58 protein-coding genes, 2 rRNA genes and 1 pseudogene (1 of these 61 cut by a window edge) are annotated in these 56,935 nt (G+C 47.9%); 47 read left to right on the plus strand and 14 right to left on the minus strand.

Going from position 1 to position 56,935, the window contains the following annotated elements:
* The 7 genes and pseudogenes from IY568_RS22170 to IY568_RS22200 form a co-directional block, all read left to right on the plus strand.
* Positions 1–89 (plus strand): 23S ribosomal RNA (locus tag IY568_RS22170); the annotation flags it as partial.
* A gap of 115 nt (positions 90–204) precedes the next feature.
* Positions 205–319, plus strand: a 5S ribosomal RNA gene (gene rrf / locus IY568_RS22175).
* A 436-nt stretch (positions 320–755) separates the two neighbouring features.
* Positions 756–1,364, plus strand: coding sequence for a transcriptional repressor LexA (lexA, locus tag IY568_RS22180; RefSeq protein ID WP_125564615.1), 609 nt, complete (start codon positions 756–758; stop codon positions 1,362–1,364).
* A 331-nt stretch (positions 1,365–1,695) separates the two neighbouring features.
* Positions 1,696–2,808: a cytochrome c oxidase subunit II gene (gene coxB, locus IY568_RS22185; RefSeq protein ID WP_228553517.1), complete on the plus strand. Its 1,113-nt coding sequence runs from the start codon at positions 1,696–1,698 to the stop codon at positions 2,806–2,808.
* Complete coding sequence (ctaD, locus tag IY568_RS22190; protein WP_194868736.1) at positions 2,805–4,403, plus strand: cytochrome c oxidase subunit I; 1,599 nt, start codon at positions 2,805–2,807, stop codon at positions 4,401–4,403. Before coxB ends, ctaD begins: the two co-directional genes overlap by 4 nt.
* Positions 4,400–4,927, plus strand: a pseudogene (locus IY568_RS22195) (cytochrome c oxidase assembly protein); the annotation flags it as partial. The gene ctaD and the pseudogene IY568_RS22195, both read left to right, overlap by 4 nt.
* A 115-nt stretch (positions 4,928–5,042) precedes the next feature.
* Entirely contained in the window at positions 5,043–5,906 is an 864-nt protein-coding gene (locus IY568_RS22200; protein ID WP_194868738.1) for a cytochrome c oxidase subunit 3, read from the plus strand.
* On the opposite strand, the gene IY568_RS22205 is transcribed toward IY568_RS22200, so the two are convergent.
* Positions 5,901–6,113, minus strand: a complete 213-nt coding sequence (locus IY568_RS22205; RefSeq protein ID WP_138539565.1) for a DUF2909 domain-containing protein — start codon at positions 6,111–6,113, stop codon at positions 5,901–5,903. The two genes, IY568_RS22200 and IY568_RS22205, sit on opposite strands and share 6 nt — an antisense overlap.
* A gap of 62 nt (positions 6,114–6,175) precedes the next feature.
* Here IY568_RS22205 and IY568_RS22210 point away from each other — a divergent pair, with 62 nt between their 5' ends.
* The 5 genes from IY568_RS22210 to IY568_RS22230 are packed head-to-tail and all read left to right on the plus strand — an operon-like array spanning position 6,176 to position 9,840.
* Entirely contained in the window at positions 6,176–6,850 is a 675-nt protein-coding gene (locus IY568_RS22210; RefSeq protein WP_194868739.1) for an SURF1 family protein, read from the plus strand.
* Positions 6,843–7,340, plus strand: a complete 498-nt coding sequence (locus IY568_RS22215; protein ID WP_194868740.1) for a transmembrane cytochrome oxidase associated protein — start codon at positions 6,843–6,845, stop codon at positions 7,338–7,340. The genes IY568_RS22210 and IY568_RS22215 overlap by 8 nt, the downstream gene beginning before the upstream one ends.
* On the plus strand, positions 7,337–8,329 hold the full coding sequence (locus IY568_RS22220) for a COX15/CtaA family protein (RefSeq protein WP_194868741.1): 993 nt from the start codon (positions 7,337–7,339) through the stop codon (positions 8,327–8,329). Before IY568_RS22215 ends, IY568_RS22220 begins: the two co-directional genes overlap by 4 nt.
* Positions 8,330–8,332: 3 nt before the next feature.
* The gene (gene cyoE, locus IY568_RS22225) at positions 8,333–9,238 is read left to right on the plus strand and encodes a heme o synthase (RefSeq protein WP_125564596.1); all 906 of its coding nucleotides are present in this window, start codon (positions 8,333–8,335) and stop codon (positions 9,236–9,238) included.
* On the plus strand, positions 9,235–9,840 hold the full coding sequence (locus IY568_RS22230; protein WP_125564594.1) for an SCO family protein: 606 nt from the start codon (positions 9,235–9,237) through the stop codon (positions 9,838–9,840). The genes cyoE and IY568_RS22230 overlap by 4 nt, the downstream gene beginning before the upstream one ends.
* 134 nt (positions 9,841–9,974) lie before the next feature.
* Here IY568_RS22230 and IY568_RS22235 read toward each other — a convergent pair whose 3' ends face one another.
* Entirely contained in the window at positions 9,975–10,292 is a 318-nt protein-coding gene (locus IY568_RS22235) for a hypothetical protein (protein ID WP_125564592.1), read from the minus strand.
* Positions 10,293–10,620: 328 nt separating this feature from the next.
* Here IY568_RS22235 and IY568_RS22240 point away from each other — a divergent pair, with 328 nt between their 5' ends.
* From IY568_RS22240 to IY568_RS22275, 8 genes are all read left to right on the plus strand, one after another.
* Complete coding sequence (locus IY568_RS22240; RefSeq protein WP_194868742.1) at positions 10,621–10,893, plus strand: STAS domain-containing protein; 273 nt, start codon at positions 10,621–10,623, stop codon at positions 10,891–10,893.
* A gap of 9 nt (positions 10,894–10,902) precedes the next feature.
* Positions 10,903–11,265 (plus strand): response regulator, encoded by a 363-nt coding sequence (locus IY568_RS22245; RefSeq protein ID WP_010387164.1) that lies wholly within the window; start codon positions 10,903–10,905, stop codon positions 11,263–11,265.
* Between the two features lie 18 nt (positions 11,266–11,283).
* Positions 11,284–13,395 carry a chemotaxis protein CheA gene (locus IY568_RS22250; RefSeq protein WP_194868743.1) on the plus strand — a complete coding sequence of 704 codons (2,112 nt, stop codon included), beginning with the start codon at positions 11,284–11,286 and terminating at the stop codon, positions 13,393–13,395.
* Positions 13,392–13,907: a chemotaxis protein CheW gene (locus IY568_RS22255; RefSeq protein WP_010387162.1), complete on the plus strand. Its 516-nt coding sequence runs from the start codon at positions 13,392–13,394 to the stop codon at positions 13,905–13,907. Before IY568_RS22250 ends, IY568_RS22255 begins: the two co-directional genes overlap by 4 nt.
* Before the next feature lies 1 nt (position 13,908).
* Positions 13,909–16,596: a methyl-accepting chemotaxis protein gene (locus tag IY568_RS22260; RefSeq protein WP_194868744.1), complete on the plus strand. Its 2,688-nt coding sequence runs from the start codon at positions 13,909–13,911 to the stop codon at positions 16,594–16,596.
* Between the two features lie 160 nt (positions 16,597–16,756).
* Positions 16,757–17,578, plus strand: coding sequence for a CheR family methyltransferase (locus IY568_RS22265; RefSeq protein ID WP_138539555.1), 822 nt, complete (start codon positions 16,757–16,759; stop codon positions 17,576–17,578).
* On the plus strand, positions 17,575–18,189 hold the full coding sequence (gene cheD / locus IY568_RS22270; RefSeq protein WP_125564582.1) for a chemoreceptor glutamine deamidase CheD: 615 nt from the start codon (positions 17,575–17,577) through the stop codon (positions 18,187–18,189). Before IY568_RS22265 ends, cheD begins: the two co-directional genes overlap by 4 nt.
* A gap of 9 nt (positions 18,190–18,198) precedes the next feature.
* On the plus strand, positions 18,199–19,230 hold the full coding sequence (locus IY568_RS22275) for a protein-glutamate methylesterase/protein-glutamine glutaminase (RefSeq protein WP_125564580.1): 1,032 nt from the start codon (positions 18,199–18,201) through the stop codon (positions 19,228–19,230).
* On the opposite strand, the gene IY568_RS22280 is transcribed toward IY568_RS22275, so the two are convergent.
* Positions 19,217–20,254 (minus strand): polysaccharide deacetylase family protein, encoded by a 1,038-nt coding sequence (locus tag IY568_RS22280; RefSeq protein ID WP_194868745.1) that lies wholly within the window; start codon positions 20,252–20,254, stop codon positions 19,217–19,219. The genes IY568_RS22275 and IY568_RS22280 overlap by 14 nt on opposite strands.
* A gap of 39 nt (positions 20,255–20,293) precedes the next feature.
* Here IY568_RS22280 and IY568_RS22285 point away from each other — a divergent pair, with 39 nt between their 5' ends.
* Positions 20,294–21,562: an MATE family efflux transporter gene (locus IY568_RS22285; protein ID WP_230090643.1), complete on the plus strand. Its 1,269-nt coding sequence runs from the start codon at positions 20,294–20,296 to the stop codon at positions 21,560–21,562.
* 208 nt (positions 21,563–21,770) lie between these two features.
* On the opposite strand, the gene IY568_RS22290 is transcribed toward IY568_RS22285, so the two are convergent.
* Together IY568_RS22290 and nfuA are read right to left on the minus strand one after the other, a co-directional pair.
* Positions 21,771–22,049, minus strand: a complete 279-nt coding sequence (locus IY568_RS22290) for a hypothetical protein (protein WP_194868746.1) — start codon at positions 22,047–22,049, stop codon at positions 21,771–21,773.
* Between the two features lie 6 nt (positions 22,050–22,055).
* Positions 22,056–22,631: a Fe-S biogenesis protein NfuA gene (gene nfuA, locus IY568_RS22295; RefSeq protein ID WP_058796985.1), complete on the minus strand. Its 576-nt coding sequence runs from the start codon at positions 22,629–22,631 to the stop codon at positions 22,056–22,058.
* 155 nt (positions 22,632–22,786) lie between these two features.
* On the opposite strand from nfuA, the gene IY568_RS22300 reads away from it, so the two are divergent.
* Entirely contained in the window at positions 22,787–25,318 is a 2,532-nt protein-coding gene (locus IY568_RS22300) for a M14 metallopeptidase family protein (RefSeq protein ID WP_194868747.1), read from the plus strand.
* Here the strand turns inward: IY568_RS22300 and IY568_RS22305 are convergent.
* Positions 25,315–25,989, minus strand: coding sequence for a ComF family protein (locus IY568_RS22305; protein ID WP_194868748.1), 675 nt, complete (start codon positions 25,987–25,989; stop codon positions 25,315–25,317). The genes IY568_RS22300 and IY568_RS22305 overlap by 4 nt on opposite strands.
* Positions 25,990–26,046: 57 nt before the next feature.
* Between IY568_RS22305 and bioH the strand changes: the two genes are divergently transcribed.
* The 3 genes from bioH to IY568_RS22320 all read left to right on the plus strand — a co-directional run bounded on the left by bioH (position 26,047) and on the right by IY568_RS22320 (position 28,101).
* Entirely contained in the window at positions 26,047–26,784 is a 738-nt protein-coding gene (bioH, locus tag IY568_RS22310) for a pimeloyl-ACP methyl ester esterase BioH (RefSeq protein WP_194868749.1), read from the plus strand.
* A gap of 103 nt (positions 26,785–26,887) precedes the next feature.
* On the plus strand, positions 26,888–27,196 hold the full coding sequence (locus IY568_RS22315) for a hypothetical protein (protein ID WP_010387144.1): 309 nt from the start codon (positions 26,888–26,890) through the stop codon (positions 27,194–27,196).
* Complete coding sequence (locus tag IY568_RS22320) at positions 27,196–28,101, plus strand: putative metalloprotease CJM1_0395 family protein (protein ID WP_125564567.1); 906 nt, start codon at positions 27,196–27,198, stop codon at positions 28,099–28,101. The genes IY568_RS22315 and IY568_RS22320 overlap by 1 nt, the downstream gene beginning before the upstream one ends.
* A gap of 80 nt (positions 28,102–28,181) precedes the next feature.
* On the opposite strand, the gene IY568_RS22325 is transcribed toward IY568_RS22320, so the two are convergent.
* Together IY568_RS22325 and greB are read right to left on the minus strand one after the other, a co-directional pair.
* Entirely contained in the window at positions 28,182–30,518 is a 2,337-nt protein-coding gene (locus IY568_RS22325) for a Tex family protein (RefSeq protein ID WP_194868750.1), read from the minus strand.
* A gap of 85 nt (positions 30,519–30,603) precedes the next feature.
* Positions 30,604–31,077, minus strand: a complete 474-nt coding sequence (gene greB, locus IY568_RS22330; RefSeq protein ID WP_125564563.1) for a transcription elongation factor GreB — start codon at positions 31,075–31,077, stop codon at positions 30,604–30,606.
* A 220-nt stretch (positions 31,078–31,297) separates the two neighbouring features.
* Here greB and ompR point away from each other — a divergent pair, with 220 nt between their 5' ends.
* Genes ompR through IY568_RS22345 form a run of 3 tightly spaced genes read left to right on the plus strand, consistent with a single transcriptional unit; the run spans position 31,298 to position 34,064 of the window.
* Positions 31,298–32,017, plus strand: coding sequence for a two-component system response regulator OmpR (gene ompR / locus IY568_RS22335; RefSeq protein WP_010387140.1), 720 nt, complete (start codon positions 31,298–31,300; stop codon positions 32,015–32,017).
* On the plus strand, positions 32,018–33,367 hold the full coding sequence (gene envZ / locus IY568_RS22340) for a two-component system sensor histidine kinase EnvZ (RefSeq protein ID WP_125564561.1): 1,350 nt from the start codon (positions 32,018–32,020) through the stop codon (positions 33,365–33,367).
* Entirely contained in the window at positions 33,360–34,064 is a 705-nt protein-coding gene (locus tag IY568_RS22345; protein ID WP_323744774.1) for a hypothetical protein, read from the plus strand. Before envZ ends, IY568_RS22345 begins: the two co-directional genes overlap by 8 nt.
* Positions 34,065–34,388: 324 nt before the next feature.
* On the opposite strand, the gene IY568_RS22350 is transcribed toward IY568_RS22345, so the two are convergent.
* The 3 genes from IY568_RS22350 to hslR all read right to left on the minus strand — a co-directional run bounded on the left by IY568_RS22350 (position 34,389) and on the right by hslR (position 37,454).
* Positions 34,389–35,927, minus strand: coding sequence for a phosphoenolpyruvate carboxykinase (locus IY568_RS22350; RefSeq protein ID WP_125721725.1), 1,539 nt, complete (start codon positions 35,925–35,927; stop codon positions 34,389–34,391).
* A gap of 259 nt (positions 35,928–36,186) precedes the next feature.
* The gene (gene hslO / locus IY568_RS22355; protein WP_125564557.1) at positions 36,187–37,032 is read right to left on the minus strand and encodes an Hsp33 family molecular chaperone HslO; all 846 of its coding nucleotides are present in this window, start codon (positions 37,030–37,032) and stop codon (positions 36,187–36,189) included.
* Between the two features lie 11 nt (positions 37,033–37,043).
* Entirely contained in the window at positions 37,044–37,454 is a 411-nt protein-coding gene (gene hslR, locus IY568_RS22360) for a ribosome-associated heat shock protein Hsp15 (protein ID WP_125564555.1), read from the minus strand.
* Positions 37,455–37,695: 241 nt separating this feature from the next.
* Between hslR and gspC the strand changes: the two genes are divergently transcribed.
* From gspC to IY568_RS22425, 13 genes are all read left to right on the plus strand, one after another.
* The gene (gspC, locus tag IY568_RS22365; RefSeq protein ID WP_138539546.1) at positions 37,696–38,586 is read left to right on the plus strand and encodes a type II secretion system protein GspC; all 891 of its coding nucleotides are present in this window, start codon (positions 37,696–37,698) and stop codon (positions 38,584–38,586) included.
* A gap of 28 nt (positions 38,587–38,614) precedes the next feature.
* Positions 38,615–40,675: a type II secretion system secretin GspD gene (gspD, locus tag IY568_RS22370; protein WP_138539545.1), complete on the plus strand. Its 2,061-nt coding sequence runs from the start codon at positions 38,615–38,617 to the stop codon at positions 40,673–40,675.
* A gap of 58 nt (positions 40,676–40,733) precedes the next feature.
* Positions 40,734–42,221 carry a type II secretion system ATPase GspE gene (gspE, locus tag IY568_RS22375; protein WP_164517645.1) on the plus strand — a complete coding sequence of 496 codons (1,488 nt, stop codon included), beginning with the start codon at positions 40,734–40,736 and terminating at the stop codon, positions 42,219–42,221.
* Entirely contained in the window at positions 42,221–43,447 is a 1,227-nt protein-coding gene (gspF, locus tag IY568_RS22380; RefSeq protein ID WP_125564547.1) for a type II secretion system inner membrane protein GspF, read from the plus strand. The genes gspE and gspF overlap by 1 nt, the downstream gene beginning before the upstream one ends.
* A gap of 72 nt (positions 43,448–43,519) precedes the next feature.
* Positions 43,520–43,945: a type II secretion system major pseudopilin GspG gene (gspG, locus tag IY568_RS22385; protein ID WP_125564545.1), complete on the plus strand. Its 426-nt coding sequence runs from the start codon at positions 43,520–43,522 to the stop codon at positions 43,943–43,945.
* Between the two features lie 5 nt (positions 43,946–43,950).
* Complete coding sequence (locus IY568_RS22390; protein WP_125564543.1) at positions 43,951–44,574, plus strand: type II secretion system protein; 624 nt, start codon at positions 43,951–43,953, stop codon at positions 44,572–44,574.
* Positions 44,571–44,966 (plus strand): type II secretion system minor pseudopilin GspI, encoded by a 396-nt coding sequence (gspI, locus tag IY568_RS22395; protein WP_125564541.1) that lies wholly within the window; start codon positions 44,571–44,573, stop codon positions 44,964–44,966. Before IY568_RS22390 ends, gspI begins: the two co-directional genes overlap by 4 nt.
* Complete coding sequence (gspJ, locus tag IY568_RS22400) at positions 44,966–45,682, plus strand: type II secretion system minor pseudopilin GspJ (RefSeq protein WP_194868752.1); 717 nt, start codon at positions 44,966–44,968, stop codon at positions 45,680–45,682. Before gspI ends, gspJ begins: the two co-directional genes overlap by 1 nt.
* On the plus strand, positions 45,663–46,661 hold the full coding sequence (gene gspK, locus IY568_RS22405) for a type II secretion system minor pseudopilin GspK (RefSeq protein WP_125564617.1): 999 nt from the start codon (positions 45,663–45,665) through the stop codon (positions 46,659–46,661). Before gspJ ends, gspK begins: the two co-directional genes overlap by 20 nt.
* A complete protein-coding gene (gene gspL / locus IY568_RS22410) occupies positions 46,661–47,869 on the plus strand; it encodes a type II secretion system protein GspL (protein WP_194868753.1) in 1,209 nt (402 codons plus the stop codon). The genes gspK and gspL overlap by 1 nt, the downstream gene beginning before the upstream one ends.
* Positions 47,866–48,342, plus strand: coding sequence for a type II secretion system protein GspM (gene gspM / locus IY568_RS22415; protein ID WP_125564536.1), 477 nt, complete (start codon positions 47,866–47,868; stop codon positions 48,340–48,342). Before gspL ends, gspM begins: the two co-directional genes overlap by 4 nt.
* Before the next feature lie 2 nt (positions 48,343–48,344).
* The gene (locus tag IY568_RS22420; protein WP_138539540.1) at positions 48,345–49,103 is read left to right on the plus strand and encodes a type II secretion system protein N; all 759 of its coding nucleotides are present in this window, start codon (positions 48,345–48,347) and stop codon (positions 49,101–49,103) included.
* A gap of 3 nt (positions 49,104–49,106) precedes the next feature.
* On the plus strand, positions 49,107–49,682 hold the full coding sequence (locus IY568_RS22425) for a UPF0149 family protein (RefSeq protein ID WP_125564532.1): 576 nt from the start codon (positions 49,107–49,109) through the stop codon (positions 49,680–49,682).
* A gap of 5 nt (positions 49,683–49,687) precedes the next feature.
* Here IY568_RS22425 and IY568_RS22430 read toward each other — a convergent pair whose 3' ends face one another.
* Positions 49,688–49,891: a hypothetical protein gene (locus tag IY568_RS22430; protein ID WP_125564530.1), complete on the minus strand. Its 204-nt coding sequence runs from the start codon at positions 49,889–49,891 to the stop codon at positions 49,688–49,690.
* Entirely contained in the window at positions 49,891–50,247 is a 357-nt protein-coding gene (locus tag IY568_RS22435; RefSeq protein WP_194868754.1) for a hypothetical protein, read from the minus strand. The genes IY568_RS22430 and IY568_RS22435 overlap by 1 nt, the downstream gene beginning before the upstream one ends.
* A 233-nt stretch (positions 50,248–50,480) precedes the next feature.
* Between IY568_RS22435 and ccoG the strand changes: the two genes are divergently transcribed.
* The 4 genes from ccoG (at position 50,481) to IY568_RS22455 (ending at position 54,291) form a co-directional block, all read left to right on the plus strand.
* The gene (ccoG, locus tag IY568_RS22440) at positions 50,481–51,908 is read left to right on the plus strand and encodes a cytochrome c oxidase accessory protein CcoG (RefSeq protein WP_125564526.1); all 1,428 of its coding nucleotides are present in this window, start codon (positions 50,481–50,483) and stop codon (positions 51,906–51,908) included.
* Positions 51,909–52,025: 117 nt separating this feature from the next.
* Positions 52,026–53,000 (plus strand): serine/threonine protein kinase, encoded by a 975-nt coding sequence (locus IY568_RS22445; protein ID WP_194868755.1) that lies wholly within the window; start codon positions 52,026–52,028, stop codon positions 52,998–53,000.
* Positions 53,001–53,019: 19 nt separating this feature from the next.
* A complete protein-coding gene (locus IY568_RS22450; protein ID WP_010387105.1) occupies positions 53,020–53,643 on the plus strand; it encodes a thiol:disulfide interchange protein DsbA/DsbL in 624 nt (207 codons plus the stop codon).
* A gap of 12 nt (positions 53,644–53,655) precedes the next feature.
* The gene (locus IY568_RS22455; protein ID WP_125564523.1) at positions 53,656–54,291 is read left to right on the plus strand and encodes a thiol:disulfide interchange protein DsbA/DsbL; all 636 of its coding nucleotides are present in this window, start codon (positions 53,656–53,658) and stop codon (positions 54,289–54,291) included.
* Between the two features lie 59 nt (positions 54,292–54,350).
* Here IY568_RS22455 and trmA read toward each other — a convergent pair whose 3' ends face one another.
* Positions 54,351–55,448, minus strand: coding sequence for a tRNA (uridine(54)-C5)-methyltransferase TrmA (gene trmA / locus IY568_RS22460; protein ID WP_194868756.1), 1,098 nt, complete (start codon positions 55,446–55,448; stop codon positions 54,351–54,353).
* 159 nt (positions 55,449–55,607) lie between these two features.
* On the opposite strand from trmA, the gene IY568_RS22465 reads away from it, so the two are divergent.
* Both IY568_RS22465 and murI read left to right on the plus strand, forming a co-directional pair.
* Positions 55,608–56,720, plus strand: a complete 1,113-nt coding sequence (locus IY568_RS22465) for a DUF5610 domain-containing protein (RefSeq protein ID WP_138539536.1) — start codon at positions 55,608–55,610, stop codon at positions 56,718–56,720.
* A 97-nt stretch (positions 56,721–56,817) separates the two neighbouring features.
* Positions 56,818–56,935, plus strand: the start of a protein-coding gene (gene murI, locus IY568_RS22470) for a glutamate racemase (protein WP_194868757.1). Its footprint extends 683 nt past the window's final position; 118 of the gene's 801 nt are visible here — the first part of the coding sequence; it begins with the start codon at positions 56,818–56,820; the stop codon falls past the right edge of the window.

The raw sequence follows: 56,935 nt of genomic DNA on the forward strand, positions 1-56,935 counted from the left end.
GTTGAAGACTACAACGTTGATAGGCGAGATGTGGAAGTGGTGTGAGCCATTGAGCTAACTCGTACTAATTACCCGTGAGGCTTAACCATACAACGCCAAAGTGGTTTTGTTTGTTAGAAGTTAAGAAATAAAGTAGACGAAAGAATTTAATACGCTTTTCCAGATTTTAGTGAGATGTTGATAAACATCTTGCACACAGAATTTCCTGGTGAACATAGCATTTTGGAACCACCTGACCCCATGCCGAACTCAGTAGTGAAACGAAATAGCGCCGATGATAGTGTGGGGTTTCCCATGTGAAAGTAGGACATCGCCAGGGCCTAATTAAAGAAACCCGTTGCAGTAATGCAGCGGGTTTTTTGCTATGTGCGATTTAAAAAAGTTGTAGACAGAGCGGTGTTGTCTATTCCTCCATGAAGCTGGTATCTAGCAGTCTTTGGGGACACTTCCCTGTGGAGGGGTCTTTTTTGCGCTGTGAATAGGTATGTGTTCTCTACAATAGCTCATTTCACTTTGCGCTAAGTAAATGTATTCGCGTTGCTCGCTGTCATTGTACTTTGCACTTGATTGTCGCGTCGCTCGGTAAGTACTGTTTCATATAGATGTTAGTCACTTTATGCGTGGAGCCTCAAGATATAGTGAGCTATCAGGGTAGGTAATAGAATGCGAGTTTGAGGTTCACGCAGAATAACCGTTGCGAAAAAATGATAACTGTATATACTCACAGTAAATACACTGTATGGAAAACCAGTTATATGCGACCACTCACCAAACGACAAGAACAAGTTTTTGAACTCATAAAAGTCTTCATCAAAGATACCGGCATGCCTCCGACTCGGGCAGAGATTGCTGAGTCGCTTGGGTTTCGGAGTGCGAATGCTGCAGAAGAGCACTTAAAAGCGTTAGCGAAAAAGGGTGTTATAGAAATGGTACCAGGTGCAAGCAGGGGTATTCGGCTAGTAGAAAATGAACCTGAACAACTAGGGTTACCCTTAGTTGGTCGAGTTGCTGCTGGAGAGCCCATTCTTGCTCAGGAGCATATTGAGAGTCACTGTTCAGTAGACCCAGCAATGTTCCACCCCGCGGCCGATTATTTGTTGCGCGTTAATGGCATGAGTATGAAAAACATCGGCATTATGGATGGAGACCTACTTGCAGTGCACCGCACTCAGGTTGTGAATAATGGCCAGGTTGTCGTTGCCCGTGTAGAAGAAGACGTTACGGTTAAGCGCTTCGAAAAGTTAGGGAAGAAAGTCTATCTACATGCTGAAAACGAGGACTTCTCGCCCATTGAAGTTGATTTAGAACAACAGAGCTTTTCGGTAGAAGGCCTGGCGGTCGGTGTTATCCGAGGTGATATTTAATTAATTCCCGTGCGCAGCCTGGTTTGCCTTTTCTGGGCTGTTTTTACTTCTTGTATACACTTTTAAGTGACCATATCAATTGCGCTTGTATATAAGTGACTCCTAACAAACAGCTATTTTTCAATTATTTCCCCGCCTGAAAAACAAAATCTACACGAGACAAAAACTTGCTAAACGGTCAAATTTTGACTAGTTGTTAAATGGTCGTGCAGTACTCATGGGATAACCCAAGTGAAATGACAGTCATCCGATAATAAGAACCGTTGCTTCTCACGCTCGAAGCAATTGAGGGAGACGTCTAATGAAAATAGCCAAACTCATCACGATTGCGATGTGTTTATGTGTCAGTATGCTCACGCTCGCAAGCGACTACAACATGCGTACAGGCGTAACTGACATCAGTAATCAGGTTTATCAGTTACACATGACCATCTTCTGGATCTGTTGTGTAATAGGGCTGATTGTCTTTTCGGTCATGTTTTGGGCACTGATCCATCATCGGCGTTCTAAAGGCGCGGAGCCCGCGCAGTTTCATGAAAGCACTAAAGTTGAAATCCTCTGGACTGCTATCCCATTTTTAATTTTGGTTGCTATGGCTGTGCCTGCGACAAAAACACTGATCGCAATGGAAGACACTGATAAGGCAGATCTGACGATTAAAGTTACCGGATCGCAGTGGAAGTGGCATTACGAATATTTGGGTCATGATGTCGATTTTTATTCCTTAATGTCTACGCCAAGAGCCCAGATAGACAATATGGAAAGCAAGACTGAAAACTATCTGTTGGAGGTCGATAAGCCGCTGGTGATCCCGACGGGTAAGAAAGTGAGGTTTTTACTGACTTCTGATGATGTGATCCATTCCTGGTGGGTACCTGACTTTGCGGTAAAAAAAGATGCTAATCCAGGGTTCATTAACGAAGCTTGGACAAATGTCAATGAGCCCGGCACCTATCGAGGCCAATGTGCAGAGCTGTGCGGCAAAGATCATGGTTTTATGCCAGTTGTCGTCGAAGCCAAGCCCGAGGCGGAATTTCAGGCATGGCTTGCCAACGAAAAAGCGCAAAGAGAGCTTGCCGCGCAGCAAGAGGCCGCGCTTTTGGACCAAACACTCAGCAAAGATGAGTTAATGGCGACGGGAGAGCGTGTTTACATGGCCTACTGCGCAGCATGTCATCAACCCACAGGGCTCGGTCTGCAAGGCGTGTTTCCTGCCTTAAAGGGGAGCGCAATGGTCACCGGCGATCTGCAAGCACACATTGAAATTATTATGGACGGACGCCCTGGCACTGCGATGCAGGCTTTTGCGAAGCAGTTGTCATTAAAGGAAGTGGCCGGAGTTATCACTTATAAAAGAAATAGCTGGGGAAATGATACCGGGGAAGTTATTCAACCTAGCCAAATACAAGCTTACCTTGACGGCAAACAGGAGGAAGCCAAATGACTTCGAGTACACAGCAGGCTGCTCATGAACAAGAGCATGAACATGAACATCATGTCCCGGCAACTGGTATCAAGCGTTGGCTTTTTACGACAAATCATAAAGACATAGGATCTTTGTATTTGTTGTTTTCTTTGTTGATGTTCCTGATTGGCGGCGGTATGGCAATGGTTATTCGGGCAGAATTATTCCAGCCAGGCCTTCAGCTCGTTGACCCACACTTTTTTAATCAAATGACCACAGTGCATGGGTTGATTATGGTATTTGGTGCTGTGATGCCTGCCTTTACAGGCCTGGCAAACTGGATGGTACCTATGATGATCGGTGCGCCTGATATGGCACTGCCACGGATGAATAACTGGAGCTTTTGGATTCTGCCTTTCGCTTTTCTCATATTGCTTGCCTCATTGTTTATGGAAGGTGGTGGTCCGGCCTTTGGCTGGACCTTCTATGCACCGCTCTCCACAACTTATAGTAACGACAATACAGCATTATTTGTGTTCGCAGTGCATATCATGGGGGTCAGCTCCATTATGGGCGCTATCAATGTGATCGTGACGATAGTGAACATGCGTGCGCCCGGTATGACATGGATGAAGCTTCCTTTGTTTGTCTGGACTTGGCTAATTACGGCATTTTTATTAATTGCTGTGATGCCCGTGTTAGCGGGTGCCGTTACCATGGTTTTAACAGACAAGTATTTTGGCACAAGTTTCTTCGATGCTGCAGGCGGAGGTGACCCTGTGATGTTCCAGCATATTTTCTGGTTTTTTGGTCACCCGGAAGTATACATTATGATTTTGCCGGCTTTTGGCGTGATCTCTACCATAGTGCCTACGTTCTCAAGAAAGAAGCTTTTTGGATATGCTTCTATGGTATATGCGACTTCCTCCATCGCACTGTTATCCTTCATCGTGTGGGCACACCATATGTTTACTACAGGTATGCCATTGGCCGGTGAGCTTTTCTTTATGTATGCGACCATGCTGATCTCTGTGCCGACGGGTGTGAAGGTGTTCAACTGGGTGGCCACAATGTGGCGAGGTTCTATCAGTTTTGAAGTCCCAATGCTGTTTGCTATCGCCTTTATTGTGTTGTTTACACTCGGTGGCTTTTCCGGTTTGATGTTGGCCATCACCCCTGCTGATTTCCAATATCACGACACTTATTTTGTGGTCGCACATTTTCACTACGTCTTGGTTACGGGGGCCGTCTTCTCTATCATGGCGGCTGCCTACTATTGGCTACCTAAGTGGACTGGTTACATGTATAGCGAGTCATTGGCCAAGTGGCATTTTTGGTTGTCTCTGGTTAGTGTGAATATCCTATTTTTTCCAATGCATTTTGTGGGGCTTGCGGGAATGCCACGACGTATCCCAGATTACGCGCTGCAGTTTGCGGACTTCAATGCTCTGATCAGTATCGGTGGCTTTGCATTTGGCTTATCGCAGTTACTATTTGTGGCTGTGGTATTTAAATGCATCGCAGGTGGTCAGCGAGCGCCTGCTAAAGTATGGGATGGTGCTGAAGGGTTAGAGTGGGATGTCGCCTCACCAGCTCCTTATCATACTTTCAGTACTCCACCTGAGGTGAAGTGATGCATACCCCGTTACTGAAAAAACTCGTGTTATTGGTCTTTGGTATGTTTGCATTCGCATTTGCACTTGTACCACTGTACGACGTGTTTTGTGACATAACAGGTTTGAATGGCAAAGTTGATTTGACTGCAGCTGAGGCTAGTGAAAAGCAAGATTTGGCGCGGCAAGTCGATGTGAGTTTCACAACCCACACACAAGGGCTGGCACCGTTCAAAGTAAAAGCTGCGACGTATCAGGTGACGGTGACACCCGGTACATTAACAGAAGTGAGCTTTACGGCTGAAAACCTGAGTGGAGATGCTCGGGTTATGCAGGCCATCCCATCTGTTTCGCCTGGGATGGCGGCTAAATATTTACATAAGCTCGCTTGCTTTTGCTTTGACCAGCAAAGTATGCAGGCGCGTCAGAAAATGTCATTTACGCTGCGCTTTTATGTAGACACAGAACTGCCAGTTGACATCGCTGAGCTGACACTCGCCTATACCCTATATGACATTACAGATAGAACGGCGACGGTTCAAAGTACGCTATTGCACTCAGAAACAGAGCGATTCGGTGAGCTCAGGCGTGGCACAGACGGGGACTATTATGTTCGCAGCATACAAGCCGCGGTGTATCAACAAATACGAGGATTAAGTCATGGCTAGTGGTTATGAAAAATACTATGTACCAGAGCAAAGTCCGTGGCCCATAGTTGGGGCTGTTGCTATGTTTGGTGTAGCCGTAGGAGGTGGGTTAACGGTGATGAAGAGTCCCGGTGGCCAATTTATTTTGTATGCGGGAATCGGTTTACTGCTGTTTATGTTGGCAGGGTGGTTTCGACATGTTATTCGGGAGTCTCAGGGAGGGCTTTATTCGGAGCAAATGGATCGCTCATTTAGACAGGGAATGGCTTGGTTTATTTTTTCTGAAGTGATGTTTTTTGCCGCGTTTTTTGGTGCCTTGCTTTATGCTCGCGTGTTTGCGGTTCCCTGGCTTGGCGGGGCTAGTAATAATGCCATGACGCATGAGTTATTGTGGCCTAGCTTCGAAGCAGTGTGGCCGTTACTTAACACCCCGGGGGGAGACACAACGCAAGCCATGGGTTGGCAAGGTCTCCCTTTGATAAACACCGTTATCTTGTTGATTTCTTCAGTGACACTTCATTTTGCGCACACTGCGATGGAGCAAGGGCAGAGAAACAAAGTGAAGGTGTTCCTGGGATTAACCATTTTGTTGGGTTTTGCATTTTTGGTCTTGCAGGTAGAAGAGTATGTTTATGCCTACAAGGATTTAGGGTTGACTCTGGAATCAGGTATCTACGGTAATACATTCTTTATGCTCACTGGCTTTCACGGTATGCATGTGACGCTTGGCGCGATTATCCTGACGGTTGTTTGGTTACGAGTAATGAAAGGTCACTTTAGCGAACATAACCATTTTGCATTTCAGGCTGGTGCCTGGTATTGGCATTTTGTCGATGTGGTTTGGTTGTGCCTGTTTGTATTTGTTTATGTGCTATAAGCCCGGGGCTGGATTGAATTGGAGCCAGCCCAACCCTTTTGCAATGAGAATAAGTAATAACACACTCGCTGAAAAAAATACTCTTTTACCCAGTAATCGGGACATTGACTCACCAGAGTGAGTGCCTTTGAGCATAATGAACAAAGCTCGAAACAAGTTGTAGATGATGCTGAAAAGCAAAACAATAATAATGAATTTGAGTAGCATGGCATATGACGCAGATAAGTATAAGTAGATCAAAGGTTAGCGCATATTGCACAGTTTTGGCAGTGAGCCTTGTGGTATGTACATGCCTGGCCCTTTCTGTTTGGCAGTGGCAACGAGCTGCCCTAAAGGCACATTTGCTCGAAAAACGGCAAAGTGGTCCGGTTATCGCCGATTTCAATGCAAGCACCGATCTGCAAAATCAACGGGCATTGGAAGGGCAGCAGTTTCGGCTACATGGTCATTTTGATGATTCGCGCTATTGGTTACTCGATAATCAGATAGTCAACGGGACGCCTGGTTATGATGTGATTAGCCTGTTTCGTCCTGTCTATAGCGAAGAATGGTTGGTTGTGAACCTTGGCTTTATTCCCGCGACACACAGCCGGACTGTGTTACCCCAGGTAGCGCTTCCCAGCTCGTTACAAACCGTGAATGTGGAATTCAAAATAGGCAAGTGGGCTGGCTTCACGTTAGCTACCCAACCAGACTTGAACGCGGCGCAGCCTGAGCTGATCCAATATCTTGACCATGCCTATTTTGTGGCACAAACACAACGTCCTGTTGCCGTGTCCTTAGCTTATGCGTCAGACCCAATCATAAACGATATTCAGCCTCACTATGAAGCCGTTGTGATGGGGCCTGATAAGCACCGGGCTTATGCATTGCAATGGTCTTTGCTAGCTGTGGCAGCAATGGTCGTCCCCTACTTAGCTTACAAAAGGAAAAATGATGAATAAGGTGCCTGGATTATTTTTAGCGTGTTGCATTTTACCTTTGATTGTCGCGTGGGGCGTACTTTGGTCTGGGTGGCAACCAGACAGTACAACTAACAAGGGGAGCTTTTTAACGCAGGAGGTTGTACTGAATGTGCCTGAACAGCAGCACAAGTCATGGTTCATTGCGTTAAATCAGCCTGACAGTTGTACTGAGTTATGTCTGGGTCAGCTGGCCTTAATGGAACAGCTTACCGTGGCATTGGGTAAGCACCGTCAGCAAGTCGGTTTGCTCCTATTGGGTCAAGGGCAAAGTGACAAGGCCAGCGTGTTACCTGAGGTACCGTCTTTATCACCGGGGGCATTCTATTTGGTCGATAAACATGGCTTGGTGGTGCTTGAGTATTTACCACAGCGAGACCAAACCGCAAACCGAGTATTGCTCAAAGGGTTGTTGAAGGATTTAAAAAAGCTGCTGTCTTATGAGCGAAGTAGTTCAGGAGGTAAGTCATGACACAAAGTTTTAGAAAATTGGTGCTCATGTCGGCACTGCTAGCAGCGCTGGTTGTGTCCTTGGGTGCTTATACCAGACTAAGCAATGCAGGTTTGGGGTGCCCGGACTGGCCTGGGTGCTATGGGTTTTTGACGGTGCCGAATGAAGCGCATGAGTTGGTGTCAGCGCAACAGCAATTTCCCGGCAGCGAAGTACACCAAGAGAAAGCCTGGATCGAGATGATCCACAGATATTTTGCCGGCAGCTTAGGTTTGGTTGTTGCAGCAATTTTCTTTATGGCATTGCGCCAACCTAACTGCGGCACAAGTATCAAAGGGCTGTCTGCATTACTGGCTGTGCTAATCGTGTTTCAGGCGCTGCTGGGCATGTGGACCGTGACGATGAACTTACAACCTCTGATAGTGATGGGCCATCTGTTGGGTGGGTTCACCATATTGAGTTTATTAACTTTGCTTTGGCTCAAAGCCAGTCAGCCGGCTACTGTCGCCATTCCTCATGTTGCAGGCCTAAAAGTGATGACGCTGGTTGTGCTTATGGTCTTGATTGTACAAATTGCATTAGGTGGGTGGCTTGCCGCGAATTACGCTGCACCACACTGTCGTGGATTGCCATTGTGTGAGAATGGGGAGTTGTTCTCACTGAGCAGTTTATTTCAGTTACCTCAGTCTTCTGCCAGCTATGAATTTGGTGTTTTACCGTTTGAAACCCGCCTGTCTATTCACTTGGTTCATCGGCTTTGGGCTATGGTGACACTGTTCGCCATATTGATACTGTGCTGGCGTTTGTATGTGCGAATTCCTGACGCTCGTGTACGACCCGTCATTTTGCTTCCGGCAATGCTAGTGCTTTGCCAGGTGTTATTAGGCGGCGCGATAGTGCACTGGCAGTTCCCATTGTTGCTGACGCTGTTTCACAATGTCATGGCTGCGCTGCTATTACTGAGCATGGTGCGGGTGTGCTATCTGCTGTTTTATCAATCTAGGGGGTAAGTTATGGCCATTAGTGTGCAGCAACTCGGATCTGTAATCCCTGATTTTTACGCGGGCATTAAGCCTTATTTGGCGATCACCAAAGCTAAGGTGGTCATGATGTTGGTGCTTACTGCCTGGGTGGGTGTTGCGCTGGCCCCGGATGTAGGGCGAAGCATAGGTCATCAACTGATGAGCTTAGTGTCAATCGGGCTAATTTCTGCCTCGGCTGCGGCAATTAATCATGTTGTTGACCGTAATCGGGATCGAAAAATGGCGCGGACACGCCATCGTCCCCTGGCTATGCAGCAACTCTCTGTGTCAAAAGCACTCATTTTTGCCGTTAGCCTGGCTGTTGCCGGAACCCTTGGCCTATTGTTGTTCAGTAATTGGTTGTGTACGGTTTTGACGCTACTAGCTTTGCTTGGCTATGCCGTTGTTTACACTATGTTCCTTAAGCACATGACACCACAAAATATTGTTATTGGCGGATTGGCAGGCGCTTTACCTCCTCTGCTTGGGTGGGTCAGTGAAACGGGCGCTTTGGCAGCGGAGCCCTGGCTGCTCGTTATGATTATTTTCGCCTGGACGCCGCCGCATTTCTGGGCTTTGGCGATAGCCCGAGAAGCGGACTATGCCAGGGCTGGGATCCCGATGCTGCCTGTCACACACGGGATCAAGTTCACCAAATTGTGTATGGTCGTGTATACCTTGTTATTGGCAGTAACATGCGTACTGCCCTATTTGATAGGTATGGTTGGGCATGCATATCTGGTTGCTGCAAGCATTCTTAATGGACTATTTATTTACCTGATTGTGCGACTGTATATGAATCATACAGTGCAACAAGCGATGGGGGTTTTTCGTTTTTCTATCTGGTATTTATTGTTACTCTTTGTCTCTCTTTTTGTCGACAGAGCATTGGTATGAAACTCATTTTTCCTCTTTTTATAATATTCGTGCTACTTACTGGATGTCAGCCTGCTCCCCAAGTGTCTGAGTTCGCTGTACATTATGAACAACCTCGTACGCTCAAGGCTTTTGCTTTGGAAGACCAAGATGGGGCGCAAGTTACGACTGAGCAGTTAAAAGGGCAATGGAGTTTGTTGTTTTTGGGGTACACTCATTGCCCCGATATATGCCCAATGACCTTGGCAAAACTCACTAATATTGCCGCGCAGTTAGAGTCCCACCAGGCTGTCAACGTGTGGTTTGTAGCGGTAGACCCGCAGCGGGACACGCAAGCAAAGCGAAAACAATATATTGATTACTTCAACCCGGATTTTGTCGCAGCGTCTGCGCCTCATAAAGTATTGTTTCCTTTTGTACGTGACATTGGCTTGATCTACGCGATCAACAACAGTGATCAACCCGAGTATTATGTTGATCATAGTGCTTCGATTGCATTGGTTAACCCACAGGCACAATTGGAAGCCATATTTAAACCGGAGTTTAAGGCCGGGGAGGTACCTGTTATCAATGAAGCCCAATTGATAGCGGACTTTAAGGTGATCGTGCCCAAGAGCGAGTAGGTGGTGAGGTCGGGATAGGTTCGGATTTATGCCAGGGCAATGAAATTACTGAAGTCATAGGCAGGCTTAAGGTGGGAAAAGGCCATATAAAATGGCAATCGTCAGCCAGCTCACAGCCTGTCCTTGTAACTCTATTATTGTGGGTCCTGGATGGACAATATCAAAATTTCGTTGGTAGTGATTGTGTAGCGAACCCAGACATTTGTTTGCGACAGCTTGGCTGCTAACGCCATTGAAAATCTGGCATCTGCTTTAGGCTCGCCTGCTTGGCCTAAAATTACAAAATGTCCAATTCCACTTACTTTGATTCTAATTTGGCCCGAGTCATTAATGTAAACTCTCTCGACCAGGTTGTTATAATGGTCAGCATAACGGCTGTCATTTGTAGCACTGCTAGCATTACTATTTAGAAATAGTAAGAAAGCGCCTAATGCAAAAATAAGCTTTTTCAAGTGGTCCCTCAATAGTTTTTTCAATAGCTGAAATCTGTTTTGTATTCTAATTAGAAACATCACATTGGGTCAATTCCTGAACTTTAAAGTAAGTAAGGTATTGCAGCTGAATGAACAGGTAATAGTCAGTATAAGATGCCTACTTCCCCTCTGATAACGTTCAGCCAAGCTTTAGCGTTAGTTAGTCGCTTTGCTGGTGAGTTCGCCGATTTCTAAAGTCACTGAATCTAATAATCAATTACTTCTTTTCTGTTATAAATGTGGTAATTTCACAGTCACGGTCTAATCTATTCATATCAATAAGATTTGCAAGGAATGTGCAAGGCACATGATTAAACTTCCCCCGGAGCTGGTCATAAACCAGGTTGAAGAATTACATCAACAGTTGCTGCTCGAGCTTGATGCTGGTCATGCTATTTCATTAGACATTAGTGAAATCCAGCGTGCCGATACCGCATCGATCCAATTGTTGTGCGCGTTGCAAAAGTATTTACTGGATATTGGGCAACATATTTCCTGGGTGGGTGAAAGTGCAGCATTATCTTCATCTGTTGAAAAATTAGGGTTAACCGAACTTTTATCTATCAGTAGTACGAATTAAGAGGTCATTATGAAAAAGATTTTAGCTGTGGATGATTCTGCTTCGATGCGTCAAATGGTTGGCTTTACACTAAAAAAAGCGGGTTTTGATGTTGTAGAGGCAAAGGATGGCAGTGAAGCACTCAATCTGGCTAAGCAGCAAGGGTTTGATGCCGTGATCTCGGACGTGAATATGCCTGTTATGGATGGCATTACCTTGATTCGAGAGCTGAGAAGTTTACCTGATTATAAATTTACACCGCTTTTGATGCTCACAACAGAATCTGGTCTGGATAAGAAAAGTGAAGGTAAAGCTGCAGGCGCAACGGGCTGGATTGTTAAACCATTTAACCCGGAACAATTACTGGCTGTGCTGAAAAAAGTCATCCGTTAATCCCCGCGAGGTGCTGCCATGAGTATCGATTTAAGTCAGTTTTTCGATGTTTTTTTTGAAGAAAGCTTTGAAGGGCTCGATGCGATGGAGTCTGAGCTGCTTAACCTCGAGCCAGGCAAAGAAGATCAGGAAACCATAAATACGATTTTCCGGGCTGCACATTCGATTAAAGGAGGCAGTGGCACTTTTGGTTTTACGGCGGTTTCTGATTTCACTCACGTATTAGAAACCTTGCTCGACCAGATCCGCAATGGGCAACGGCAGCTCGTTGCTGAGCATGTCAATTTGTTGCTCAAAGCAGTCGATTGCTTGCGGGCTATGCTAACGGCACTGCAAGCCCAAGAAGAACCAGAGCGACAAGAAGCCAATGAATTAAAACAACGCTTCGAAGCGATTTTAAATGGCGAAAACAGCACCGATGCCCCGGAGCAGGCGAGCAGCGAACCTGAAGAGCAAGCCGACCTCCCCATCACTTTTCAGATCGATTTTAAGCCACTGCCGTATTTATTCAAAACCGGTAATGAGCCGCTCTATATGATTGCGGAGCTGTCAGAGCTTGGGGAGCTTGAAACCCAGGCATTGCACGATGAAGTGCCCAAATTAAAGCAGCTCAATGCCGAAGATTGCTACCTTTATTGGCGGTTTTTCCTGACCACAACGCGTGGTGAAAGTGCTATCAGAGAGATTTTCGAGTGGGTCGAAGATGACGCGGAAATCACCATAGTGCAATGTGGAGGCTTGTTTGAGGAGCCAGTTGAGCAAGTCGAGTCATCTGATACCCCGCAGAGTGTTCCGGCGGAAGCTGAGGTACCGGTACAGACCCCTGCGTCTTCTAAAACGGTTCAGGAAAATAAGAAAGAGACTGTGCCCGCCAAAGATGCTCGAAAAAATACAGATCCTAGTACAACCTCCATCCGGGTTGGTATAGATAAAGTGGATTCGCTAATAAACATGGTAGGTGAGCTGGTCATTACACAGGCTATGTTGAGCCAGATTGGCGAGCAGGAAATTACTGAATCTAGCATTGCCGCACTCCAGGAAGGTTTGGCACAGCTGGCACATAACACGCGTGATTTGCAGGAAAACGTGATGCGTATCCGCATGCTGCCCATCAGTTTTGTTTTTAGCCGATTTCCCAGGCTGGTACGGGATATCTCTCAAAAACTCAATAAACAAGTTGAGCTCAAGTTGATTGGGGAGCAAACCGAGCTTGATAAAACCGTCATGGAAAAGCTGTCTGATCCTATGGTGCATTTAGTGCGCAACTCCCTGGATCATGGCCTGGAGACACCCGAGGAACGCATCGCCCAGGGCAAGGACCCCGTTGGTACTGTTACTCTAAATGCGTTTCACCAGGGGGGGAATATCGTCATCGAGATTATGGATGACGGTAAAGGGCTGGATACCGAGAAAATTCGCAACAAAGCCATTCAGAATGGGCTTATTCAGGAGCAGGATGAGCTTACCGTTGATGAGATTAATGAACTGATTTTTATGCCGGGGTTTTCAACTGCTGACAATGTCAGTGAAATATCTGGTCGCGGTGTCGGGATGGATGTCGTGCGTAAGAATATTCAGGCATTAAATGGCTCTGTCGAGGTCAGTTCGGAAGCGGGAGTGGGATCGACTTTTACGATTCGCTTGCCACTGACACTGGCGATTTTGGATGGTCAGCTAGTTCAGGTCGCTGATCATACTTATATTATTCCTCTGATCTCTATCGTTGAATCGCTGCAAATTGATATTGCTAAAGTCAGTAATGTCGGTAAAGGTTTGCAGGTTCTGCGTTTGCGTGATGAGTATATTCCGATCCTGAGACTGTATGACATTTTTAATCATAAGGGTGCACGAGAAGAACTGGATAAGACCTTGCTGGTGGTGGTTGAAAACGACAATTACAAAGTCGGCATTTTGGTAGATGACCTGCTGGCGCAACAGCAGGTCGTGATCAAAAGCTTGGAAGCCAATTATCAACGTGTTGATGGCATATCAGGTGCCACTATTTTAGGCGATGGCACGGTGTCTTTGATCATCGACATCAGCGGGTTAATAAAACTGAGCGGCTTGAGGCGGCCAGGGTCCTCTGAGCTGCTCGTGGACCTAAAAGCGGATGAGGGTATCCCCGCATGACAGAGCATATGAACTTAAATCAGCAGTTGGTACTGGATACCGAGACAGACGAAAAACAGTTTCTGACTTTTATGATGGATGAAGAAGAGTATGGGATTGATATATTGGCGGTCCAGGAAATTCGTGGCTGGGAGCCCGTAACGGTGATTCCTAATTCCCCACCCTTTGTGAAAGGGGCGATGAACCTGCGCGGCACGATTGTACCAATCATTGACCTGAGACAGCGATTTGGCATTACTCACATCGGCTATGGCCCTCTCACTGTGGTGATAGTGGTATCAGTGACACTGAAAGAGCAAACCAAGTTGATGGGCATTGTGGTGGATGCGGTGTCCGATGTGTACAGTATTTCTGAGGAAAAGGCGAAGGATGTCCCTGACTTTCAGGACTCAGACAATGCCCAATTTGTTCATGGATTGGTTAATGTTGGGGAAAAAATGGTGGTGTTATTAAATTTGAAGAAGGTGCTCGATTTACACGACAAGAGTTGTGCTAAGAGCAACGGGGGCTGAGATGAGTAGTCAGAGTATCCAAAGTAGTTTAAACAATAAAATCATAATTGCGGGTGTGATACTGGTTATCAGCATCGTACTGGGCATTCAGCTTGGAGCATCGGGCGCTGAAAACATGCAGCTGGTGGCGGTGGCGCTGCCTTTATTTGGGGTGGTTGTCGCGCTAGGTTACCTCAAAATGGCCTTGTCTGCGGTGAGTGCCCAACTGGGGTGTGTATATCGTGTGTTGCCACATGTGACTGTGGCAGATCAGGAACAATTACAAAGCCTGGACCTGACGGATTTTCCTGAGCTGTTTCAAGCGCTAAAAGCTGCGCATGATGAGGATGATCAAACGGACCTGACGCAAAGTCTGATGCTGGCTTTGAAAGGCTGTCAGGCAAATATCATGGTGGCAGACACTGATCTGAACATCGTGTATCTGAACGACTCGGTTAAATCAATGTTGAGGGCCAATGAGCAGCAATTACAGCTTGATTTGCCAGGCTTTAGTGTTGCTGGCCTGATAGGCACAAACATTGACTCCTTTCACAAGAACCCAAGCCATCAGCGTAATATTCTGGCCAATTTGCGCGAAACATATCAAACCAGAATCACTGTTGCCGGGCTGACTTTTGATTTGATAGCGACGCCGGTATTTGATGAAGGGCATCGCATCGCAACCTTGGTGGAATGGAAAGATCAAACAGAGTGGCTTGCCGCAGAAGAAAAGCACAGGAACTTGGCAGAGAAAAATGCACGTATTTCTCGCGCGCTGGATGTGTGCCAGGCGAATGTCATGTTGGCAGATGAGAGCCTGAACATTGTGTATGTGAATGAGTCTGTATTGACTATGCTCAGGCGCAATCAGGCACAGCTGCGTACCGCACTGCCGAACTTTGATGTTGATACCCTGGTTGGTACCAATATTGATGTATTCCACGAAAACCCTCAACACCAGAGGGGCTTATTGAATACACTTTCGAATGTGTACAACACGGATATTAAGGTAGCAGGCTTTAATTTTGGTCTGATTGCAACGCCTGTGTTTGATCAGACCGGGAACCGGATTGGTACTGTCGTTGAGTGGGAAGACAAAACAGAGCGTTTAGCCGCTGAGCAACACGCTAAACAGACTGCCGGTGAAAACCTCCGCGTACGTCGTGCTCTGGACAATGTGCAAACCAATACGATGATTGCGGACTCAGACAATACGATTGTGTATATGAATCAGGCGGTACTCGAGATGATGAGAAACGCTGAGTCAGATATTCGCAAGGATTTACCTAACTTTGATAGCAGTCAGCTGATTGGTCAGAACATAGACGTATTCCATCGCAACCCAGCCCATCAAAGACGCTTGCTGGAAACCTTGTCTCAACCTTACAAGACCGAAATAAAAGTCGGAGGGCGAACGTTTGGTCTGGTTGCTAACCCAATCGTGACTGACACAGGCGAACGAGCTGGTACTGTGGTTGAATGGGAAGACAGAACCGGTGAGGTAGCAATTGAGCAGGAAGTTAACACGGTCGTCGAGTCTGCTCGCTCTGGTAACTTGTCAGTGCGCTTGGAAGAAGGTGATAAGCAGGGCTTTTACTTGCGTTTGACTCAGGGGTTAAATGGACTGCTGGAGAGTGTCGATAGCGCAGTGGCAGATACCGGGAGTATGCTTGATTCACTTGCCCGGGGAGATCTGACACAACGTATTGAGGCTGACTATCAAGGCGCGTTTGATAAGCTAAAGCAGGATGCGAACAGCACCGCAGATAAACTGACTAATGTGTTGGAGCGGATCAGTACCTCTGCGTCTTTGGTCGCCAGTGGTGCTGAGGAAATATCGCAAGGTAATGCCGATCTGAGTCAGCGCACGGAAGAACAGGCGTCCTCACTGGAAGAAACAGCTTCGAGCATGGAGCAAATGACCAGCACTGTGCGACAGAATGCAGACAATGCCAAGGTTGCCAATGAATTGGCTGAAGATACCAGTGAGAAAGCAACCCGAGGCGGGGAAGTGGTAAATCGCGCAGTAGAAAGCATGTCAGCTATCAACGATGCCAGTAAGAAGATAGCGGATATCATTAGCGTGATTGATGAAATCGCCTTTCAAACTAACTTGCTGGCATTGAACGCGGCGGTAGAAGCTGCACGTGCAGGAGAGCAGGGGCGTGGTTTTGCCGTAGTCGCGGGCGAAGTACGTAATTTGGCGCAGCGTTCGGCCGGAGCGGCAAAAGAAATCAAAGATTTGATCCGTGACAGTGTGAGTAAAGTTGAGGATGGTACTTTACTAGTGAATGAGTCTGGTGAAACGCTCAAAGAAATCGTGGCGGCGGTGCGGCGTGTTACCAATATGATTTCAGATATTGCAGATGCATCGGTAGAGCAGAGCTCTGGGATTGAGCAGGTGAATAAAGCTGTCACACAGATGGACGAAATGACGCAGCAAAATGCGGCGTTGGTAGAACAAGCATCCGCAGCAGGTGAGTCAATGGCCGAGCAGGCCAATGACATGCGTAATATGCTTAACTTCTTTAAGGTCGCAGAGGCGCCGGCCAGCCGAGAGGCCATTGCAGAAAAACCAACTGTCACGAATGGCCAGGCGCGTACGTCCGCGATTGGTTTATCGGCGCCGGAAAGTCGCAGTACGCGACAGCCCCTGGAAACAGCAGCTAATCGCTTTGCGGACGACTCTGAGGAGTGGGAAGAGTTTTAACAGTTCTGGTTTGTTTGTACCCTGGTTGAGCTGTACGCCATCTTTGGTGTCGGCTCAGCCTTAGTGACACACCTGACTCACCGGGATTACCACATAATGAATGCATAAGACGGCGCAGATAACACGTAGTCGGGGTCGCAGCGCATAGGTGAGGAGGGATATGAAAGAGTTTTTGATGACGGATGAGGATTTCAGCAGTATTTCTCAGCGTGTATATGAGACTTGCGGCATCGTGCTTGGACCCCATAAACGCGATATGGTTTACTCACGGCTTGCCCGCAGAGTGAGGGCTAACGGCCTCACGTCTTTTGCCGAATATCTGGCTCTGTTAAATGAAGAGCCAAATACCGAGTTTAGCCATTTTATTAATGCGATTACGACTAATCTCACGTCATTTTTTCGCGAATCACATCATTTTGACTTTTTACATCAACAAGTGATCCCAGAACTGAAGATCAAACATAGAACAGATAAACGCATACGAATTTGGTCTGCTGGCTGCTCCACTGGTGAGGAGGCGTACAGTATTGCGATGACCATCGCGAATGCCTTTCCAGCAGACTGGGACGTGAAAGTATTAGCTACTGATTTGGACTCAAACGTATTGCACAAAGGCCAAGAGGGTGTTTATAACAGTGCCTCGGTCACAGGTCTCGACAGTGAGCACCTGAAAAAATGGTTTATGTGTAGTTCGGATGGCACCCAGTACAAAGCAAAAGATGTATTACGGTCCAGGGTGTTTTTTAAACGCCTTAATTTGCTTGAACCCTGGCCTATGAAAGGTCCTTTTGATGTTATTTTTTGTCGTAATGTACTGATTTATTTTGATAAAGAAACCAAAGATAGATTGTTTGATAATTATCACCAGCTATTGGCAGAGCAAGGTTATCTGTTTATTGGTCATTCAGAGACAATGGGGAAAGAGCATTTGGGCTTTAAAAACCTGGGGAAAACTATGTACCAAAAGGTAGCGCAGATATGAATCAGTTTCAGCCCGTACTGCATGGCTTTGAACACGTAAAGCGGTTTTGGGATTCAGGTCGTGGTGCTGTGGTAGCTAAAGTGCTCCCAGGAGAGTTTTATGTGTCAAAAAGTGACGAGCTAATCTCTACGGTGTTGGGCTCTTGCATTGCGGCCTGTATTTATGATGAACAGCAGGGGGTAGGAGGGATGAACCACTTTATGCTGCCGGGTGTGAAGGGGGCTTCAGCGATTCATGCCGATGACCTCAATTGCCGCTATGGCAACTGGGCAATGGAATACCTGATTAATGAAGTGATAAAAAATGGTGCCCGGCGGGAGCACCTGAAGATAAAGCTGTTTGGTGGTGGGAAAATCATCAGTTCGATGACCGACATCGGTGTTGGTAATATCCGATTTGCTGAGGCATATGTTGAGGAAGAGCAGCTTACCCTGGTGTCCCATGATGTGGGTGGACCCTGGCCGCGCAAAGTGGTGTTTCATCCACAAACAGGTAAAGCGCAGGTGAAAAAACTGCGTCAGATGCACAACGACACCATTGAAAAACGTGAGGTTAAGTATCTTCATGATATTGAAGAGCAAGGTAAACAAACAGACATTGAGCTGTTTTAGAGAGATTGCATGATTAAGGTATTGATAGTTGATGATTCCCCTTCACTCAGAGCAATTCTGACTGAGGTGTTGGAGTTGGCTCCTGATATTAGGGTCGTGGGGGCAGCAGAGGACCCTTATGAAGCGCGCGAGATGATTAAGAAGCTCAATCCAGATGTGCTGACGCTGGATATTGAAATGCCAAAGATGAATGGACTGAGCTTTCTAAAAAATCTGATGCGCTTGCGCCCTATGTCTGTGGTTATGTTATCTACCTTAACGCAGCAAGGCTCTCCCGCAACGTTAGAAGCGCTTGAGCTGGGGGCAATTGACTTCATTGCCAAGCCAACCACGAATGTCGCCGCTCAATTAAATGCCTATGCTGAGACCCTGCATCAGAAAATCCGTATTGCCCGTCAGGCCAATCTTTACGCTTTTCGCGCTGAAAAAGGCGAAAAGCAGGCCCCAGTTTCACAGAATGCCCAATTTAAAAATAGCGCGGTGCTGGCTCTGGGCGCGTCTACCGGTGGCACAGAAGCGCTGCGCGAGGTACTGGTTCGTTTGCCTAAACATTGCCCTCCAGTGGTGATTGCACAGCATATTCCACCTGTATTTAGTACTTCATTTGCACTGCGTATGGACCGTTGTTGTGATGTGCATGTCAAAGAAGCAGAAGAGGGTGACGTGCTTGTGCCAGGGCATGTGTTTATCGCACCAGGAGACATGCACCTTAAAGTGGTGCAAAAAGGCGGACGACTGCAATGTCACCTGAGTCAGAGCGAGAAAGTTAACCGACACCGCCCTTCGGTAGATGTACTGTTTGATTCCTTGCTGCCCTGGGCTAAACAAATCAGCGCCGGGCTACTGACTGGTATGGGCAGTGATGGGGCAGCAGCCTTGCTGCGCCTCAGAGAAGCTGGCGCAAAAACACTGGCTCAGGATGAGGCCACTTCGGTGGTTTGGGGTATGCCCCGGGCCGCCGTTGAGATGGCAGCGGCCGAGCGGGTTGTGCCCCTGTCTAAAGTGACGATGGAGTTACTTAATGCGGTTAAGCGCGCGTAATCACCCAGGGCTGAGAGTACCAGTAAAATTGACCACTGAATTGTTTTGATGGAGCTGTGCAGTTGTATCGAGAACGCCCTGTAGGTAAGTCCTTAGGTGTCGTAATTGTCACGGTTTTCTCTCCCTCCCAGGTGAGCTCTGCTTTGCCTACGCCTGATACAAAGCAGGCAAATTGATTCTGATAAAAATCCATTTCTTTGAAGGTCAGAGTAATCGATGGGGTCGGATCATCGGTTACCGAGTCCTGGTATTGGGCTTGTGCCAGTGAAAAGGGCAATGAGTGAAGTTTGGTTTTCAACGTCTTCAGGTTGGCATAGATGCCGGACGCGGGAAAGCGGGGCAGGCGCGTGAAGTCTGAATCGGGCCCCACGGCGCCGGAATGCTGACCAATACCTACTAAGCCGAGTTCAGCGACTAACTTCTGTAGCGGACGATCAAATTCGCCGTAGGGGTAAGCGATATAAGGAAAGTCATGGCCTGTCTCTGCTTTGATACGAGCTTGTGACCAAACTAAGTCCTGACGGATCCGGTTGTGCCACTGAGCCTGCGTTTCTCCGGCTTGCTTGTGATGCAAATAGTCGTGCTGAGCACTGTGGTTCGCAATGATTGCGCCGAGTTTTGCCAGCTGGCGTAGTTGTTCCCAGCTCATCACGTACCCTTTCTTTTCATCAATGAGTTTTGGGTTTACAAAAATAGTATAAGGATAACCAAACTGCTCAAGTAGTGGCGCTGCGGCTTCCATGTTATTCAGATAGCCATCGTCAAAGGTGATTGCGACGGTTTTTGGTGGCAGAGCTTTGCCAGCTTGCAGTTGCTCAATGAGCTTATCTAATGCAATGACTTTGAATTGCTCTGTTTTGAGGAAGTTCAGGTGCGCAAGAAAGGTGGCTTCGCTGACACTAGTCACGGCCGGCAGTTTTTCACTGACATGATGATACTGTAGAATAACCGCGGCCAGGCCTGCCCGAGTGTTGAACAAAACGAGTATAAGAACTAAAACATGAAACCACTTAATCGCGCGCATACTTCTCACCATATTCAATTGCTTGCTATTGCTGCTCCGATGATTTTATCAAATATCTCGGTGCCCCTGTTAGGATTAGTTGATACGGCGGTCATAGGTCACTTGAGCGAAGCTTATTATCTTGCCGGGATAGCCTTGGGATCCGGGAGCATTGCCTTGTTGTTCTGGCTCGCCAGTTTCCTGCGCATGAGCACCACCGGTGAAATCGCCCAGGCAAATGGTCAGCAAGACAGTGTTCGGGCGTTACAATCGCTGTCGGCCAGCATGAGTTTTGCGGTGTTGTTTGCTCTGTTACTGATAGTGTGCACGCCCTGGTTGTTAGAGCTGATCGCTGTATTGTCCGGGGCTACGCCCGAGGTATTTGAACAAGCGAGTGTCTATTTTTCTATTCGTATCTTTAGCGCACCGGCGGCCATGCTGAATCTGGTGATGCTCGGATTTATGCTGGGGATGCAATACGGACGTGGGCCTTTTTATGTCGTGCTGTTTACTAACTGTGTCAACATAGTGCTTGATGTCTTGTTTGTGGTGGTGCTGGATTTCGCTGTTGCAGGCGCGGCCTGGGCATCGGTGATCGCCGATTATTCAGCACTGCTGTTGTCTTGCTATCTGCTGCGTGGCGTACTAAATCGCGCAGGTTGGCAGTGGCAGCTTAAAGTACCCCACAAAGAAGAAATACAGCGATTATTGCACCTTAATCGCGATATCTTTATTCGCTCACTCATGCTGCAGCTGTGTTTTAGCTTTATGACGTTTTATGGTGCGAGGCTGGGTGAGGACATTTTGGCAGCCAATGCGGTGCTATTGAACTTCCTGATGCTGGTGAGTTTTGCAATGGACGGCATTGCTTATGCGGTGGAAGCAAAAGTTGGGCAGGCCAAAGGGGCGCGTGATGTGTCGATGCTCAGGCGGTGGGTGCAAATAAGTTGTTTTTGGGCTGGGTGTTTTGCGCTTATTTATAGTGGGGTATTTGTTTTATTTGGCCAGGCAGTAATAGGGTTGCTAACCGATATTCCGGCTGTGATAGACACCGCACTGGTGTATTTACCCTGGCTGGTGGTCCTGCCTTTGATTGCAACAAGCTGCTTTTTGTTTGATGGGGTATTCGTTGGCCTGACTCGGGCCAGGGAGATGCGCAACAGTATGTTGTTGTCTGCTCTGTTAGGGTTCTTTGTACCTTTTTGGCTGGCGCAGCAGTGGGGGAACCATGGGTTATGGTTTGCCATGAGTTGCTTTATGGGTTTAAGAGGGCTGACGCTGGTCATTAAGTATCGACAGCTGAGTGTCAGGCAACAGCTGCTGGAATAAGGAATAATACCAATTTCACTTAATACCTGTTCTATTTGAAGGAGCAAATAGAACGCTAACGGCGTTAAAAATTTCTCATTTAGAACAACTGAATAGCAAAATTTTTGCCTAGTTACCGACCCTATTTTCTCGCCTCAAAGTAGAACACTTAATTAAGCAAATTGGTATAACATGGGATATTGTCACCGACGTGCGCGCCGTGTATGGCCTATTTTAAATCCTCAAAGGCTTTTTTGGTAGTCGCTTTGGCTGAGTCACGTGCTGACAGCACCTGAGAAAAACGGTTAGCGAAAATCCCCAGGTAACCATATCCTGCGACACCTAGCGCAATAGCAAGAATGATCAGGCCGGGCAGCTGAAGCCAGGCTTGATAGACATAGCCCAGTGCAATGAGCACCACACTGAGTGCAAACAGAGCGAGTCCGCAGAGAAAAAATCGCAAGCTTCGCTTAGGGTGAGACCCTAAGCGATAGATAATACGGCGCATACGCAATTAATAGTATGAGTGATCGCCTCGTGAGTGTTCCGTAATATCACGTACACCAGTGATTGCTTCGAACTTTGCGATCATTTCTTTCTCGATGCCCTCTTTCAGTGTGACATCAATCATAGAGCAGCCGTTACAGCCACCACCGAATTGTAATACTGCAACGCCTTCAGCTGTAATTTCTACCAGGCTGACCTGACCTCCATGGTTGGCCAGTTGCGGATTCACTTCAGTCACCAGCATGTGCTCAACTTGCTCTTCCAAAGAGGCATTCGAGCTGAGCTTTTTGGCTTTCGCATTTGGCGCTTTTAGGGTCAGCTGGCTGCCCATTTTGTCGGTGACAAAGTCAATTTCAGCCTCTTCCAGGAAAGGGGCACTTTCGGCGTCGACGACGGCATCAAAGCCATTAAAAGGAAGGCGAATATCGCTGTCTTCAACAGCATCGGCAGGGCAGTAAGATACACCGCACTCAGCTTGAGCAGTACCTGGGTTGACGACGAATACGCGAATGTTAGTGCCATCGGCTTGATCGGCCAATAGTTTGGCAAAATGTGACTGAGCTGTCTCTGAAATTGTGATCATAATCTACGCTATACTTGACTAAATTACTCGGTTAATCCCTATGATACTCCCCTCATCTTGTTGTAGCTAGTGTTGGGCGTAAAAATTTGCAGCAACTTAAGTCGCATTGATAGCGTACTGGCTGGTCAAAAATTGCCGGAATAAATGGAGTCTTTATGTATCGCCTGTTAGTTGTGCTGTGTTTGCTGAGTTTGCAGCTAAGTGCCAAGCCATTGAATTTTTATTTTGATGACACAAGCCAGTTTGATCCTGCAATTCCAAAACCGCATGAGGTGCTCGGTTACGAAGTGGGTGAGTGGCATGTTCGTCCAGAGCAACTGGTGCAGTACTTACATACACTGGCACAAGCCAGCCCCAGAGTTGAAATAACCACCATTGGCTACAGCCATGAACGCAGGCCGCTCATCCTGCTGACGATCACAGAGGCTGCGCGACTGAAGAACATCGAAGCTGCGAAGCGCGCGCACATCGCTGCACTTGCGCAGCCTGAGCAACGCACAGAGGCGCCAGCGGTTGCCTGGCTGGGTTACAGCGTACATGGTAATGAACCATCCGGGAGTAATACCGCCATGTTGGTGGCTTATTATCTGGCTGCTGCACAGGGCGAAAAGATCGAAGCTTTGTTGCGCGACACCGTGATCCTGCTCGATCCGTCTTTGAACCCTGATGGACTAGCGCGTTTTGCTAACTGGGCAAACAGCCATCGGGGTCAGGTATTATCAAGTGATCCCCAACACCGAGAACATGTTGAACGATGGCCTTCTGGCAGAACCAATCATTACTGGTTTGATTTAAACCGGGACTGGCTATTGTTACAGCATCCGGAATCTCGCGCCCGAATTGCGGCATTTCATGACTGGAAACCCAATGTGCTGGCCGATTTTCACGAGATGGGTCCTAATTCGAGCTATTTTTTCCAGCCAGGGATCCCGTCACGTACGCACCCTTTGACGCCCGAGCGCAACCAGAGTTTAACGGCGGCCATTGGCCAGTTTCATGCCGATGCGCTGGACCAGGCTGACCAACTATATTTTACTCAGGAGAGTTTTGACGATTTTTACTATGGCAAAGGCTCAACGTACCCGGACATTAATGGCGCAGTGGGGATATTGTTCGAGCAGGCAAGCAGCCGTGGTCATGCACAAGAAACCATTAATGGCTTGTTAACCTTTCCACAAACCATCAAAAATCAGCTCATTACTTCACTCTCTACGTTACGGGGCACAGCCGCTAACCGTCAGGCTTTACTCGACTATCAGCAGCACTTTTATCAAAGCGCGCAAAAAGAAGCCAAGCAGCAAGATTTTCTTGGGTATGTGGTATCGGCAGGACAGGACTCGTATCGATTCAGCCAGTTTTCCGAGCTGCTTAGCCAGCATCAGGTACAAGTGCAGCAGTTGGAAAAGGCATTGAAAATTAAAGATCAGCAATTTAAGGCCGGCGATCTGTATATTCCTCTGGCACAGCCGCAAGTCCGTTTGGTCAAGGCTATGTTCAGTGAACAAACTCAGTTTAAAGACAATACCTTTTATGATGTTTCAGGGTGGACGTTACCTTATGCCTATGATCTGGATTTTGCCAAGGTAACCAGTAGCTGGGGATTGAAAGTCACTGAATCAAAAGCACAAAACGATGGTATCGTCGCAGAGACGCCCCTGACAGAGGCATATGCCTACGCTTTCTCCTGGCAGCATTATCTGGCACCTAAGTTACTTAACCAGCTGCTGACAGAGGGCCTGGAGGCACGAGTGGCACTGCAACCCTTTACTGCTAAGCTGACTCAGAGCGAACAGCAGTTTGATGCTGGTACTGTAGTGATCCCGGCGGGGCTGCAAAATCAGGAGAACTGGCGGCGTATCCTGTCAGAGCAAGCCAGTGCGCTCGGTATTGAGGTCATGGCGATTCGCTCAGGCCTGACGCCGCAGGGCATTGATTTAGGCTCGCGACGGATGATGCCACTGCATAAACCCGAAGTGTTGTTGGTTGGTGGGCTAGGCACCAGTCAGTACGAAGTCGGTGAGCTTTGGTATCACCTTGACAGGCATGTCGGAATTGCCCCCAGCGTGATAGAAATAGACCGCCTTGGACGCGCAGACTTAAGTCGTTACAGCCATATTGTGCTGGCGGATGGCCGTTACTCAGCAATGAGCAAGAAAGCGCAGGCCGCGATTATCAGTTGGGTCCACAAAGGTGGGGTGATCTGGGGTCATAAGCGCGGCGCACAATGGTTGATTGAGCATCAGTTGCTGAATGCTGAGATCATCAGCAACAAAGATTTACGAGCGTCTTTTGATACTCAGGGGATGCGTTTTAAAGACAAAGAGCAACTGGCCGCACAGCAAAGGATCGCAGGGGCTATTTTTGGCACGCAGCTGGATCTTTCTCATCCACTGGCATTTGGATTTGAGAATAGTACCTTACCTGTTTTTAAAAACAGTGCCTGGGTGCTTCAGGCCAGTGAAGACCCGTTTTTGGATGTGGCCGTGTATCAGCAGCAGCCTCTACTGGCAGGCTATGCTGATGAACGAAATGTATCGCAGATCGCGCAGTCGGCGGCATTGGTGGCTGATACTTATGGCCAGGGCGTGGCAGTCGCAATGACGGATAACCCTGTATTTCGCGGATTCTGGTATGGCAGCAGTCGGCTGTTTAGTAATGCGTTGTTTTTCTCGCAGGCGATTCATTAATAAGGTGTGAGGCAGGTAGCACAAGCCCAGATCTGAGCGGCGCCAGCGCGTCGGCAGAGCTGGGCAGCGGCATTCATGGTGGCCCCTGTGGTGATCACATCATCAACCAGTAAAATTCGCTGACCTGTTAGGGTTCCCTCTAGTCTAAAAGCCTGAGTCTGGTTTTTTAAGCGGGCCCCACGCGTTAATGACTGTTGGCTACGTGTCATACGTTTCGATAAGACGGGCAGGGTGGTAAGCTGGGCTTCGAGCACGTGGCCCCAGGTTTGCATTACCTGATTAAAGCCGCGATTGATCAATCTGTGTCTGGGTAAGGGAATGAGAATAGCCGCATCCACATCGATTATTTGTTCGGCACAGTAGCGCTGCCATTGATGGCTAATGACCTGACGTAATAAGTAAGCAGCATGACTTCGATGACGTAGCTTGAGTTCACATAACCAGCGTTTTAGCATGCCCTTATACCAGCCACAGGCAATCAGGCCATCGCAGCAGGGCAAATTAAACTGCGTCTGAATATCTGCACGCAATAGTAGGTTGCCCTGGTCAGGGGCAAACAGTGGCAGTGCACTCAGACAGGGAGCACATATCCCTTGAGTGTCAACTGTGCTGTGGCAACAGGGGCAGTAGCAGGGAAACAGCGTGTGTGTGAGTGCGCGGGCTAATGACATTGCTTTCCATCCTTGAATCGCTATCATAGCCACAAGTTTGGTCGAGGAAGTGAATGAATGCAAAGCGAGATTGTCTTATTGCACGGTTGGGGTATGAATAAACAGGTATGGCAACTGAGCATTGAGCAGCTTCAGCAAGTACAGCCTTTACCCGTGCGGGCGATAAATTTAGCGGGGTTTGGCGGAGCGGCATTTCCTGCACACTGCAAATCTCTCGACGACCTTGCCGATGAGATTGCGACAGAGCTTGCCGATGGTTCGGTGTTGATTGGCTGGTCGCTGGGCGGGCTAGTGGCGCTTAATCTGGCGCATCGATATCCCGCTAAGGTAGCCAAAGTGGTGATGGTCGCTTCCAATCCATGCTTTGTAGAGCAGCCAGACTGGCCGGGGATCAAGCCTAAAGTGCTGGCGGGGTTTAAGCAGGCGCTGGCCGACGATAGCGCTAAAACCATAGAACGTTTTTTGGCTATTCAGGCGATGGGCAGTGAGCATGCCCGTGATGATATTAAACAATTACGCCAGTTATTGGCGCAATTGCCAGCGCCACATCCAGAGGCATTAAGTTTGGGCCTTGATGCGTTGAACCGGTGTGACTATCGCGCCTATTTTCGTGAGCTTACGCAGCCAGTGTTTGGCCTCTTTGGCCGACTCGATGCGCTGGTGCCCGGTGATGTGATTGAACGTATGAGTGCGCTCAATCCACATTTCAAGGCGTTTGTTTTACCCAAAGCATCGCATGCCCCATTTATCTCGCATAAAGATGAGTTTGTTACTCATTTAAAATCAATTCTTTAGTTTCCCACAATGAAAAAAGCGGCAATTTTTTGCCGCCCAGACTTTATTTCGTTTATAAATTGAGCAATAATTAGGTTGAGATTTTCTAACTGTGGGGCGATATATGGCAGTCAGTGACATCCTAAATGCAGGTGTTCAGGGGTTTGAGCTTGCCCGCCAAAGTGCCGAGCAGGCAGCAGCCGACATAAATAAGGCGACACTGGACCAGCAAAGCGAGCAACAGGTCGCACAGCAGCGACAACTTCAGGGCGCATCCAGCAATGAAGGCGTGACTGCACCTGTGGGTCAACCACCAAGGTTGGACGAGGCGGTCGTAGACCTCAAAGTGGCAGAATTTAATGCCAAAGCAAATGCACAGACGATCCGCACAGCTGACGAAGTCCTGGGTACCTTAATTGACATTAAAGCGTAATGAACATAGTAACGCCACCCCCGGCGATGAACTTAAACACGGCGAACGTCTATACTGAGACGGCGCAACGTGACAATCAGCTCCGCGAGGTTATTCCAAAACCTGCGCCGGTCTCCCCTGCGTTTACTGAAAACAAACCCCTCTCAGATGGTGACAAGCAAAAACCTTTGTCTGCAGACGACTCCGGCTTATATGACAGCACGGGTCAGCTTAAAGATGGCAAAACCATTGAGGAGCGTGAGGAAGGCGGACAAAGCAGTCAGGGGGAACAACAGGATCAACAAGACTCACAAGAACTGAGTGACCGCGAACAGGCTGAGCTGGAAGCTGAGCAGGCACAGATCCAGGAACTGAAAGACAGAGATCGCGAAGTACGTCTGCATGAAGAAGCGCACGCCAGAGTAGGGGGGCAGTACGCAGGATCACCAACTTACGATTATCAGCGTGGGCCGGACGGCAATAATTATGCGGTTGGTGGTCAGGTGATGATAGACGTGGCACCCACTGGGGATCCACGCGAAACCATAGATAAAATGCAAACAGTGCGTGCTGCCGCGTTGGCACCGGCAGAGCCGTCGGGTGCTGACAGAGCCATCGCAGCAGATGCGACAGCCAAAATAGCTCAGGCTCAGGCGGATCTTGCCAAGCAATCTATTAGTGGCGATGAAGATGAGGACGACAGCAGCAATCGTGTTGTGGGTTATCAAACCCGTCGTCTTAACGAAGATGAGATCAGTGAGCAACAACCTGAGTCTGCCCGGTTAGAAGAAGAAGTGGACCCATTTGCTGTGGCATTGCCTATCGAGCGGGATCCGGAAATTGCTTCACGCGCACTGAGAATTGAAGGATTTTATGGAGACGTCGCCAGGCCCAAAGGAGCGTCGCAGTTATCCGTGGTGATTTAACCTCTCGAATCGATAAAACTACTTTGTGTTAAACGACAGAGGCCCGCAATTGCGGGCCTCTGTCGTTGTGGTATCAGCCGTTACTTTTTCAGCTTTGCAAAGGCCTCTGCAAAGGCATTGCCCATAGCTGCGTTGCTGTTGTCACGTCGATTATCACGGCGAGGCTCTTTACGCTGTGCGGGTCGCTGAGACTTGCCGCCAGGTTTTTGCGAAGCAGGTTTATTCTGCTTCTGCCCGGTACTTGCTGGGATCTCATCGTTTAGTCGCATGGTAAAACTGATCCGTTTACGGGCAACGTCCACTTCGATGACTTTTACTTTAACAATGTCACCAGCCTTAACCACTTCACGTGGATCAGAAATGAACTTGTCCGTGAGTGCAGAAATATGCACCAGACCATCCTGATGTACGCCAACATCGACAAAGGCACCGAAGTTCGCAACGTTTGAGACGACACCCTCAAGGGTCATGCCGACTTTCAGGTCAGCAATGGTCTCGACGCCCGCTTTAAATTGGGCCGTTTTAAACTCGGGACGCGGGTCACGGCCCGGTTTGTCCAGCTCACCCAGAATATCCGTGATGGTCGGTACGCCAAACTTATCGTCGACATACTCGGCAGGATCCAGTTTACTCAGCACATCGCTGTTGCCGATCAGTGCAGTGACATCAAGTGCCTTGCTGCCACAGATCTTTTTGACGACTGGGTAAGCTTCCGGGTGAACCGCTGAGGCATCCAGCGGATCGTCACCATTAGCAATACGCAAGAATCCAGCGGCCTGCTCAAAGGCCTTAGGGCCCAAGCGCTCAACTTGTTTTAGCTGTTTGCGGCTGCTGAATGAGCCATTGCTATCACGGAACTTAACGATGTTGGTGGCCAGGGTTTTATTTAGGCCAGATACGCGTGTCAATAAAGGCACAGACGCGGTATTAACATCGACACCCACTGAGTTTACGCAGTCTTCCACTACGGTCGTCAGTGTCTGACCCAGCTGGCTTTGTGACACATCATGCTGATATTGGCCTACACCAATGGATTTCGGCTCGATTTTAACCAGCTCAGCCAGCGGATCTTGCAGTCGGCGGGCAATGGAGACGGCACCACGCAATGATACGTCGAGATCCGGGAACTCGTTGGCGGCAAACTCAGAAGCGGAGTAGACCGAGGCACCGGCTTCACTGACCATCACTTTGGTCAGTTTTAGCTCACTGGCTGCTTTGAGCAGTTCAGCTGCCAGTTTATCGGTTTCGCGAGACGCCGTGCCATTACCGATCGCAATCAGTTCAACCTTGTGCTGACGACATTGCTGTTCCAGCGTGCGCAGTGACTTATCCCAATGATTTTGCGGTGCGTGGGGGTAAATGGTGGTGGTTGCCAGTAACTTACCTGTCTTATCGACAATGGCGACCTTACAGCCAGTTCTCAATCCCGGGTCGATCCCCATGGTCACGCGTGGGCCTGCCGGGGCAGCCATCAGCAGATCTTTGAGGTTTTTGGCAAAGACATCTATGGCGCCTTGCTCGGCAAATTCTCGAGTAGCACCCAACATTTCGTTTTCAAGATGGGTGGCGAGTTTGATTTTCCACGCCCACTGTACCACGGTCATTAGCCAATTGCTGGCCGCTCGCCCCGAGACCTCCAGACCATAATGGTCTGCTATCATTTGCGCACAATACTGCTGCGGGTCTTCCGCTTGAGGCTCTGGGTTGATAGATAGCTGCAAAATGCCTTCATTGCGGGCTCTGAGCATTGCCAGGGCACGGTGAGAAGGGACGCTGGCGAGCTTTTCGTCGTGCTCAAAATAATCGCGGTACTTACTACCTGCATCTTCCTGCCCTGGCACAACACGGCTTTCTAGATAACCATGCTGTTTCAGCTGATTTCTGAATTTACTGAGGAGTTTGGCATCCTCGGCAAAGCGCTCCATCAGAATAAACTTGGCGCCATCCAGTGCGGCTTTGCTATCTGCAATGCCCTGATCGGCATTGATATAGGTTTCGGCAGCTTGTTCTGGTGTCTGATCTGGATCGCGGAACAGCAGGTCGGCCAGCGGCTCAAGCCCGGCTTCTATGGCTATTTGGCCTTTGGTGCGACGTTTGGGTTTGTAGGGGAGGTATAAATCTTCCAGTTCGGTTTTACTCTGCACCTGGTTTAGCTCTGAGGCTAATTGGTCAGTGAGCTTGCCCTGCTCATCAATGGTTTTGATGATAAAAGCCCGGCGTTCTTCCAGCTCCCGCAGATAACCGAGGCGTTGTTCGAGCAATCGTAGCTGAGTATCGTCCAGACCGCCTGTGACTTCTTTACGGTAACGGGCAATAAACGGAACAGTCGCACCTTCATCCAGTAGTGCGGTGGCAGCATCCACTTGCTGTTGTGATGCGTTTAGCTCAGCAGCTAAACGGGCTGAGATATTGCTCATGCAAAATCCTTATATAGTTCAATTGGCTAGGCCTCTTTCTCGGCCTGCGTTTGCGGTCATCATATCATATCTGAAACGGAAGTGTTCAGGCCGTGTAGTCGATCTTATTGACATACCAAAGCATTTCACCTTGCGGGGTTTTTACACTGTATTCTTCGTCGACGGCTTTCCCAAGTAACGCGCGCGCCATGGGGGAATCGATGGAGATATAATCATTCCGTTCATAGATTTCATCGGGCCCGACGATGCGAAAGCGTTTTACTTCGCCGTCATCATTTTCAATTTCGACCCAGGCACCAAAATAGACTTTGCCCTGCTGTTGTGGAGAATACTCAACAATTTTTAAGTCGGGCATGCGTTTACGCAAGTAGCGTACTCGGCGGTCTATTTGTCGTAACAGGCGCTTGTTAAAAGTATAGTCGGCGTTTTCTGAGCGATCGCCCAAACTTGCTGCCCAGTTAACGATTTTGGTCACTTCCGGGCGTTTTTCAAACCACAGATGATCGTGTTCCTGCTGTAGCTTGCGATAGCCTTCAGGTGTAATTAGGTTGGTTTTCATTTTGTTGCTTACTTTGGCAGAACAACTACATGTGTCTAGTGTAATTTGGATCTGGTCCGATACCAATCTTACCTGCTTCACCTGGGGCCTGGTAAGGTAAAGCCACATCAGGCGACACTTGTAACGTTCGGTAACAATCTTATTCATTGTTAATGGTGTCTAAGCGTTTTAATTTCAATTATATTTAGGGTCAACTAAAGAAAAAATAAGAAGAATGCCAATGGGGAATGAAACCACCAAAGTGTTAGTCGTTGACGATGATATGCGTTTGCGCAGCCTGCTGGAGCGATATCTGGTCGAGCAGGGGTTTATCGTTCGTAGTGCTGCCAATTCTGAGCAAATGGACAGATTGCTAGAGCGTGAAAACTTTCATCTGATGGTATTGGATTTGATGTTACCTGGTGAAGATGGTTTGTCTATCTGTCGTCGTCTCAGGCAAAAAGAAAACGAAATACCCATTGTGATGTTAACGGCCAAAGGGGATGAAGTTGACCGGATCATCGGATTAGAGCTGGGCGCGGATGATTACCTGCCTAAACCATTTAATCCGCGTGAGTTGCTTGCCCGAATCAAAGCGGTGCTGCGCCGTCGTGCCAAAGAAGTCCCTGGGGCTCCGGCAGTGGAAGAAAATGAAGTCGAATTTGGCGCCTTTAAGCTCAACCTGGCAACCCGGGAAATGCAAAAAGATGATCAAACCATTGCGCTGACCAGCGGTGAATTTGCGGTATTGAAGGCGTTGGTGAGTCACCCCAGAGAGCCATTGAGCCGTGACAAACTAATGAATCTGGCCCGCGGCAGGGATTACAGCGCACTGGAGCGCAGTATTGATGTGCAGGTCTCTCGGTTGCGCAGAATGATAGAGGAGGATGCCTCTAATCCACGCTATATCCAGACCGTTTGGGGTCTGGGTTATGTTTTTGTGCCAGACGGCGAAAAGTAAATGAGTATCCTGCCACGCAGCGCGTTTGGACAAACGGTGTTTTTTGTCGGTGCGCTGCTACTGATCAACCAGATCGTCTCCTACATCACAGTCACGCTGTACGTGTTCAAGCCTACTTTTGAGCAGGTCAACCTGATGCTTGCCAAGCAGGTTAAAACCGTTTTCATTGACTGGGAAGAAGGGGTTGAGATTGACTCCGCTTTATCGAAAAAGTTTTTTGAGATCACGGGCATTGAAGTGATGAGCCAGCGTGAGGCCTATCGCAATGGCCTCGGAGAGGCAAAAGAATACACTTTGTTGTCGCGTAGTATGTCTGAGCAGCTCAATGGCTCCGCGCGGGTACGGATCAGTCAGGGCGATCCTGTGGTCTACTGGGTAGAAGCGCCCCAGGCACCGGGTTATTGGGTTCGGGTACCACTCACCGGGTTCTCTGAGACTAAAATGGAGTTTTTGGTGTTTTATCTCTCCAGTATCGGCTTTTTAAGCGTACTGGGCGGTTGGCTGTTTGCGAGGCACCTGAACCGGCCTCTCAAGGCTTTGCAGATTGCAGCCAGCCGGGTTGGGGTGGGGGACTTTTCTACTCGCCTGGTTGAGCATGGCTCTACGGAGGTCATCGAAGTGACCAGAGCTTTTAATAAAATGTCCAAAGGGATCGCTGAGCTGGAGAACGATCGGCGTCTATTGATGGCTGGGGTATCTCACGATTTAAGGACACCTTTGACCCGGATCCGACTGGCAACAGAAATGATGTCGGACGAAGAAGCCTACCTGAAAGACGGCATTATTGATGATATTGAAGATATGAATGCCATTATTGATCAGTTTATTGAGTACCTCAGGCACCATAACAGTGGAGAAATGGTGCTGGACGATGTCAATGCTGTCGTTGAGGAAGTAGTGCATGCTGAGCAACAGCATCAGCGCGAAATTGTATTGACGACAGCGGCAAATGTTCCCGCGGTGATGATGAACCATGTGGCGCTAAAACGGGTGGTTACGAACATGATAGAGAATGCTATCCGTTATTCAGACGACCAGATTGAGGTTGTGACAGAGTTTAGTGCTCGCCACAAGGCGGTGTTTATTAAAGTTAAAGACAGAGGGCCAGGGATCCCTGAAGAGGAGCTGGAAACGTTATTTGAACCCTTTAAACAGGGTGATCTGGCGCGTGGCAGTGAGGGCAGTGGGCTGGGCCTGGCGATCATCAAACGCATTGTTTCTACCCATGGCGGTAAAGTACGTTTACGTAACCGCGAGAAAGGGGGGTTGAGCGCGGAGGTGATGTTGCCAGTTGCGAAAAAATTTACTCCCCTGACAGCCGCACCTGAGCCGTCAAAGCCCAGTGAATAAGCGCGACTTATCGTACGAGGCTGGTTGCCTGAGCTCAGCAGACAGAGCTCAGCTGTTGTCTATTATTGGCCTGTGCTTTGAGGGGATCGACCCTGAAGCATATTTTGCTTATTACTTTGAGCAAAGCGGGCCTACGCACCGCCGGCTGAGACTTTATTATTCGGATTCAGCAGAGCTCATTGGTTATTGTTTGCTGACCTTTGACGATAGCCATAAGGCATTGAGTGTTATCGGGGCGTCGGCCGGTTTTTTACCGCAGTTCCGGGGTAAGAATAATACCTTTACATTCTCTATTTTCGAAGTGACCAAGGCTTATCTGCGCCGGCCCTGGCGCACTTTGTTATACGCAGATACTATGCTCAGTCCGGCCATGTTCCGGGCGATGGCGAAGAACATTGCCACTGTATATCCAACAGCGACAGGATCTCCTGTTGAGTCCCAGCTTTATGGAGCGTTAAACCCGACTGGATTGGTATCTGAGGTGAATGGTTTGCCGTGTCTTAAAGTGGTGGGGCGAAAAACGCGTTATTCGGCGCTGGAAGTGGCCCAGTTTAAAGCCAGCAAGAAACCCGAAATTGCCCATTACTGCGCGCTGAATCCCAATTTCGATAAGGGGGTGGCGTTGCTCACGGTGATCCCGGTCACACTAGGTCAGTTGCTTTCAACAGCCTGGAAACAGCTCAAGCACTCCCGCTAAATTTATACCAATTTCACTTAGTACCTGCTCTATTTGAAGGTGCAAATATGACGCTAACGGTGTTAAAACCTTCTCATTTAGAACCTTTACCTATGGTATAAATTCGCAAATTTTCGCCTCGTCTATATGGACCTAGATGCCTCAGCGATAGCAGAACGCGGGAGCGGTGTTATCGACCCTGTTTTCTCGCCTCAAAATAGAACACTTAGTTAAGCAAATTGGTATTACTCTAAGCGGCAGCGTGCCAGAGAAGGGTGACTATTGGGCATAAAAAAACGCCCAACGAGGGGCGCTTTTGATAAAGGAATCTGATCCTAAATTAGCTTAGCCGCGAGGACCTGCTGATTTGATGGCTTCAGAGACATCGTATTTTGCGAAGTTCGCTTCGAAGTCTGCAGCCAGCTTAGATGCATACTCAGCATATTTTGCTTTGTCTTCCCAAGTGTTGATTGGGTTAAGCAGTTTGCTGTCTACGCCTGGTACAGCAACCGGTACGTCCAGGTTTAGGGCGTCAATGTGTTGTGTTTCTACGCCTTCTAGGGTGTCGTTAACGATTGCGTCAATCACAGCACGTGTGGTTGGGATATCGAAACGTTTACCAATACCGTAAGGGCCGCCAGTCCAGCCAGTGTTAACCAGATAAACTTTTGAGTTGAACTCACGTACACGCTTCATAAGAAGTTCTGCGTAAACGCCTGCCGGACGCGGGAAGAAAGGTGCGCCGAAACAAGTAGAGAAAGTTGACTCGATGTCTGAAGTAGAGCCAATTTCTGTAGAGCCCACTTTTGCAGTGTAACCGCTCAGGAAGTGATAAGCCGCAGCCTCTTCTGACAGAATAGACACTGGTGGTAGTACACCGCTCACGTCACAAGTCAGGAAAACCACTGCGCGAGGTTCGCCAGCACGGTTTTCTACTTTACGCTTTTCAACGTGCTCAAGCGGGTAAGCTGCACGGGTGTTTTGCGTCAGGCTAGTGTCATTGAAATCAGGTACGCGTGCTTCGTCCAGTACCACATTTTCAAGGATGGTGCCGAACTTGATTGCGTTCCAGATGACCGGCTCGTTCTTTTGCGACAGGTCAATACATTTAGCGTAACAACCGCCTTCGATGTTGAATACACTGCCAGGTGCCCAGCCGTGCTCATCGTCACCGATCAGGAAGCGTTTAGGATCTGCCGACAGGGTTGTTTTACCTGTGCCAGACAAACCAAAGAATAAGGTAGTGTCGCCTGCTTCGCCTACGTTTGCACTACAGTGCATTGGCAGTACGCCCTTCGCTGGTAACAGGAAGTTTTGTACTGAGAACATAGACTTTTTCATTTCACCGGCATAATGCATACCTGCGATAAGCACTTTGCGCTCTGCAAAGTTGATAATCACTGTACCGTCACTGTTCGTGCCATCACGCTCTGGATCGCAAACGAAAGAAGGTACATTCATTACCTGCCATTGGGGTAAATCAGCTGCATTGTATTTTTCAGGCTCGATAAACATGTTTTTGGCAAAAATGTGGTGCCAAGCTGTTTCTGTTGTTACAACAACGGGTAAATAGTGCTCAGGATCTGAACCCACTTCAAGGTGAGAGACAAAGTGGTCGTTGCTGTTCACGTGTGCTTCTACACGGGCCCACAGCGCGTTGAATTTGTCAGCATCGAATGGGCGGTTAACGTTACCCCATTGGATGTCGTTTTCTGTGCTTGGCTCTTTAACGATAAAACGGTCGTTAGGTGAACGCCCTGTGCGGCGGCCTGTTTTTGCTACAAAAGCTCCATTTGCGGCCAAAGTCCCTTCACCACGGCGGATGGCGTGTTCGACAAGTTCAGCTGCAGTTAAATCGACAAAACGAGTAGCGCTTGAAGTCATGTTTATACCTAAATGTGAGAATTGAACGGGATAGCTCTGGAGAAGTTTCACCAAAAGCTGAAATTATAGTAACAGATGAAATTCAGATATTCGAGCCCTGAAACCGGGTAAAACGCCATAAATTTGTCAAAAAAATCGAATAATTTCAATGATACCGGTGTCATAAAATATGACCTTTAAATGACACCGGTATCAATTTTAAGCGACAAAAAAGCCGCCAAAATGGCGGCTTGTCTTCAATGTGATTAAAATATCCCAACTAATTAAAAATAGCCTTGATATCTTGTTCTTCAAATCGGTAATTTTTTAGGCAGTAGTGACAGCTGATATTGATCTCACCTTGCTTCTGAATATCCTCCAGCAGCGCCTCTTGGCCGATGTTGGCTAATGCACTGATGGTTTTGTCACGGCTGCAACCGCAAACAAAATTAATCTCCTGGGGTTCGAACAGCTGTGGGTTATCTTCATGATATAAGCGTGTCAGGACTGTTTGTGCGTCCAGCGTAAGCAATTCCTCATCTTTAATAGTATTGCTCAGTGCTTCTAGATGCGCAAAATCCTCTTCCGACTTAGTTTTGTCAACAGGCAGTACCTGTAAAAACAATCCGGCCGCTTTGGCACGCTCACCGTTTACATCGGTGGCAAACCACAAGCGGGTCTTGAGTTGTTCAGACTGGATAAAATAATCTTCCAGACAAGCCGCCAGAGTCTCACCGCCTAGCGGAACGACCCCTTGATAGCGCTCACCCTTATTGGGTGTAATGGTGATCACCATATAGCCTTTACCCATCAAATCCTGAATACTGCTACCTGTGATCTCACCTTGTAGACGGGCAATACCGCGCATATTCTGCTTATGATCGCCATTGATAGCTGCGTACTTAACTGGGCCATCCCCCTGCAACTGTACAGTGATGTCGCCTTCAAATTTTAAAGTGGCAGTCAGCAGGCTGGACGCAAGCAGCAGTTCACCCAATAAAGTTTGTACTTCCTTCGGGTAGTCATGACCACTGATAATGTCATTAAAGGTCTGTTCAATTTGTACGAGTTCACCACGTACATCGAGTTGATCGAAAATATATCGATGAAGTAAATCTTGTTGCATCAATTCGGATCCTAGCTAGATTTCAGTTTGAGCAGTTCGCGACGCTGCTTTTTATCTGGTTTATGCTCAGGGCGCGGTGCAAAAAAGCTATTGTTTTTGCGCGCAATGGCATTTTGTGCCCGTTTTTCAAGGCTGGCAGCTGACTCTTCGTAGAGGGTCTGGGCAATGGGCGCACTCTGACGCTTTTCCATAATGTGCAGCACGGTGACTTCCTTTTCATCGAAACCCTGTGCCAGTTTGATCACAGCACCAACCTCAACCATTCGGCTGGGTTTACAGCGTTGGCCATTGTAGTGTACCTTGCCACCCTGGATCATCTCGCGGGCAATGGTACGGGTTTTATAAAAGCGTGCCGCCCAGAGCCACTTGTCCAGGCGTACTTTCACTTCGCTTAGGTTGTTTTCTTGATTGACTTTTGTCACAATTCGTTAACTAATGCCCAAAGCTAATTTAATCGGTGAAATTTAACACATTTGATGAGGCAAAAAAAGCATCTGAACACGCTCTGATGTGGTTACATCTCAGCCACAGGCACTGTTAATGCTGTGTTCAGTTAGGTATTCTAAGTTGTACCTATTTACTTTAAAGTTTCATATACGCGTGCTTGTTGAATCGAATTCGAGGCGGTACACTGAGGCGCTCAACAGAATAAGAATATGACATATGGAATTACAGCTACAACAGTTGCAAAAATTACTACATAACTTACCCCATGCGAAACTTAGCCGCCTGGTGGTGTATTTGGCTGTTGTGTATATCGCATTTCTTTTTGCTAAGTTATTTTGGCTGCTTTGGCCAGTACCGCAGACACAGCCTTTACCTACTCAGTCTCAAGTTTATGCGCAGAATTCGGCCGCGGTTAGCAGTCGCTCTATTCTCGGCCACAACATATTTGGCAAGGCCAATGAAAAACCTGTGGTTGAAGCGCCTAAGCCGGTGATATCTGATGCCCCCGAAACGCAGCTAAATGTGCGCCTAACTGGTATTGTAGCAGTTAGCCAGAATGATGCTGCCGGGCTGGCGATTATTGAGTCCCAGGGGCGCCAGGAAACCTACGTGGTCCAGGATGCCGTTAAGGGTACCCGCGCCAAACTGGCTCAAGTTCTGCCTGATAGGGTGATCCTGGATGTGAGTGGCCGGTTTGAAACTTTGATGTTAGATGGCATTGAGTTCAGCCGTCAGGTTGCTTCACCGGTACAGCCGCGTCGTACTAGCGCCAAGCCAAACAGAGTCAGTAATCAAACCCGTGAAGAGCTTAAGCAGCGCCGAGACGAATTGCTGGCTGAGCCGGGTAAATTGTTTGACTACATTCGTATTTCACCTGAAAGGCGCAATGGCCAACTGGTTGGTTATCGTTTGCGTCCAGGTAAAGACCCTGAACTGTTTAAGAAAATGGGGCTTAAAAATAACGATCTCGCCATTGCTATTAATGGCTTCCAACTCACGGATATGAAACAGGCTATGTCAGCAATGAACGAGCTGAGAAATAGCACTGATGCCAATATCACGATTGAACGTGACGGCCAGACTGTCGATGTGCAATTTAGCCTGTAAAGACAATAATTTTGGAGTTATAAAAATCATGGGTAGAAAGCTACACCTCACAAAAATCAAAAAAGGGTTAGCTAAGTATGCAGCTCTGTTATTTGCGGCTGGATTGTCCTTGTCTGTTTCTGCGGTTGAGTATGCGGCCAACTTTAAAGGCACTGATATTAACGAGTTCATTAATATCATCAGTAAAAATCTCAACAAAACCATCATTATTGACCCAAATGTACGGGGCAACATTAATGTTCGCAGCTATGAGCTGATGGATGAGGCCCTTTATTATCAGTTTTTCCTCAACGTTCTAGAAGTTTATGGCTATGCCGTCGTTGAAATGGAAACTGGGGTTCTGAAAGTTGTACGCAGCTCGGATGGTAAGAAGGCCAATGTTCCATTGGTCGGCGATGGTAACGACAATAACGGGGATGTGATGATCACCCGAGTTGTAGAAGTTAAAAACGTCAGTGTACAGGAACTGGGACCATTGATCCGTCAGTTCAGTGACCAAAAAGATGGTGGTCACGTGACTAACTTCAACTCAGCTAACGTGATGATGTTGACGGGTCATGCTGCGTCGGTGAATCGCTTGGTTAATATCATTAAGTCGGTTGACCAGGCAGGTGATCAGCGCGTTGACATTGTACGTCTGCAACATGCGACAGCTGACGATGTTGTTCAGGTAGTTGAGAAAATCTATAAAGATGGCGGTAAAAACCAGGTTCCAGAGTTTCTGATCCCTAAAATTGTCTCGGATAACCGAACTAACAGTGTGGTTGTTAGTGGTGAAGTACAAGCGCGTACGCGTGCCATTGAATTGATCAAGCGTCTGGATGAAGAACTGGAGAACCAGGGCAATACGCAGGTGTTTTACTTGGATTATGCCAAGGCAGAAGAGCTGGTTAAAGTGCTTCAAGGGGTGAGCAAAACGCTACAAGAAGAAGCGCAGGGAGGCAGTAAGACCCGCACCCGGAGCAGCCAGAACGAAACCAGTATTGAGGCCCACGAAGATTCAAACTCACTGGTTATTACTGCGCAGCCGGATACCATGCGCTCGTTGGCCAGCGTTATCGAAAAGCTTGATGTTCGTCGAGCTCAGGTATTGGTTGAAGCCATTGTAGTTGAAGTACAGGAAGGTGACGGTATTAACTTTGGTCTGCAATGGATCACTGAAAAAGGCGGTATGCTGCAGTTCAATAATGGTACAACGGTACCAGTTGGTGCATTGGCCGTGGCAGCTGAGCAGGCGCGCGACAAGACGGTCGTTCGTACTCAGGCTGGTACAGAAGATCCGACTAAGATCACCGAATACAACGAAACCGTTGAGGGTGATTTAGGTGCACTGGGTTCTTTGCTGGGCGGTATCAATGGTCTGGCAATGGGCGTAGTTAAAAACGACTGGGGTGCGATCATCCAGGCTGTATCAACCGATACCAACTCAAATATTCTGGCTACGCCATCGATCACTACCATGGACAACGAAGAAGCGTCTATGATTGTCGGTCAGGAAGTCCCTATCATCACAGGCTCAACGGCCAGTGAAAATAACTCTAACCCGTTCCAGACCGTAGACCGTCAGGAAGTGGGTGTTAAATTGAAGGTCACGCCACAAATTAATGATGGTACCGCGGTACAGCTAACCATTGAGCAGGAAGTTTCCAGTGTCAGCGGCGCAACCGCGGTTGATATCTCGGTGAATAAACGTGCTATTAACACAACCGTAATTGCTGATGACGGCGGCATGGTTATCCTGGGTGGTCTGATTGACGAAGATGTTCAGGAAAGTGTATCTAAAGTGCCTCTGTTGGGTGATATTCCATTCTTAGGGCACTTATTTAAGTCAACAAACACAACTAAGCGCAAGCGTAACCTGTTAGTGTTTATTCGTCCGACGATTGTCCGTGACAGCCGCAGTATGAACGAGCTGAGCCATGCTAAATACAAGTTTATCCGTGGTGAGCAGACTAAGCAGCGTGAAGACGGTATTGATCTGATGCCACTGCAGGATGCGCCAATTCTGCCTCAGTGGGATGATGCCATGGTATTACCACCGACGTATGAAGAGTTTCTGAGCGAGCAAAACGAGAAGAACAATGACTGAAGCAATACAGGAACTCATTGACGGTCATGATGAAACAGCGTTGGCGCTGGATGAATCAATGGATGCAGAGGCTGGGTCGCATGTGCGCTTGCCCTTTGCTTATGCAAGACGCCAGAGTTTGCTGTTAAGTCAGCAATCAGAAGGTCTGAAAGTTTATTATAAAGGCCAACCTTCGCTGGATGCGTTGCTTGAAGTACGTCGTATTGCTCAGGCTGGATTTACCCTTGAGCAGCTGGATGACGACAAGTTTGAGTTGCTGCTGGAAGCCTCATATCAGCGAGACAGCTCTGAAACACAGCAGATGATGGAAGACATAGGTAACGAAGTTGACCTATTCTCGCTCGCCGAAGAAATGCCGCAAACTGAAGATCTGCTTGCTGCTGATGACGATGCGCCAATCATCAAACTAATTAACGCCATGCTCAGTGAAGCGATCAAAGAAGGGGCCTCGGATATTCACATCGAGACCTTTGAGCAGGAATTAGTGATCCGTTTCCGGGTCGATGGTGTGCTGAAAGAAGTGCTTAAGCCTAACCGCAAGCTGTCTTCATTGCTGGTATCCCGGATCAAGGTTATGGCTAAACTCGACATCGCTGAAAAGCGGGTCCCACAGGACGGTCGGATCAGTTTACGTATCGCTGGTCGTGCCGTTGATGTGCGAGTTTCGACTATGCCATCTAGTTTTGGTGAGCGTGTAGTACTGCGTCTGTTAGATAAAAACAATGCGCGTCTGAACCTGGAAGATCTGGGTATGACGGAGCGCAACCGTGAACTGTTTGCTGAGATCATTGCTAAACCACACGGTATTATTCTGGTTACCGGTCCGACCGGTTCTGGTAAGAGTACCACCTTGTATGCTGGTATGACGCAGATTAACTCCAGAGATCGCAATATACTGACCGTAGAAGATCCTATTGAATATGAGATCCCCGGAATTGGTCAGACTCAGGTGAACCCCAAAGTGGATATGACCTTTGCCCGTGGTCTGCGCGCGATACTGCGTCAGGATCCAGATGTGGTGATGGTTGGTGAGATCCGGGATCTGGAAACCGCCCAGATAGGCGTTCAGGCGTCACTGACAGGTCACTTGGTGATGTCAACACTACACACCAATACCGCTTCGGGTGCGATTACCCGGATGGAAGACATGGGCGTTGAACCTTTCCTACTATCTTCATCTTTATTGGGTGTCTTGTCACAGCGACTGGTACGAACTTTATGCCCTAACTGTAAAGAAGCACATTTTGCGGATGACCGTGAGTGTGAGCTGTTGGGTATTGAGAAAGGCTCTCAAACCACAATTTATCGTGCTGTGGGTTGTGAAGAGTGTAACTTCAACGGCTATAAAGGTCGAACCGGTATCCATGAACTGTTAATTGTGGACGAGCACATTCGTGAATTGATCCATAACGGTAAAGGTGAACAGTCGGTTGAGAAGTACATACGAACGTTCAGCCCCAGCATTCGTCAGGATGGCTGTGCCCGTGTGCTGAAAGGTCAGACGACGCTGGAAGAGGTGATGCGGGTCACCCGTGAGGAAGGCTAATGGCTGCGTTTGAGTATCGTGCTTTAGACGGCAAAGGAAAAGAGAAAAAAGGCATACTGGAGGCAGATACTGCCAAGCAGGTTCGCCAGATGCTGCGCGAAAAAGCCATGATGCCACTTGAGGTGGCGCCTGCAGCGGAAAAAGAAAAGTCTGCCAGCTCTGGTGGTTTTAGTCTAAGACCTAGCTATAAACCTTCGGTTTCCGATATTGCCCTGATCACCCGCCAGCTAGCGACGTTGATCCAATCCTCTTTGCCAGTAGAAGCTGCCGTAATGGCAGTGGCAGAACAGTGCGAGAAGCCACGTCTCAAACGCATGCTGATGGCCGTTCGTTCTAAAGTTGTTGAAGGTTACACGCTGGCTGATGGTATGTCAGAGTTTCCGCATGTATTTGATAATTTATATCGGGCTATGGTGGCGGCCGGTGAAAAGTCGGGCCATTTGGATCAAGTATTAAATCGCCTGGCAGATTACACCGAACAGCGTCAGCATATGCGCAGCCAGATCACTCAGGCAATGGTTTATCCAACCATTCTGGTGATATTTGCTATTGCTATCGTGTCAGTTCTGCTGGGCACTGTGGTACCAAAAATTCTAAAAACGTTTGAGAAATCTAAACAGGTTCTGCCGTGGACAACAGAATGGGTTATGGCAGCCAGTAATTTTGTGCAGGCCTACTGGATGGTGTCTCTTATCGCTATTTTTGGCAGCGTCTTTTTAATCAAGCAAGCGCTGAAACGGCCCAAGGTGCGTTTTTGGTACGATGCCAAGCTATTACAGCTTCCCGGCATTGGTAAAATTAGTCGCGGCATCAATACCGCGCGCTTTGCCCGTACTCTGAGTATTTTGTCTTCCAGTTCCGTACCTTTGCTGGAAGGGATGAAAATCTCCGGTCAGGTACTGGAAAACGAGAAGATAAAAGCGGCCGTGACAGAAGCGGCAACCCATGTGAGTGAAGGTGCAAGCCTGCGAGCTGCATTGGCACAAACAAAGTTATTTCCGCCCATGATGCTTCATATGATTGCAAGTGGTGAAAAGTCCGGGGAACTGGAGCAGATGCTAGAGCGTGCTGCTAACAACCAGGACAGGGAATTCGAAAGTATGGTCAGCGTTTCGTTAAAACTGCTCGAACCCGCCATGATTGCAAGCATGGCCGTGATCGTGCTGTTTATCGTAATGGCGATCCTACAGCCAATCATGGCGATGAACAAAGCAATTGGTCTGTAGTCAAATTAATTGCATATACAACATCAGCGTGTCGGTTTGATATCGCACGCAAACAGCATTGAGGTAATCAACGTGAAAAAACAATCTGGATTTTCATTATTAGAAGTAATGGTGGTTTTGGTCATCATTGGGATGATCATGTCTATCGTGGCGCCTAACATTATGGGTCAACAAGAAGAAGCTGCAAAAGAAAAAGCGATGCTGGACATTCGTCAGATTGAAGACGCAATGAAAATGTACAAGCTTAAGAATAAAAAGTACCCAACCACAGAGCAAGGTTTGGAAGCCCTGGTAACACAAACCTCCATTGACCCTGTACCAAAGCGTTTCCCTGAAGGCGGCTTTATTTCAAAGCTACCTGAAGATCCTTGGGGTAATCCTTATCAGCTGGTTAGCCCGGGCGAAATGGGTAAGATCGACATCTTTTCAATGGGGCCTGACGGTGAAGTTGGCACAGAAGATGACCTGGGTAACTGGGACAACGAAGAAGACCGTTAATTCTTATGCACACAGCAGTAAACCTTCAATCAGGTGCGCATCAGGCGCACCTACCGAAATCTGGTCGCCAGGCCGGGTTCAGCCTTATCGAAATCCTGATGGTGCTGGTGATTATTGGCTTTTCAGTCAATCTGGTCACGTATACGCTGTCTGACGATATGGAGGAAGAATTGGAGCGTGAAGCGCTCCGACTGCATAGTGTGATCAATATGGCCTCTGAATTTGCCATTCTCAATCAAATTGAGCTGGGCTTTCATCTGGATAAGAAAAAGCTCGAGTTTCTGGTTTTTGATGGTGAAAAATGGACGACTTTTGAGGCCGAAGAACTCTACCAGGCGGTAGAGTATTCCGATGAGTATAAAATTGTACTCACTACGGAAGATTTAGCCTGGGCACAAGACAATATGCTAGAGCAGGCCAATTGGCGTGAGTTGATGGGCAGCGGCGATGAAGAGAGTCTGTTGGAACTAAAAAAACTGAAAATTCCTCAGGTCTTGCTATTGTCGTCAGGTGAAGTCAGTGCGTTTCAACTCAGCCTTGAGCTCGAGGAAAACAGTGAGCCCGTGTATTTTGTTGAAGGTGAGTTTATGGCGCCGGTGAATTTACGTAAGGAGCCGGAAGACTCATGAATGGCCTGATAGCAAGGACAAAACAAGCTGGCTTTACACTTCTTGAGGTGATGGTTGCACTTAGTATCTGTGCCGTCGCGGGGATTGCTGCGATGCAGGCAACGGGTGAGCATATTAATCATATCAGCACTTTGGAGCAGCAAGCTTATGCTTCTTGGGTGGCCGAAAACCGCCTTGTTATGATGCGCGCTGGCGCCAAAGAAGGCGCGGTGCGCAATGGCCTTAAAGGCGATGAGGAAATGGGCGGAGTAACCTGGTATTGGTCACAGTCTACCCTTGCAACGGCTGATCCCACTTTTGTGAAGGTCACAATAGAAGTGTTTTCCGATGAAAAACGTGAACACTCAGTGTACGACCTGACCACCTTTATTTATAAAAAAGGGAAGCGATAATGCGCGCGCATATTTCCTCCCGACAGAGTGGCTTTACCCTGATTGAGGTTTTACTGGCCTTGGCTATTTTGGCCATGGTGGTCACTGCCACCCATCAAATCCTGGATACCACACTCAGAGCCAAAGAAGCATCTGAAGAAACGGTGGCAGAGCTGGAATCATTGCAAACTATGTTTCGTTTGATGGATCAGGACTTCAACCAGATGACCAAACGGGAAGTACGTAATGAGGCGGGGGATTTTAGCCCAACATATATCATTCATGGTCGCTACAATCTGAGCAGTCAGTACGATGGGATTGCTTTTGTACGTGATGGCTGGACCAACCCAATTAGTCTGCTGCCTCGTTCTGAATTACAGGCAGTGGGTTATCGTGTCGTAGACGACAATCTGGAACGTATTTACCGAATTTATGTTGACCAGCTTGATGGCACTGAACCTCGCAGCCAGGTGATCCTGGAAAACGTTGAAGAGCTTAAGTTTGAGTTCCTAGACGACAAGCAGAAGTGGCAGAATAGCTGGGACATTAAAGCCCTGCCTTTGGCGGTTGCTGTGACTATCCAGCAACAAGAGGCTGAGCCAATTCGACGCATTTTTTTAACGCCGGGCGATGGCAAAGTGAAACAAGCCAGCAGCGGTGACGATAATCGCAATGGTAATAACGACAATAACAACAATAACGGCCAAAATGACAATGATGGACAAAGGAGGGGCTAGCGTGAAATCTCAACGTGGTGCAGCGTTAGTCATTGTTTTGTTCATTGTGGCTCTGGCCGCGACTATCGCAACAGAAATGACCATGAGTCTGATGGTACAGGTGCAAAAAGCCACCAACCTGCAGACCCATCAGCAAGCTAAATGGTATAGCTATGGGGCGGAAGAGTTGGTCAAAAAGGTCCTGCTCGATAGCCGTAAAGACGAGCCTGATAAAGTTCATTTGGGACAACCCTGGGCATTGTCAGAGGTACCCTATCCGGTGGATCATGGCACTTTGAGTGGTGAGATCACGGATTTGCAGGCCTGTTTAAACCTCAATGCGTTGCGTAATAAACCGCAAAACAGCGGCAACCGGAATGACACAAACCCAGCACACAAAGCGTTGCTTGAGCTGTTAAAGAACATCGAAGACCTGCCCAGTGAAGAAAGCGAAGAGGCCATGGCAGACAGCGTGTATGACTGGTTGGATGATGACAGTATTACGTTCCGCTCGGGCGCCGAAGAAGATGAATATATGTCACTCAGAACCCCTTATCTGACAGCAAATAACCTGTTTGCTTCGGTCAGTGAGCTGAGGATAATCAAAGGGTTTAACCCTCTGGTAATGGAAAAGTTACTGCCGTATGTATGCGTTATCCCGGGTAGCACTGAGTTGGCTATTAATGTCAATACCATTCAGCCCGAACAGGCGTTGTTGCTGAGCGCGTTGATGGAGGGGCTGAGCGAATCTGGCGCAGAAGCAATTATTTCGGCTCGTCCGGAAAAAGGCTTTGACTCAATACAGGAATTTTATTCGGAAGCGGCAAATCAGGGCGCTTCCGACAAACAAAAGAACGATAAAATTTTTACTATTTCAAGCAATTATTTTAAGTTACGAGCAAAGGCTCAGTTCGATGAGCGTTTGTTTCGCCTGACCTCAATAATCGAAATAAAAGATGGTCGGGCGAGCATCCTAGCGCGTAAATTTGGAGGCGTTTAGTGTCAGAAAATTTGATGATCCGTGTGGGTCACTCACAACAAGAGCCGGTTCACTGGTTAGTCTGGTCGGCGCAAGATGCGCAGATCATTGCCAGCGGTGAGCTGGAGCATGCCGGACGGCTCGGTGAGCTTAGTGAAAAAGCACAGAGCCGCTCGGTTGTCGTGTTGCTGCCAGCCTCTAGCGTGCAGTTAAAAACGATTGATTTACCGGCCAAGTGGAATCGCAAACTGGAGCAGGCCCTGCCTTTCATGCTGGAAGAGCAAATTGCCTGCGATATTGATTCGGCCTTTATCGCAGTAGGTAAAGCCGGTCAGCGGGACGAGCAGCACACCATAGATGTGGCCTTATGTGATAAAGCCTGGTTAGCAGCCTGGATGGCCTTATTCGATGATTTTGATATCAGCGTTCAGCGTTTGCTACCTGATGCATTATTATTGCCTGCGCCGTCAGAAAACACTATCAGTGCTATAGAGCTGGGCACGCAGTGGTTGTTCCGCTCAGGAGACTGGCAGGTCAGTGGTGTTGAATCTGACTGGCTCGCAGGTTTCTTAAACTTGCTACCTGAGGAACGTATTCAACATTTCAGTCCGGGAGAAGCACTGGCATCGAACAAAACGCTCGATGCGATGGAAAGCGAGTATGACTTACCATTGGCGTTGTTTGCTAAACAACTTGAGCAGCAAAGCTTTAACTTACGTCAGGGTAAATTTGCTGCCAAGAAAAAGCAGCCTCAGTGGTGGCGTGATTGGCAAGCTGGCCTAATTGCCGCGTCAATCGCATTGGTCTGCTTTATCGGAATAAAGTCAACGCAGCTGATCTTGTTGCAGAATCAGGCTGATGAGCTAAGCGCGCAGGCTGTTGCCAGTTATAAACAAGCTTTTCCGAATAAAGTGGTGCGCCCACACTTGCTGAAGAAACAGATCCAGAATGAGCTAAACAGTTTATCAGGCGAGCAGCAAGGCGGCTTCCTTGAGTTGACCAATCACTTTGTGACTGTATTCGATGAAGTGAAGGACTTTGAACCTGAAACACTGCGTTATGATCAACGTCGTAACGAACTGCGGATCCGAGCAAAAGCCAACGGCTTCCAGGTCTTTGGTCAGGTAAAAAGCATCCTGGAGCAGCGCGGCATGACAGTGCAGCAAGGTGCACTTAATAATGATGGCGACTACGTGATCGGTGAGATCCGCATTCGAGGTGCAGCATGAAACAGCAAGTGATTAATTATTGGCAATCTCTTAAAGAGCAGGAGCAAAAGCTGCTGATCCTTGGCGGAGTTGTGTTTTGTGTGTTTGTGCTGGTGATGGGGATCATCCGTCCACTCAATACCGCTGTTGAAAAAGCAGAAAAAGAAGTCGATAAACAGCAAGCCCTGGTTTCCTGGGTAGGCAAAAGTGTGACCCAGCTGAAGAGCCAGGGTGTTGGCCGTGCCTCTGCGGCCAATGTTAACCTGACTCAATTGGTGAACCGTACGCGTGGCAAATATAAAATTGTCATCAGTAAAATGCAGCCAAATGATAATGCGCTGCGTGTCAATATCGACAATGTGGAGTTTAACCAGTTGATTGCCTGGCTGGACGAGCTGACCAATCAGCATGGTGTTAAAGTGGCTAACCTGGATCTGGGGAAGGAAGATGCGCCCGGGTATGTTCGAGTTAGCCGTCTGGTATTAGAGAATTAAGTATGAAGAAGATCATCAGTTTAGTGCTGGTTTTTTTACTGGCCTTTGGTGTTTTTGCTGCCATTAGCATGCCAGCCAGTATTGTTTTGCAGCTTTCGCAGGGCTCTTTACCTCGTGCGTTGGCCATTGGAGCCGTATCGGGCTCGGTGTGGGAAGGGCGGATCAGTGAGGTCCGTTACGAAAATGTGCAACTGAATGACGTCACCTGGCAGCTAAATGGCTGGGGACTGTTAACGGGTCAGTTACAGGGTAAAGTACGTTTTGGTTCACCCAGAGCACTGGATGAAATTTCTGGTAATAGTAATTTCTCTGTGTCTTTACTGGATCAGGCTGCGCGGCTGGATGATGCCACCTTGCGTTTTAGCGTCGAGCAGGCTATGCAGCAGGTAACCCTGCCGCTGCCAGTGGATGCCAAGGGTCGCGTGATCCTGAGTATTGATGAATACCATACTGGCCAGCCATACTGTGATGCCCTCACCGGTGAGATCAGCAGTCCCAATATTGATATCAAAGGGCTCAGTGGCTGGTTCAGTATCGGTGATATGAGTGGTGTATTAAGCTGTAAATCTGGCGATATTGCTGTCACAGTGGATCCGGAGAACCGTTTAGGGCTGCGTGCTGACGCCACGCTGGCTGCCAATATGCAGTTCCGGGTTGCAGGCAATATCAAACCTGAAGCCTCTTTACCAAAAGAAGTTCATGATGCCGTTAAATTCTTAGGCCGTCCTGATAGCGAAGGGCGTTACCCGGTGAACTTATAAATCATGATGACGTTTAACTACGACGCGCAGCATCAGACTGCGCTGACTAATTATCTTGAGCAGCGGCCAGGTGCATTGAGCCTGCGCGCTGTTGAAGGCTATTTGTTTGGGTTGATTTGTAGCCCGGACGGGATAGAGCCTGAGCAATGGCTAAGCGAGCTGAGCCTGAACGATGAGGCGCTGGAAGAACACACCGTGTTTGCTTTTTTAGCACTGCATCATCATATCAGCGAGCAGGTTTTCTCTGAGCAATTTGCTCTGCCTGCACAGGCACACTCTCCCTGGTCGGAAAAGCAACAGTGGAGCCAGGGCTTTCTACTGGCCAGCCAACCCTACTATGAGCGTTTAGCAACCGCTTCTGAGGTGCCACAAGAATTGGTTGAGGCGTTGCAAATGGCGACGGAGCAATTGGCATTTTTCAGTTTGCAAGAGCAGCAAGTAGCACAGTTTTGTCAACAGTCGGGGCAAGAGATGTCGGCCTTTTGTGCTCAGCAATTGAGCTTAGCTAATGACTTTGCGCAAGGCTATGCAGCCTTGATTGAGCAGGTCGCTCTGGCGAGCGGCCTGTACAACGAGTAATTCAGTTACATCAAATCCAGTTCAATGTGAGTGCAGCCTTTCGCACAATGTGCACTCCCTTTAGCTCCCTTTGCAGCGGTCAGGTCGAGTTGGATTGGCTGCTCACAGTGCTGACACAGCACCGTCTGGCCTTTACTCAGTTTCTTCAGCAGGGCTTTTTGTTCATTGAAAGACTTAGCACTGGCTTTGTTCAGTTGAGAAAAGTCCATTACAGCCCCGCCTCGCGCAAAGAGCCGGCCGCGATTTCACACACATCCAGTAGCTTGGGGCCATAAAAGTACATATTCAGCTCATTGCCTTCACAAAACTTGAGGTGAAACACTTTCATTTTTTCATTAGTCGACAGGGCAGACATAATATAGTCGTGCTCTGACTCGGTTAAGGTTAGCTCTTTTTTGATTTGCTGGCGTGCGAGCTTGGCTGCCAGGCTATACTGGGCTTTGCTGGTATCACCAAGCAGATCAACACCGTACTGTATCATCTTCTCACGCGGCTCTTTGACACTTGGGTGGTCAATGGTAAACAGAGCCAGGATTGCCACGACTAAAATTAAGTACTTTTTCATAACTGCAACAACTTTGATCTAAACAGCTAAAAGATGTCGCCAGTGTAATAAAATGACGGAATTAAAAGCAAGTTTAGCGCTCAGAATTTTTTATTACCCGAAATGAACGCGATGCTGTTTTATGTCGGGTTTTCCCTTTAAAATGAGCGAGATCTGATCCAGATTGATATACTACATATATAAAATAGAGGTCACTGTAGCAAGTACCTGTCCCAGGCGCGTAAGGAGCTGTGATGGACAAGCAAATTAAGGTCAAAAATATTCCCGTCGACGTCAAAATCCACAAACCCGACGATTTACAACCAGACAGGTTTAACCCTCGCAATCGTATTTATGTCAGGGCTGTTACCGGGTTGCACCAGAAACTCAGAAAGCAGATAGGCTTTATCGGCATGCTGGCGTTCATGCTGTTGCCCTGGATTAACTTCAATGGTGAGCAAGCGGTGCTGTTCGATATCTTTGAGCAAAAATTTAATATCTTTGGTCTGACACTGTGGCCTCAGGACCTCACTATTCTGGCCTTTATATTGATGATAGCGGCCTTTGCCTTGTTTTTGGTTACGACTTTCTATGGGCGGGTGTGGTGTGGTTACACTTGTCCGCAGACGGTCTGGACGTTTATTTTTATTTGGTTTGAAGAGAAGCTGGAAGGTACCGCCAATCAGCGTAAGAAGCTTGATCAGCGGCCCATGGATTTTGATAAGTTCTGGCGTAAATCAGCCAAACATCTCAGTTGGGTGCTGTTTTCTCTGTATACCGCCATTTCGTTTGTCGGTTATTTCACGCCCATCCGTGAATTACTCCCCGACCTGCTGATGTTTTCAGCTTCAGGGTATGCGGCGTTAAGTGTGGTGATCTTTACTCTGTGTACTTATGGTAATGCCGGCTGGATGCGTGAGATCATGTGTCTGCATATTTGTCCCTATTCACGTTTTCAGTCTGCGATGTTCGATAAAGACACTTTCACTGTGAGCTATGATACCGCACGTGGCGAAAATCGCGGACCTCGTGGTCGTAAGGAGGATCCTAAAGCGCTGGATCTGGGTGACTGTATCGACTGTAAACTATGTGTGCAGGTTTGTCCGACCGGTATCGACATCCGTAATGGGCTGCAATACGAGTGCATCAATTGTGGTGCCTGTATCGATGCGTGTGATGGTGTAATGGATAAAATGAACTATCCCAGGGGATTGATCTCCTACACAACAGAACGCAATCTCGAAAGCAGCAGTGAAAAAACCAAAGCCGTACGGGGCAAGTTGGTCGGTTACCTATTGATCCTAATTGTCTTAACTGGGGCTCTGGTTGCTAATGTTGCGATGCGCAAAACACTTGACCTGGATATTATCAGAGACAGAAACCAGCTGTATCGGGTCAATGTAGAAGGGTTGGTTGAAAATACTTATACACTGAAGATGATCAACAAAGCACAGGTGCCTCAAACTTTCCTTATCAGTATTCGCGGTTTGTCTGATTTCACTATTCTGGGTAAGCAGGAGATCCACATTGCAGCAGGCTCTACGGTGGATCAGCCGTTGTCGGTCGTCATTGACCCTTACGATCTGACGTTACCGGTTACCGAGTTTGAGTTCGTCATCACAGTTAAAGATGCGCCCTCGGAGTCAATCGCACAGCCGACAAACTTTTTTAAAGGTCGTTAGCATAGATAGGGTACAATGGGGATAACTCAGATAGACATCATAAAAGCGGGGTAGCCCGCTTTTTTGTTACTTTGTCCTAGGCCAGTTTTTGGAACAGGACAGTGAAAGGTAAAAACTATGACAGATTTCAGCTTTCAAAATTTAACGCCCGACCTGATCCTGGATGCCATCGAAAGCGTCGGGGTTTATCCTGAATCGGGATTGTTGCCCCTCAATAGTTATGAGAATCGGGTTTATCAGTTTCGCGCTGACGATAACCGCCGCTATGTGGCGAAGTTTTATCGCCCTGAACGCTGGCATTCCGAGCAAATTCAGGAAGAACACGACTTCACGCTGGCCCTGCAGCAAGCTGAAGTACCGGTTGTTGCCCCTCTGCGTGTTGACGGGCGCAGTTTGTTTGAGCATCAGGGCTATCGATTCTGTCTGTTTCCAAGTGTCGGAGGTCGCCAATTCGAGGTGGACAACCTGGATCATCTGGAAATGCTTGGGCGCTATATTGGGCGCTTGCACAGCGTTGCGAAGCAGGATGACTTTGCGCACCGACCGGCGATTGATGTGACCAGCTATCTGCATCAGCCGCGTGTTGATATTTTGGCTTCTGAGTGTTTGCCTGATACATTACGGCTTGCATTTACCACGGTGCTTGATCAGGTCATTAACAAAGCAGAAGAAAAATTCACATCAATCCAGCCGATCCGTTTGCATGGTGATTGCCATGCTGGCAATATTCTATGGTCTCAGGAACAGTTAATGATAGTGGACCTTGATGATTGTCGTCAGGGACCCGCGGTTCAGGATCTCTGGATGATGTTAAGTGGTGACAGGCAGAATCAGGTGATGCAACTTGATACCCTGTTATCTGGCTATGAAGAGTTTGCCTCGTTCGATGCGCGCGAGCTTGCCTTAATTGAGCCGCTGAGGGCCATGCGTATGGTGCATTACATGGGATGGCTCGCCAAGCGTTGGCATGATCCGGCATTTCCCCGGAACTTTTCGTGGTTTGCAACAGACAAATACTGGGAACAGCAGATCCTGGCATTAAAAGAACAACTTGCCGCTCTGGATGAAGCGGCGATCAGTCTTTATCCATAAAAATTTAGAGAGAATAGTAATGTTAAAATCGATCAAGGTTGCGCTAATTGCGTTGTGTATGCCAGTGTTGGCAATGGCAGCCGACTTCACGGATGGTAAGCACTATCAGACGTTAACTACAACAAAAAGTGAATCGGCCAAAGTCACCGAGTTCTTTTCTTTTTATTGCCCGCATTGCTTCCAGTTCGAACCGGTTGCCAAAGCGCTGGAGAAAAGCCTGCCACAAGGTGCTGTGTTTGAAAAAAGCCACGTTAATTTCCTGGGTGGCCTGGCACCAGAAGTACAGAGTAACCTGAGTTATGCCTACATCATTGCAAAACACCATGGTAAAGCACAGCAGGTGAGCGACCAGATCTTCAACACCATACACGTGCAGCAAGTGCAACTAAAAGACTTAAAAGATGTCAAAAAACTACTAGAAGCGAATGGGATCAGTGCTGAGCAGTTCGATGCTGCTATGGCCAGCATGCCGGTGATCAGTGCTGAGAAAGCGATGGTTGAGAAGCAAGATGCATTTAGTAAAGCGGGTGCCTTAACGGGCGTCCCCACTTTTGTTGTGAACGACAAATATAAGATTAACCTGAGAGAACTGAGCAGCCAGGCTGAGCTTGATGCTCTGGTTAAGCACCTATTAGAAAAATAAGGGAAGCAGACTATGTTTAAATCCATTTGCGCCGCTGCACTGGCGCTGTTCCTACCTTTAATGGCCAATGCTGCTAACTTCCAGGAAGGCAAGCATTATGAAGTGGTTGCGGAGCGCGGTACAAAGAAACCTGAAGTGACAGAGTACTTCTCTTTTTATTGCCCTGCCTGTAATAACTTTGAATCATTGATCGGTGAATTTAAGCCAAAACTGGATCAGGACGTGAAGTTCAAAAAGAGTCATGTCGACTTTGTTGGCGTCAGAGACCCTGAAATTCAGCAAATGATGAGCACGGCATTGGCGACAGCGTCAGTATTGCCGCAAAAAGACAAGATTGTATCGGCCATGTTTGCGCACTTGCATGGCAAGCGCGGTAAGTTCAATGAAGTAGCGGACATCAAAGATCTGTTTGTTGCACAGGGCGTGTCTGGTGAAAAATTTGATAAGCTGTATAAGAGTTTCTCAGTTCGCACAAAAGCGAAGAAAATGAAACGTGCGCAAGAGCAAATGCAGGACAAAGGTGCATTGAGTGGTGTACCAACGTTTATCGTCAATGGTAAATACAAGCTGATCTTGTCGCGAGAGTCTGGTGTAACTTCACCGGATGATATTGCCGCACTGATTAATTATCTGGCGAAAAAGTCTTAATTTGCCAGAATGAAAAAACCCGCGATGTACGCGGGTTTTTTTATGTCTTAGATTCGCATTTACTTTCTGGTCAGAAAGACACCCGATTCAACATGGTGGGTGTAAGGGAACTGATCGAAGATAGCGATACGCGACACCTGATGCGTTTCACACAGTAACTCCAAATCACGTTCCAGCGTATCCGGGTTGCAGGAAATATAGATGATGTTGTCGTATTGGCTGACCAGTTTACAGGTTAATTCATCCATGCCAGCACGTGGTGGATCTACCAGAATGGTCTGGCAGTTGTAACTGTGTAGATCTATCCCTTTGAGGCGAGAGAACTGTTTTTCGCCCTTCATCGCTGCCGTAAATTCCTCACTCGACATACGAATGATATCAAGATTATCTACTTTATTGGCTGCGATATTGTACTGTGCTGAGTGTACAGAAGATTTAGAAATTTCTGTGGCCAATACCCGGTTAAATTGACCCGCCAGAGCGATGGAAAAGTTGCCATTGCCACAATACAGTTCAAGTAAATCGTTTTGCAGTGGTGCGCACAGGTCTTGTGTCCAGGCCAGCATCTTTTCGTTCACTGCAGCATTGGGTTGAGTAAAGCTGTTTTCGACTTGTTGGTAGGTGTACTGCTTGTCATTAACAGTCAGCCGCTCAGTCACAAAGTCATCACCAAATACCACTTTTTGTTTTCTGGCTCGGCCGATAAAGTCAACTTTATAACTCTGCTGTAGCTCATGACGTAGCGTTTGCATCGCTTCTTGCCAGGCATCATCCAGTGCTTTGTGGTAAAGCAGGCTGATCAGTACTTCTCCACTGAGTGTGGTGAGATAGTCAATCTGGAACAGTTTACGGCGCAGGATCTCGTTGTGACGTAGTTTATCCATCATCACCTGCATCATTTCATTGACCAGAGGCGCACCTGGATCAAACTGATCCACTCGGATCTTCTCTTTGGTTTGCTGATCGAACATGATGTGGAACAGATCGTCACCGTCATGCCAGACTCTGAATTCACAACGCTGACGATAGTGGCTTTTGGGGGAGTCGTACACTTCCAGCTGTGGCGCATCGAAGCGGGCAAATTGCGCACTGATCCGCTGTTGTTTTTCTTTCAACTGTTGCTCGTAGGTCGAAGTGTCAATCGTGATCACCGCCATATTAAAACCACCATAGTTAATGCAAAGAGGCGCTATTTTAGGATGCACTTTCGATTTGTCCAGCACAGAGCAAAACTTTTTGCTCTTTTATTGTACAATAGACTTAAGCTTATGGCGTTTTGGCCGATAACCAACTATCAAGTAAAGCGGAGAGCAGACATGAAAATCGGACAGTTGAATCAGCTGTTGAATCCGGCGATGCAGCATAACGCGGGTAAAGCTAAATCGCTTATCCCTAATATGTCAATTAATACGGATAGTTACCACGGAAACAAATCTCAGGCAGCGGCAAAAATGCTCGATGATAAACTGGCGCAGGCGCTGGGCATTGAGAAAAAAGAAGAAAAAGACAAGCCGCTGTTTGATTTTGAGGAAATTGTCAAAAATGTGCTGGGGTTTGTACAGGGGGCTGTGAAGAAAGCCAAAGCCGCAGGGGAAGATGACGACACACTCAAGAGTATGCTTGATCAAGCACGCAAGGGCGTGCAGATGGGGATTGATGAAGCGTCTGAAGAGTTAAAAGGCACCGGTTTATTCAATGATGAAATTGAAGGTGGGATAGAAAAGTCCAGAGAAGGCATTTTTAACGGCCTGGACGAATTTGAAAAAGAGTTGTTTGATCCTAAGCCCCAGCAAGTGTCTGTTAGTGCCGCTCAGTTTGCCAGCTTATCGAATCAGGCTGAATACGCCTTTACTACAGCAGAAGGCGATGAGGTAGTGATTTCATTCAGTGATGCGATGAGTCAATCTCAGGCTGCCAGTTATGCACGCAACGGTGACAGTGAAGGATTTGCTTATGGTGAGCAGAGCAGTCGTGAACTTAACTTTTCTATCAGTGTGAATGGCGATCTGAATGAAGATGAGCAGGCAGCCATCAACGATATGATGAAAGATATCCGTGATGTCAGTGACACCTTTTTTGCCGGTGATTACGACGATGCCTTTGCCAAAGTGCAGGAGCTGGGTATTAACAGCGAACAAATCGTCAACTTCACCATGGACTTGCGCCAGACTAAAACATCTGCAGCGATTGCTCAGTATCAGCAAAGTAATCCGATGAAAGATTTGGAAAAAGCATTACAGCCATTGGATCAGCGTTTAGAAGGGATCCATGATGAGGCGAAAGGACTGGGTATAGAAGCTCAGTTACCGGATATTATGGCGTGGATCAACGAGGGCCAGGCACGTCTGAATGAGTTTCTGGATTATGCTGAAGGCTTCTTCAGCGCCCTGGAATCACGTCAAGCTGAGAAGCAAGACCAGCAGGTATAATAGAGCGTCTGAACCCACTCTGCTTGAGTTGACACAAGTATTTATTTTAAACCCTGACCGTGGCACACTGCGCGCGAACTGTAAATAAGGAGCGCATGTGCCACACATTCTCGTTTTTGATTCTGGTATCGGCGGAACCAGCGTGCTTGAGCACATTCGTGCAGTACTGCCTCATGCCGATTATAGCTATGTGATGGACAACGTGCTGCTGCCTT

Source organism: Pseudoalteromonas sp. PPB1, assembly GCF_015356275.1.
Lineage (GTDB): Bacteria > Pseudomonadota > Gammaproteobacteria > Enterobacterales > Alteromonadaceae > Pseudoalteromonas > Pseudoalteromonas rubra_D.

Coding starts and splice junctions, on each gene's coding strand:
- IY568_RS22220 (WP_194868741.1), top strand. CDS start 7,337: ATGACACAAAGTTTTAGAAAATTGGTGCTCATGTCGGCACTGCTAGCA.
- IY568_RS22265 (WP_138539555.1), top strand. CDS start 16,757: ATGAAAGAGTTTTTGATGACGGATGAGGATTTCAGCAGTATTTCTCAG.
- IY568_RS22305 (WP_194868748.1), bottom strand. CDS start 25,989: ATGTCATTAGCCCGCGCACTCACACACACGCTGTTTCCCTGCTACTGC.
- IY568_RS22200 (WP_194868738.1), top strand. CDS start 5,043: ATGGCTAGTGGTTATGAAAAATACTATGTACCAGAGCAAAGTCCGTGG.
- ctaD (WP_194868736.1), top strand. CDS start 2,805: ATGACTTCGAGTACACAGCAGGCTGCTCATGAACAAGAGCATGAACAT.
- greB (WP_125564563.1), bottom strand. CDS start 31,077: ATGAAAACCAACCTAATTACACCTGAAGGCTATCGCAAGCTACAGCAG.
- envZ (WP_125564561.1), top strand. CDS start 32,018: ATGAGTATCCTGCCACGCAGCGCGTTTGGACAAACGGTGTTTTTTGTC.
- ccoG (WP_125564526.1), top strand. CDS start 50,481: ATGGACAAGCAAATTAAGGTCAAAAATATTCCCGTCGACGTCAAAATC.
- IY568_RS22465 (WP_138539536.1), top strand. CDS start 55,608: ATGAAAATCGGACAGTTGAATCAGCTGTTGAATCCGGCGATGCAGCAT.
- IY568_RS22260 (WP_194868744.1), top strand. CDS start 13,909: ATGAGTAGTCAGAGTATCCAAAGTAGTTTAAACAATAAAATCATAATT.
- IY568_RS22280 (WP_194868745.1), bottom strand. CDS start 20,254: ATGCGCGCGATTAAGTGGTTTCATGTTTTAGTTCTTATACTCGTTTTG.
- IY568_RS22390 (WP_125564543.1), top strand. CDS start 43,951: ATGCACACAGCAGTAAACCTTCAATCAGGTGCGCATCAGGCGCACCTA.
- IY568_RS22230 (WP_125564594.1), top strand. CDS start 9,235: ATGAAACTCATTTTTCCTCTTTTTATAATATTCGTGCTACTTACTGGA.
- gspI (WP_125564541.1), top strand. CDS start 44,571: ATGAATGGCCTGATAGCAAGGACAAAACAAGCTGGCTTTACACTTCTT.
- IY568_RS22315 (WP_010387144.1), top strand. CDS start 26,888: ATGGCAGTCAGTGACATCCTAAATGCAGGTGTTCAGGGGTTTGAGCTT.
- trmA (WP_194868756.1), bottom strand. CDS start 55,448: ATGGCGGTGATCACGATTGACACTTCGACCTACGAGCAACAGTTGAAA.
- IY568_RS22250 (WP_194868743.1), top strand. CDS start 11,284: ATGAGTATCGATTTAAGTCAGTTTTTCGATGTTTTTTTTGAAGAAAGC.
- gspK (WP_125564617.1), top strand. CDS start 45,663: ATGGACAAAGGAGGGGCTAGCGTGAAATCTCAACGTGGTGCAGCGTTA.
- gspM (WP_125564536.1), top strand. CDS start 47,866: ATGAAACAGCAAGTGATTAATTATTGGCAATCTCTTAAAGAGCAGGAG.
- IY568_RS22205 (WP_138539565.1), bottom strand. CDS start 6,113: ATGCTACTCAAATTCATTATTATTGTTTTGCTTTTCAGCATCATCTAC.
- nfuA (WP_058796985.1), bottom strand. CDS start 22,631: ATGATCACAATTTCAGAGACAGCTCAGTCACATTTTGCCAAACTATTG.
- IY568_RS22420 (WP_138539540.1), top strand. CDS start 48,345: ATGAAGAAGATCATCAGTTTAGTGCTGGTTTTTTTACTGGCCTTTGGT.
- IY568_RS22215 (WP_194868740.1), top strand. CDS start 6,843: ATGAATAAGGTGCCTGGATTATTTTTAGCGTGTTGCATTTTACCTTTG.
- gspE (WP_164517645.1), top strand. CDS start 40,734: ATGGATGCAGAGGCTGGGTCGCATGTGCGCTTGCCCTTTGCTTATGCA.
- gspJ (WP_194868752.1), top strand. CDS start 44,966: ATGCGCGCGCATATTTCCTCCCGACAGAGTGGCTTTACCCTGATTGAG.
- cheD (WP_125564582.1), top strand. CDS start 17,575: ATGAATCAGTTTCAGCCCGTACTGCATGGCTTTGAACACGTAAAGCGG.
- lexA (WP_125564615.1), top strand. CDS start 756: ATGCGACCACTCACCAAACGACAAGAACAAGTTTTTGAACTCATAAAA.
- IY568_RS22425 (WP_125564532.1), top strand. CDS start 49,107: ATGATGACGTTTAACTACGACGCGCAGCATCAGACTGCGCTGACTAAT.
- IY568_RS22255 (WP_010387162.1), top strand. CDS start 13,392: ATGACAGAGCATATGAACTTAAATCAGCAGTTGGTACTGGATACCGAG.
- IY568_RS22430 (WP_125564530.1), bottom strand. CDS start 49,891: ATGGACTTTTCTCAACTGAACAAAGCCAGTGCTAAGTCTTTCAATGAA.
- IY568_RS22320 (WP_125564567.1), top strand. CDS start 27,196: ATGAACATAGTAACGCCACCCCCGGCGATGAACTTAAACACGGCGAAC.
- IY568_RS22350 (WP_125721725.1), bottom strand. CDS start 35,927: ATGACTTCAAGCGCTACTCGTTTTGTCGATTTAACTGCAGCTGAACTT.
- ompR (WP_010387140.1), top strand. CDS start 31,298: ATGGGGAATGAAACCACCAAAGTGTTAGTCGTTGACGATGATATGCGT.
- IY568_RS22285 (WP_230090643.1), top strand. CDS start 20,294: ATGATTTTATCAAATATCTCGGTGCCCCTGTTAGGATTAGTTGATACG.
- bioH (WP_194868749.1), top strand. CDS start 26,047: ATGCAAAGCGAGATTGTCTTATTGCACGGTTGGGGTATGAATAAACAG.
- hslO (WP_125564557.1), bottom strand. CDS start 37,032: ATGCAACAAGATTTACTTCATCGATATATTTTCGATCAACTCGATGTA.
- IY568_RS22455 (WP_125564523.1), top strand. CDS start 53,656: ATGTTTAAATCCATTTGCGCCGCTGCACTGGCGCTGTTCCTACCTTTA.
- cyoE (WP_125564596.1), top strand. CDS start 8,333: ATGGCCATTAGTGTGCAGCAACTCGGATCTGTAATCCCTGATTTTTAC.
- coxB (WP_228553517.1), top strand. CDS start 1,696: ATGTGTTTATGTGTCAGTATGCTCACGCTCGCAAGCGACTACAACATG.
- gspC (WP_138539546.1), top strand. CDS start 37,696: ATGGAATTACAGCTACAACAGTTGCAAAAATTACTACATAACTTACCC.
- IY568_RS22290 (WP_194868746.1), bottom strand. CDS start 22,049: ATGCGCCGTATTATCTATCGCTTAGGGTCTCACCCTAAGCGAAGCTTG.
- IY568_RS22325 (WP_194868750.1), bottom strand. CDS start 30,518: ATGAGCAATATCTCAGCCCGTTTAGCTGCTGAGCTAAACGCATCACAA.
- IY568_RS22245 (WP_010387164.1), top strand. CDS start 10,903: ATGAAAAAGATTTTAGCTGTGGATGATTCTGCTTCGATGCGTCAAATG.
- IY568_RS22240 (WP_194868742.1), top strand. CDS start 10,621: ATGATTAAACTTCCCCCGGAGCTGGTCATAAACCAGGTTGAAGAATTA.
- IY568_RS22300 (WP_194868747.1), top strand. CDS start 22,787: ATGTATCGCCTGTTAGTTGTGCTGTGTTTGCTGAGTTTGCAGCTAAGT.
- IY568_RS22445 (WP_194868755.1), top strand. CDS start 52,026: ATGACAGATTTCAGCTTTCAAAATTTAACGCCCGACCTGATCCTGGAT.
- gspD (WP_138539545.1), top strand. CDS start 38,615: ATGGGTAGAAAGCTACACCTCACAAAAATCAAAAAAGGGTTAGCTAAG.
- IY568_RS22275 (WP_125564580.1), top strand. CDS start 18,199: ATGATTAAGGTATTGATAGTTGATGATTCCCCTTCACTCAGAGCAATT.
- IY568_RS22450 (WP_010387105.1), top strand. CDS start 53,020: ATGTTAAAATCGATCAAGGTTGCGCTAATTGCGTTGTGTATGCCAGTG.
- IY568_RS22435 (WP_194868754.1), bottom strand. CDS start 50,247: ATGAAAAAGTACTTAATTTTAGTCGTGGCAATCCTGGCTCTGTTTACC.
- gspF (WP_125564547.1), top strand. CDS start 42,221: ATGGCTGCGTTTGAGTATCGTGCTTTAGACGGCAAAGGAAAAGAGAAA.